Here is a 57,671-nt window from a genome sequence, read left to right as displayed (position 1 = left end):
ACATTTAACTAGTCTTGTAGTAATAAGTCGATTAAGTTCCCTCGCTATGGAACCTTTTTTGAAGGAATTGGAGCAGGCCGTAGCTGACGGATACTCTGTAAAAATTCTATACTATAAAAGTGGCGAAGGGCAATCAAAGTATAGATTGGTGGATCCGTACAGGATTATTTATTGGAATAATAAGTGGTATGTGATTGGATTTTGTCATCTTAGGAATGATATCCGTAGTTTTAGAGTAGATCGAATGGAAAGTCTAATGTTAACCGAAAATAAGTTTAACCGACCAGAAAATTTTTCAGCACGTGACTTCTTTATGAAAAACCTTGTTCCAACTATAGAAGATAAGGAAGGGATTATTTCTTTGGTTATTAATGGAGATAAAAGGGCATTGGGTGATATTTGCCAACATTGGTTTTTAGGACATTATTTACAAGAGTGGACTTCAAATCAAGCAGTATTTCTCCTTGAGAAAGATATGATACATACATATGTACCTTATTTGCTTTTACCGTACGGTAAATCTATTCGAGTTATTGAGCCAATCAGTCTTAAGAAAAGACTGGTTGAAGTTTTGTCGGAATTAATAAAATTTCATCAAATTTGTTAACTTCCCTGACGCTAGGTGTCAGGGAAGTTATGTTATATTTGGCTATATTAAATGTGATTGGAGTGTTATTGGATGCAAACAAAAAAAGTTTTTCTTTATGTATTTAATACAATGTCGGACTGGGAATATGGATATTTAATTGCTGAACTAAACTCAGGAAGATATTTCAAAAAAGATTTAGCACCATTAAAAGTAATTACAGTAGGAGCTAATAAAGAAATTATTACTACAATGGGAGGACTGAGCATAAAACCAGATATTTCCCTTGATGAGTGTACTCTTGAGAGTACGGATCTTATAATTTTACCTGGAGGGAATACTTGGGGAGAAGATATTCATCAACCTATTTTGAAAAAAATTGGCGAGGCTTTAAAGCTAGGCACTATTGTTGCTGCAATTTGTGGTGCAACTGAGGGACTAGCGAATGTTGGATACCTAGATTCTAGAAAGCATACAAGTAATGACTTAGAGTATATTAAAATGGTCTGTCCTAATTATAAAGGAGAAAAATTTTATGAGATGGAACCTGTAGTATCTGGCGAGAATTTGGTTACTGCATCAGGGGTAGCTCCTCTGGAATTTGCGATGGAAGTAATGAAGAAATTAGATGTATTTGCACCAGATACATTGCATTCATGGTATAACCTAAATAAGACTCATAAACCCGAATATTTTTTCCAGTTAATAGACTCAATAAGTAGATGAGCTAAAAAAATCAACTTAGCAGTTTAATATTAGTTTAAATAAAAACCATGCTTTAGACGATGTCTAAAGCATGGTTTTTGTATATAACTTAAAATAAAGACCTTAAGAAGCAGTATAAATGCAACTTGATCTTTCATTCTTTTTACCTGTTTTTCATAAAATAAGTAATTTAATTATGCCGACTTTGAAGTCATGTAGTCAAAGCAAAGAGGTTGCTGTCAAAATATTTTTTCACTTTACTCTTGATATTATGAACACTCCGCAAAGGAAGAGAGTGTGAATAGATGCTAACATTTTGCTCACGCAATCAAATGAAAAACGCTTAATTCTCGTTAAAGATGTTACACCTCTGATTAGCTAAAACTTTGATATACCGTACTTTTAGAACACATCGTTAAAGATATTACACACTTTCACCTTACGGGCGGCATGATGTAAGAAGAACCTTGAACCCTTGATATGTAAGGATTTGTAAGGTGAGAATTAGAGTAATGTCTTCTTCAAATTTCAATACGATATTAAACTGCTATTTAGAGAAGATCTTTTGTAAGTTCACTGAACTCACAAAAGGTCTTTTCTTCGATGTTTTTTGGTCATATTAGCGTAAATGTGAATTGTTGTATTAATATATTGATGTCTGAATGACCTAATCGCTCTTGGATATCTTGTACGACTGCCCCCTGCTTCAATCTGAGGGAAGTATGCTTATGTCAAAAGTTATTCGCCCTATCATTCGTCTCTTTAATAAATCCTTAAAACTCTGTTTCTCTTTGATTTATTAAAATTACACACCTTTAAATTGATTAATTTTTTTAAAAAATCAAAATTCATATTGACAGAATCTTCCCGGTTAAAGTACAATTAGACCACAGTCCAACTAGACTCTAGTCTAGTAATTAGAATGCATCTGTTTACTGACAGACTTTATTTATTGCAACTGAATCTTTAGCAACTAATCATCAATCACAAGAAAACACTTTCTCAAGGGGGATGAAAAATGAAAAAGGTAATTGAAAAAGAGGAATTAAGGGATTTAGTTAAAAGTGGCGATAAGTTATTAGTTGGCGGATTCGGTTTGTCGGGAACCCCATTAACAATTTTAGATGAGTTATTGGAAACTGACATCAAGAATTTGACAATTGTAAGTAACAATTTGGGAGATGACGGTCAAGGCTTACACAAATTATTCATGCAAGGGAAAATTAAGAAAGCGATTGGGTCATTTTTTACAACGAACAAAGAAGCAGTAATTGCTTGGCAAAATGGTGAATTAGAAATTGAATTAATACCCCAAGGAACACTTGCTGAGGCGCTTAGAGCTGGCGGTGCGGGCATTGGCGGATTCTATACAAAAACAGCTGTAGGAACAGAGCTGGCTAAAGGTAAGGAAGAGCGTGAAATTGATGGAGAACGTTATATTTTTGAAAAGGCCATTAAGGGAGATGTTTCACTAGTTAGAGCTAAGAAAGCAGATAAACTAGGTAACTTAATTTACCACACGACTGCGAGAAACTTTAATCCTATGATTGCGACGGCTGGTAAAATTGTCATCGCCGAGGTGGATGAGATTGTCGATGTTGGAGAATTAGACCCAGAATATATTGTGACACCACACGCTTATGTAGATTACATTATTGAAAGTAAATATGTAAAGAAAGGTGGCACATACGTTGGTTCAAAATAAAAGGTATTTAATCGCCAAACGCATTTCAGAAGAGTTAGAAGAAGGACAAATTGTAAATTTAGGAATTGGCATACCTACTTTAGTTACCGAGTATTTAGGAGGTAGGAAGATTTACTTACAGTCGGAGAACGGGCTGCTAGGCATGGGGCCTTCACCCATAGAGGAGAAGATTGACATAGATCTAATTAGTGCAGGTAAGGAGCCAGTGAGTATTTTAAAAGGTTCTTCATTTTTTAGTAGTGCTGACTCTTTTGGACTCATTCGCGGTGGTCATGTAGATGTTGCAATACTAGGAGTGTTGCAGGTTGATATAAACGGAGAAATTGCTAATTGGGCGGTTCCGAATCAACCAATTCTAGGTGTTGGTGGGGCGATGGATTTATTAATAGGAGCTAAGAAAGTCATTGTCGCGGCAACATTATTTAACAAACATGGAGAATCTAAGCTCGTCAAAAATCTAACATATAACACAAGTGGTATAAGGCGGGTAGACTTATTAGTTTCTGAATATGCTGTTTTTAAATTTACTGAAAATGGTGTTAAAGTGGTTGAAATACTTGAAGATATCACTATTGAAGCATTAAGTGAGAAAGTGGGCTTCGAATTAACGTATTTGAAGGACAAGGTACTAGAACGATAGAAAGCTTGGTTATTGAGATTAAGTTCTATTCAGTAGGAAAGGGTGAAACGTTTTGATTAAACAAGTTGGAATTCTTGGCGCTGGTACGATGGGTTTTGGGATTGCTTTTCAATTTGCACTTAATGGAACGAAGACGATGTTATGTGATCTATCTGAAGAAGCGCTTGATATTGCGAAGGGGAAATTCGGTATTTACTTAAAAATATTTCGTGAAGAGGGATATAACATTCCTATAAGTGTTGAAGAAGTTATGTCCAATATAACATTTACAACAAAATTAAATGATTTGGCAGACCGTGATTTCATCATCGAAAGTATTTCAGAAAATTTAGCATTGAAACAAAGGATCTTTCAAGAATTAGATGTTATTTGCGGGGAACAAACAATTCTAGCTTCTAACACGTCGAGTTTACGACTTTCAGAAATTACTGTGAATGTTGAGAAGCACAAAGATAGAGTAATGTTGACACACTTTTTCAATCCAGCCCATATCGTTCCTCTTGTAGAACTTTTAAGAACTGAAGAGACAGATGATAAGGTATTTAATGAAGTAAAAGATTTTTTAGAAGTGAATAATAAAGTAACGATTGAAGTTAAAAAAGAAGTAGCTGGCCTTGTTGCTAATCGGATTCAGATAGCACTTGCAAGAGAGGCACTTTCCTTAGTTGAAGATGGCGTGGTCAGTGAAAAAGATCTCGATACAGCTATTTTCGCCGGTCCTGGTTTTAGATTTTCTTCTAGTGGTTTAATGAAAATTATGGATTTTGGTGGGCTAGATATTTGGAACATAACCATTCGCGAATTACAGTCCAAAATTGAATCGAGTGACCGAAGTTACAAAATTATTGATGATCGAATTGAGGCAGGTGCATTTGGTGTGAAGTCTGGACAAGGATTTTACAACTATCCAGGCAAGGGCCTTGATGGTTATGTTATTGAACGTGATACGGACTTAATTAAACATTTACTAAGTACCTATCCAAGTTTAAAAAAGCAAAAGGAGGAAGCTAATAAATGAATACTTATATTATTGATGGTGCAAGAACTGCATTTGGTACCTTTGGAGGATCTTTAAAGGATATTAGCGAAGTCGATTTAGGAGTGATCGCAACAACACAGGCGATTAAGCGAAGTAGTATTCCAGTTACGGATATTGATGAAATTATATTTGGTAACATCATTCAAACGAATAAAAATTCAGCGTATTTGGCTCGACATATTGGCTTAAAAAGTGGTTTAGAAGAGAAATCTTCGGCATTAACATTAAATCGACTTTGCGGATCAGGTTTACAGTCGATTGTATCTGGGGCACAGTCCATTGCTTTAGGGGATGCAAATGTAATCGTAGCGGGTGGGACAGAAAATATGAGCTTATCCCCACATGTATTAAGAAGTACACGTTTTGGATCACCAAACAAGGCGCCAATTGTTGAGGACATGTTATGGGAGACGTTAACAGATAATCATGTTGGATGTGGAATGGGAATGACGGCTGAGAACCTAGCAACAAAATATTCGATTTCGCGTGAAGAACAGGATCAATTTTCCGTAGATTCACAAAACAAGGCAATTGCTGCAAGAAATAGTGGTCGTTTTGCAGAAGAAATCGTCCCGGTTAGATTAAAAGGTAGAAAAGGTGAGGAAATCATCTTTGATAGGGATGAGCATATTCGTGAAGGCACATCTGTAGAAGGTTTAGCCAAGTTGATGCCTGCTTTTAAGAAGGAGGGAACTGTCACGCCAGGTAATGCTAGTGGAATTAACGATGGGGCGGCTGCTGTATTATTGGCATCTGAGGAATATATATACGAACATAATATAAAACCGCTTGCGAAAATTGTCTCGTGGGGCGTTGCAGGGGTAGATCCTAGTATTATGGGAATTGGTCCTGTACCAGCTAGCAAAAAAGCTTTAGAAAAAGCAGGTTTAACACTTGAAGATATTGATTTATTTGAGCTAAATGAAGCTTTTGCAGCTCAGTCTTTAGCGGTAATTAAAGAATTAGGACTTGATGCGAGTAAAGTTAATGTTAATGGAGGTGCTATTGCTCTAGGCCATCCGGTCGGCTCAAGCGGGACCCGTATTACATATTCATTAGCTTTAGAGTTAAAGAAAAGAGGAGCTAAGTATGGTCTAGCTTCACTTTGTATCGGTGGTGGACAAGGTATTGCCATTATTATTGAAAATACTGAGGCTTAAATAATTCAATTCTATCAAATAAAAACATAAGTGCTAATTGCAATCGATGGCAATATGTATGAAGAAAATGTATTTGGTTGCTAATGATGAAAGCGTTTTCGTTAGATTAGGCGTGTGGAAAGGCATTAACTCATCAATCGCAGATGTTGTTTTTTATGCGACGCTAGTGATCAACTCTCAGTAAATAGTAAGGAGGCTGATTATTATGTAAGGGTTTACACGCTTTTGGGATTGGTATCTTGGATATATTTGTTGGTCACAGAATATTTCTTAATACTAAACTTAACTTTGTTATCAGAAAAAAATGAGGGGGATTAAGATGAGAAAAAAACTTGTTAGTTCAATTCTTTTAAGCGTTTTATTACTTGTTACCGCTTGTAGTAATGAAAAAGAAGGTAGTAGTTCACCTAAAGAAGGTAATAGTTCACCTAGTGAAATAGTAATTGGTAATATCGGAGCGATGAGTGGAACAAGTGCTGTACTTGGGAAAGCGCAGTCACAAGGAGTAGAACTTGCGGTAAAAGAAATTAATGAGAATGGAGGTATCATGGGCGCTCAGGTGAGAATCGCCACACGTGATGATGAGGCTGACCCGACAAAATCCAAAACATTTGTGGAGGAATTAGTGGACAAGGAAAAGGCAAACTTTCTGATTGGACCTACAAATTCGACTCCAGCAGCAGCTTCAATGGCATATCTTCAGGAAAGTAAAGTTATTTCTATGTTGCCAGTAGCGACAGGTACAAATCTTATCAGCAAAGACAATCCCTATGCTTTTAGAATAACGCCGTCTAATGCTACACAGGCAAAGGCTCTTGTCAAAATTGCAGTAGAGAAAAAATATAAGAATATTGCTTTGGTTGCTGATACCTCTGCCCTTGGCGTGGATGGAATTGCTGTTATGGAAGAGACGCTAAAAGAATATGGCGTTGAGCCTACTATAATAGCTACTTATAAGTCGGATGATCCAGACATGACGCCTATCGCACAAAAAATAAAAGAGGCTAACGCAGATGTTGCACTGTTCTGGACCTTAGGAGCTGACGGGGCAAAGATTGTAAGGTCTCTGGAACGAATCGACTATATTGATAAATTGAATATTTTAGGCTATACAGGAGTGGCCATGCCAAACTTTAAGGAACTGGCTGGCCCTGGAGCTAATAAAGTGTCAGTTATTTCTATGAACAACTGGGCAGTGGCTTCTGGTAAAACAGAGTTAGAGCCAAAATATTGGGAGATATATCAAAATATTATTAATGAATACGGCGAATATGAAAAACGTGATACAAACCCTACTTCCGTAGTACCAAGTTATGAGGCAGTTTATTTACTAAAGTGGGCAATTGAAAAAGCAGGTACAACTGATACCGATGAAGTTAAAAAGGTATTGGAAAATAGTGTGGAGGAATTCGAATCGGTTTTTGTAAAACAATATGCCTTTTCGGAGGAATCTCACGAGGGATACCCTTTAGCAGAATTGGATATGGCCAGCATCTCAGAAATGTTTAATGGGGATCTTTATATAAAAAAATAGTTTAGAACTATATGATGTCGGTCTCCTTAATTTTTAATGTGATCCTTCTTTATCTGGTTAGCTGACAATGATGAGCAGTATTAGGGTAGTGAAGGAATTTGGGGAGGCCAACTTAACTTGGGTTTTATGTAAGTGGGAGACTTATCCTTTATATATGACCAGGAAATCAATAAAAGAAAATCTTATATAAGTTTAAATTTTGAAGCCGTGATCATTTGGAAAATAGAATTCAGAGATGAAATTCGGTTTAATTTTTGGGAGGGTAATATTATGGGGAAATTAAAAAGTAAATACGCAATTGTTACTGGGGGTGGTAAAGGTATCGGTGAATCTATAGTTAATCGTTTTCTAAAGGATGGTATTGCAGGTATTGCAGTACTTGAATATGATCTGAACATGGCGAAAGAAATGATTTCAAGACTCGATAATAGTGGTGCTAAAGTTCTGCCCATTCAGTGTGATGTATCAAATGAAAAACAAGTAGAAATAGCTGTCTCTCAAGCTAAGGAACATTTCGGTACTATTGACATACTTGTCAATAATGCTGGTATTACACAGGACAGTATGTTTCACAAGATGTCAGAGGAGGCTTGGGATGCTGTTATAAATGTAAATCTTAAAGGTGCATATTACCTTTGTAAACACGTTATACCCATTATGAGGAATAAAGCCATCGGAAAGATTGTAAACATCTCGTCCATATCTGCATTTGGTAATGTAGGTCAGGCTAATTACGCAACATCAAAAGCAGGATTAATTGGCTTTTCAAAAACTCTGGCGAAGGAAGGGGGACCAAAGAATATTATCGTGAACTGCGTTGCTCCTGGTTATATTGAAACAGACATGTATAAAACTGTCCCAAAGGAAATTATGGATGAACATATAAAGAACACCCCCTTAGGAAGACTTGGAAAACCTAATGAAATTGCCAGTGTTGTGTCTTTCCTTTCTAGTGATGATGCAAGCTTCTTATCAGGGCAATGCATAATTGTAAGTGGCGCTGCTACAACATGATGAGACTGGGAAGATAAGAGAGGAGAGGAGAGTATATATGCAGGAACTAATATTTGCTCTTGCTAATGGAAGCATGTATGCCTTAATGGCGCTTGCCATAGGTATAATTTATTCTACAACACGTATCATTAACTTTGCACATGGCTCCGTTATTATGATAGGAGCCATGACAAGCTACTGGTTCATAAGTGCTTTTAATATGAATTACTTAGTTGCTATTTTGTTAGCAATACTTATTAACATATTACTAAGTATATTGATTTATAAGACAGCGGTCGAAAGATTAGGAGATTTATCGAAAAATTCAAGTTGGATTGTAACTCTCTTCGGTGCAAGTATCATTATAGACAATATTGCCCGAATGCTATTCGGAACGGAACCAAAAGCTTTCCCATTCCTTTTTGATGGTCAGGATATCCGTATTTTCGGTGCAAATATTATGTTGCACGAAATCATGATGATTATCATTGCAATATCGATAGGTATAGTTTATCAATTTGTAATTCAGAAAACTAGTTTTGGTAGAGCTGTTAGGGCTGTATCTTATAAACCGGATACAGCAAGAATCATGGGTATTCGAAGTAATGTCGTTGTGTTGACCTGTTTCGCGATATCAGGTGGTGTTGCGGCAATAGCAGGTGCACTTATTGCACCCATAACTTTTGCTAGCTATACAATGACATATGCAGTTGGTATCAAGGCTTTCGCAGCAGCGTTAATCGGAGGTTTAGGTAATACCAAAGGAGCGTTTGTTGGTGGGATTACCTTAGGTTTGTTAGAGGGAATTGTTGGAACGATGATCCCTGGTGGATTAAAAGATGCCGTTATCTTTTTAGTTATGATTATATTCATTATAGTTTTACCGGGAGGGATATTAGGTGCCAAAATTTTCAATAAAGGCAACTTCAGCGCAGAAAAAATATAGAATTTATTTCACTATCCTTTGGGTTGCTCTTTTATTGATTAGTTTAGTTATTCCACTAATGGCAGGTAGCTACTACTTGCGATTAGTAAGTTTAATATTCATATATATTATCCTAGCAATTGGATATAACATTTCTGCAGGCTTTAGTGGTATAACTTCTTTTGCTTTTGCCGCACATTTTGGTGTTGGGGCATATGTTTCAGCAGTGGCCATTACCGCCTACAACATGCCGTTTTTCGTGGGACTTATAGCAGGGGCACTAGCAGCTGCTTTAGTGGGTTTGCTAGTTTCCCTTCCGGCATCTAAAGTAAAACACCATTACCTAGCTCTTATAAGTATTGGTTTACTAGAAATGGCGCATCGAGTGTTTAATGAATGGACCTGGTTTACTGGTGGTTCACAGGGGCTATTCGTCCCTACTTGGAATATTTTCGGATTCACTCTAGATACCCTTCAAAAGTACTATTTCATATTACTAATAGTAGTAATTTGTGTTATCGTACAGAGGAACATCGTTAAAAGTCGATGGGGTAGAGATTTAATTGCAATGACAGACAATGAGATTGCAGCAGCCGGGGTCGGAATTAACTTTAGTAAATATAGAATAATAGGCTACTTTTTTAGTTCATTACTGGCTGGAATAGCCGGAGGTATTTATGCTAGTTATAGTGGCTATTTAAGCCCTGATACCTTCAGTTTTCAATTTACAGTATTCATTCTTTTGATGGTGGTTTTGGGTGGACAAGGGACTCTGAGTGGTCCAATAGTCGGTGCTATCATTGCTACGATGATACCAGAATTATTTAATGCAGCACCTGACTTGAAACAGATTGTCTATGGCGCTCTTCTTGTCATAATCCCACAAGTACTTCCGGCGGGTATCGCAGGAACCATTAAGAAGCATTTTAGAGAAATAGATGATAATCAATATATTATGGAAAAAAGGGACCAAAAAGTATTTGATATTAAGCGGAATGTTGTGAGTAATGGTAATAATTTTGATAATGATGATATTTTAATTATCGAGAATCTTACTAAGAAATTTGGGGGACATACAGCTGTAGAAAATCTAAACATGACGATTAAAAGAGGGACGGTTCACTCACTAATTGGTCCGAATGGTGCCGGCAAGACCACAACTTTAAACATAATTACTGGAGTTGATAAGCCATCAACAGGAATGGTTATTTTTAATGATAAGGACATTACAGGTAAAAGTATTATTGATCTAGTTAGGCAGGGGATCTCGAGAACATTTCAACATGTGAGACTCTTTAACAATCTTTCGGTGGTTGATAATGTTGCAATGGGGGGACGTCTATTTTATAGCTATTCACTGACCGATACCATGTTCCGTACAAGGAAAATGAAGAATGAAGAAAGAAAATCAATTTATGAAGCAATGGATTACCTTGATTTAATAGATCTAAGTAATCAAGCGAATAATGAACCGGAAAGCCTTTCAGCGGGCCAACAGAAGTTATTAGAACTGGCGCGAGCTCTGAGTATGAAACCAGAACTTCTAGTACTAGATGAACCATGTGCTGGCCTTTCAGATACAGAGACTATGGAGTTTTCTAAGTTGCTTAATAAAGTCCGGGAGGCTGGGATTACCGTTTTGATGATTGAACATCACATGGATTTAGTAATGGAAATATCCGATTATATTACAGTACTTGATTATGGCAAAAAAATAGCTGAGGGTGATCCGGCAAGCATAAATTCCAATCAAGTTGTCAGAAACGCTTATTTGGGTGAAGGGGCGTGAAACGATGTTACAAGTAAAGAATTTAACTGTAGGCTACGGGAAAACTGAAGTTGTTCATAATATCTCTTTCCAAGTAAGTCAAGGTGAGATCGTTACAATATTAGGAGCGAATGGTGCTGGAAAAAGCACAATTCTCAATACAATTGTTGCACTTCATAAGGGGAAAGGTGGAAGTATCTGCTTTCAAGGCAAAGAGATTTCCAATGATCGTCCCGATCAGCTAGTGCGCAAGGGAATTCGAATAGTACCGGAGGGGAGACAGATATTTCCTCAACATACTGTAATGGAAAACATTCTTTTAGGAGCGCATATTGTAAAGGATTCTAAGAAAACGCATGTTCTAATACAGTCGATTTTCGAACGTTTTCCACGACTCGAGGAAAGAAAAATGCAATTAGGGGGGACCCTTTCTGGGGGAGAGCAACAGATGCTAGCCATTGCAAGGTCGCTTATGACGGAACCATCCTTTTTAATTCTTGATGAACCCTCACTAGGACTTGCACCTATCATTGTAAATGAGGTTTTTGACCTTTTAAAGCAAATTAATTCCTCGGGTGTTACGGTGCTTTTGGTTGAGCAGATGGCAAATAGTGCATTAAAAATATCCGATCGTGCCTACGTCATAGAAACTGGGCGTATTGTTTTAGAGGGTACAGGAGAAGAGATACTTAATAATCCAGATGTCGCAAAAGCGTACCTTGGAAATGTATGAAATAATTCACTAGCGTCGGATAAAAAAATAGAATTCTAATAATGTAAATAGAATTTTCTTTAAACATTTTTTCCATATCAATTTCTTGTAGAGGGCTTGATTATCTGCTCTTAAGTGAACGCGAATGTGTTTATATACAAGAAGATCGATGCTTTCATAAGCCTTCAACTAGTTGGAGTTGCGGGCTTGCAGGAAGGCAGTAAAATTGCTTCAATACGATGTTCATTCTAATAAAAAACAGAAGTTCACATAACTTGATCGGTGTTGAACAAAAATAATAAGAACAGGGGGATAAAGAATGAAATTTGTAAGTTTTATAAACATAAATGGTGAAGAAAGAGCTGGATGGATTGAAGGTCAAAAAGTTTACGACATGAATGAGCTATCTGATGGGATATTACCTTCTAAGCTACTTACATTTATTGAAGACCATGAAAAATATACCCCTATTCTTAAAGAATTATTAAAAGAAGAGCATAGCGGTACATATAACCTAGGGGATACTGAGCTTCTAGCTCCTATTCCAAGACCGCCAAGTGTGCGAGATTTTATGAGTTTTGAGTTGCATTTGAAAAATGCATATAAAAATTTAGAAAAAGAGATACCTAAAGAATGGTACGAAGCCCCGGCTTTTTATTTTACTAATCATCATGCGATTATCGGTCCGGAAACACCATTATCTTATCCCTCTTTTACAAAGTGTTTGGATTTTGAACTTGAGATTGCCTGTGTAATTGGAAAACAAGGTAAAGACATTAAAGCTGGAGATGCTGAAGATTATATTTTTGGATTCACGATTCTCAATGATTGGTCGGCTAGAGATATACAGATGGAGGAAATTAAAATAGGTTTAGGACCTGCAAAAGGAAAAGACTTTGCGACGTCAATTGGTCCGTATATTGTCACTAAAGAATCTCTACAGAAATATAAGATTGAAAATAGACATGATTTAACAATGACGGCGAGAATTAATGGGCAAGAAATTTCCAAAGGTAATTTAAAAGATATTCACTATTCATTTGCAGATATGATTGAAAGGGCGTCAATCAACGCCACGTTATACCCAGGAGATATTATTGGATCAGGAACAGTTGGAACAGGATGTCTATTAGAATTGAGTGGGGTCCAACAATCTTGGTTAAAACCAGGTGATACCGTTGAATTAGAAGTAACTGAGTTAGGTATTTTGAAAAACACGATTGTGGAATAACTAAATTGATTTCGCACAAGGAAGTTAAGATATAGGACACGATATTAACATGCTGCATATTAAGTTAATTATAAGAGAAAGGTGACTTGAAAATGAAAATTGGTATAGTAGGCGTTGGAGCAATAGGAACTGTGTTAGGAACATTATTAAACTCAAAAGGCATTGAAGTGGATTTAATAGATGGCTTTAAAGAAAATGTAATAGCAATGCAAAAAAATGGTACTGAAATAAGAGGCTCTATTCAAGTGAAAACACATGGGCATGCTTATTATCTAGATGACTTAACTGATAAATACGATTTGTTATTTCTACTAACAAAGCAATTCGATAACAAAGAGGTCTTAAATAAGCTTTTACCACATCTTCATTCTACTAGTATTATTTGTACTCTTCAAAACGGGGCTCCCGAAGAAAGTGTAGCAGAAATTATTGGAAAAGATAGAACGATTGGCGGAGCTGTGGGTTTTGGAGCGACATGGATTAAACCCGGTGTTACTGAATTAACATCGAAGAAAAAGGCTTTAGAAGAGTTTGCCTTTGAAATAGGAGAAATGAATGGAGAAGTTACTGAAAGAATTAAAGCAGTTAACGCAATTCTGCAAAATGTGGGTGGTTCTGAAGTATCTAATAACTTGCTTGGCATTAGATGGTCTAAAATATTAATGAATGCTACTTTTAGCGGGATGTCGGCCGCGCTTGGCTGTACTTTTGGTGAGGTATTAGACGATCCTAGGGGCTATTGGTGTCTTGCACATCTTGCCGACGAAACGATTAAAGTAGCCTACGCGCAAGGTATAGATTTAGTTAAAATGCAGGACCAGGATCTCGGACTTCTGGAGTTAAATGATCGTACCCCAAAAGAAATACTAAGTAAATTTCCTTACTTTAAAAAGACCTGGGATCAACACCGTGACACGAAAGCAAGCATGTTGCAAGATTTGGAGAAAGGAAGAACAACCGAGATTAATTACATAAACGGAGTTGTTAGTAACAAAGGAAAAGAACACGGTATTGCAACCCCCTATAATGATATGGTAGTTAAAATTGTGAAAGCCAAAGAAAAGAACAAGGAAATTAAAACGCTTCATTATATTGATGAATTCTTTAAGTGAAAAGATGTTAGAATTTCTGAGGCTGTATAGGTGCAATTGAACGAAGCGAATCCAGTCGCAATGTAAGGTTTCGATTCTTTTGGTTAGGTGAATAATCAATAATAGACCGCATATTGAAAGGCAGGAATCAGAGAAGATTATCTCCTCTGATTCCTGCCTTTTTTATGCAGTATGAGTGAATTAATAGGACCAAGCTATTTGATAAATTCCCTTCGAATAGTGGCTTATAGAAAGGGGTGCTTGCAGGGGTACATTCTCGAATAATTAAACTTTCATAATTTTTGATGTGTAAGTGCCCATTTAAATATGGGGATAATCCACTTAGGGCAAATGAACCTCGTTCAAACTTTTCAGACCTTTAATCATTGTTTTTGTAACGTATTGAGCCAGCTCAGGTAACTTTCGATCGTCTTGGCTAACACTCCAATAGTATATAACGCCCATCATTGTTTGACTCATCATCATTAATAAATCCTCTACTTGAGAAGCAGAATCTATCGGTTGGTTTCTTTGGATTTCTTCAGCGAAAGATATGAAAATACGAGTTAGTTCTCGATCTTTATTTAAGAAATAAGTATGGTCATTTGAAACAAGCGCGGAACTATAAATGACTTTCATTAAGTCCTTTCCCATCTGATCATTAATGATACACAAAGCCTCATGAAAAAATATTGATATTTTTTCATACACATCGATATCTTCCGGCATAGCTTCTATTACTTGGGCATAGTGGTCATCTACTTCGAAGAATTTCACTAAAAATATAGTTGATTTTGATGAAAAATGCTGATAAAAAGAACCTTTAGATGACTCACTCTTTTCGCAAATTTCATCAACGGTTACTTTATCATAGCCTTTTTCAGTGAATAATTTCAATGCAGTTTCTAAAATTCTTTTTTGAGTCATTTTACCTCTACTTTGTTTATTTTCTTTTTTCATCAAAAAAATCACTCCAATATAGTGTTGTCAGAATATTATCTATTATATCATAATCAGGCTGCAATCCAGTTGAATTTGTACTTGGGTCTGGTTATGAAAGTTATTTTATAGTAAGTCAATCATTTTAGCAATTAATACTCAAGTAAACACTGGGTTTTGGAATTGTTTTAATGGTACTCTAATATCCTGTTGACAGAATATTGCTTCTTGAATTACAATTAGACTACGGTCTGATTTAAATTGTGCTGCAGTTTGGTTGAAAAACAATTTAATCTTGTTGGTGATAAATACTCAATTAATAGAGAGCACTTTCATAGGTTTGAAGTCATCAATTATGAAAGTGCGCTTCGAACTAGAGTATTTAAAGGGTAGAGTACTAGCTTAAAGAAATATACAAGGGGGAATGGGAATGTGGAGTATAACTACGATAGTTCTTTCATTAATTTTATTAATACTCCTTGCGTTAAGGGGATTTACAATTATCATTATTGCCCCGATTGTCAGCTTATTTGTTATATTGCTAAACGGTATGCCAATTTTAGAAACATTTCAAAATGACTATATGGGTGGGTTTGTTAACTATGCAAAGAATTACTACTTAATTTTCCTTTTTGCTGCAATGTTTGGGAAATTCATGGATGACAGTGGAGCAGCAAGAAGAATCGCAGAATCATTGTTGAAAGTTTTAGGTAAAAACAGTAAATATAAAGTATTGGTTTCAATTATGGTGATTTGTGCATTTTTAACATATGGCGGTATTAGTTTGTTCGTTGTTATTTTTGCAGTTTTACCAATTGCTAAACCACTTTTCAAAGAAATGGATATACCTTGGCATTTATTTTTGGCACCCTTTTTCATTGGAATCGGAACATTTACGATGACAATGTTACCTGGAACACCTTCAATTCAAAATATTATTCCAATTAGTTATTTAAACACTAGTGTTACATCGGGAGCATGGATTGGAATTGCAGGAACCATCGCTGTCCTTGTGCTTAATCTTTGGTATTTAAAATATGCCTTAAATAGGTCTGAGAAAAAAGGCGAAACTTATGCAACAATGAAAAATCTTGAGGATAAAAAAGATGAGGAAATCATCGATAAGTATGCTAACAAAAAATTACCCAATTTAATGTTAAGTATGACCCCGCCAATACTTTTATTAGTTTTATTAAACTTATTAAAAATAGAAGTCTTATTTACATTAATGATTTCTGTTTTAATTTGTACAATCGTCTTTTGGAATTATATCGATATGAAAAAAGAAACAATCAACATCGGTGCAACGAATGCAGTTTTACCACTAATTAATACAAGTGCGGACGTTGGCTATGGAGCTGTTATTGCGGCAACATCAGGCTTTGCTATTTTCGTAGATATTATGACAAATGTTCCGGGAAGTCCGTTGATTTCACTTTATATTGCAACAACGGCTCTAGCTGGTATTACTGGATCAGCATCCGGCGGTTTAGGGATAGCGATGGAAACTTTATCAGAGACTTATGTGAATTTAGACTTAGATCCGAACGCAATTCATAGGATTGCAGCAATGGCATCTGGTGGTTTGGATTCCTTACCTCACAATGGAGCAGTAATAACGACTTTAGTTGTAACAGGACTAACACATAAAGATGGATACATACATGTTTTTATGACTTGCGTAATAGCTCCTATTCTATCAGCTATTCCGGCATTAATAGTTGCAATTTTGTTCTATTAATTATTTGATTAATCATGTTTATGTTGTTAGAGCGGGAATTCGGTATTTACTTAAAAATATCTTGCGGAGAGGTAATTGTTACTATCCTGCTTCAGAGAATTTAATAGTCTAGTAAGTCATTAGGACTTGTTATATTCCGTGTTGGAGGTGGTCAAGGTGTCGTAATCATTATAGGGGCAATGTGAAAGAGTACCAGTTGTTGGTGCAGCTGCAGCTACGTTATTTGGTAAACAAGGTGCATGGGTAGTCGTTCTTGATTTTGATCAACAAGCTGGGGATGCAAAAGTACAGGAATTACATTCATCCGGTATTGACGAGACTTTTTTCAAAGAAGATGTGTCGAACAACGAAGAAGTAGAAATAACGGCTACACAAGTACTTGAAAAGTTCGGGATAACGCTTTTCATCAAACGGAGAGTTAGCCTCAAAGTTAGTTGAAGCATGGATAATAAATGAATAAGAAGATAGCGAATCTATTTGTTTTAAAGAAGGGGACAAGAAAGAGCAATGATGATTGTAAGTTTTCTTTTAATCGGTTGGATATTAAGTTAGTTTAAGTTTAATGCGTTGTTTATTCAGGCATTCAAAGAACTGTTTAACAATGAAATCACGATTGCAAGTTATTATGTTGTGTTTTTTTGTGTTGGTACACTTGGCGATTTGATTTTATTTTTTAATGGAGCCTATAATGTTTGTTTTTACAAATCGTTTCTTCAACTAATAAGGAACTTTAGTTGAAGGTGGGCGTGAGATCATATACGGGCCATCTATTTGCATTGAAATCCGCTGGTCCAAAATATTCCGCAGCTGTAACTGTATGGGTGTTAGCGGTTAATATACTTGTTGCGATAAATAAGTAAGATAAAGTAAAAGCGACCCATCCACAGATTAGCGGATAGGTCGCATTTTGATTAATTACAGTCATTTATTTAATATAAACATGAACTACTCGTTTTACTAAGCTTTCCGTACCATTTCCAGTAACATATGCGCTAATGTGTGTTGCGCTTCTTTAGAACCGGAATTCCAAAGTTCCATTAGCATTTTTTCCTCCCTATTGCGGGGCTCTTCGTGTTTGGCGAGATAATTTGCAACTAATTCTGTAGTTTTGGCAAGTTTTTCTTCACTCAAGCCCATGTTTTCCCCTAACTCAACTTTCTCCGAAAGATACTGTTTGAATCGATTAAAGTTTTCTAAAATTTCGTCCTTTTTCTCGACGTCAATCTGAGATAATTCTTTTTGTACTTTATCCTTCATATCCACTAAAAACACTCCCTTTTTTGTTTGAACTTATAGTGTTCACTTAAACTCAGTGCTATAAACAGGAAAATAATTACTTCGATTTCTTTATGGAAATGAGTTTTTTATTTATATTACAAACAATAACTCGGTATGGTGAATCTAAAGGGGAAGCAAGTGTGTGCAATTAATTAGTTACGTCTGTTGAATATAAGGAGTCATTGTAAAGGATGTACATGGCGAAAGACTATTTAATCGGTAAATTGAATATGAAGTTTTTATAGAAGAATCCGAAGACGTGCGCGATAAAGTCAGCAATATACTTGAAAAGCTGAACAATAAAAGCAGTCAGCTTCTCAATCGAGATGATAGCTGTTTTTTTTTCGTTATGGGTTGTGCGCCTATCAGCGTTTTTTAAAATCCTCCCCAACCATCCTGTTTTATATCACTTCTTTTACAAAGCTGTATAATGTGAAGAAGCGCTAAACGCTGATATTACTGGGTTAGTAATTAATAAATACCTTCATTTGATAACCGTTGTTTATATTGAGTTTACATGCATCTATTAAAATGAATTAATTGTTGAGCAAAGAAAGAAGGTGTTCAAGCATGGCAAAGGTATTAATTGTAGATGATGATCCACATATGCGCGAGTTGGTCGGACTTTTCTTACGTCCAGACGGCCTTGAAATTGTTGAAGCATGTGATGGTGTTGAAGCTTTGGCAGCACTGGAGTCATTTAAGGCAGACCTAGTTATATTAGATATAATGATGCCAAACATGGATGGATGGGAGTTATGCCGAGAAATTAGAAAGCAGTATGATATCCCGTTGCTGATGCTGACAGCCAAAGGAGATACGACACAGAAAGTCAAAGGGTTTGAGTTGGGTACAGACGATTATCTTGTGAAACCATTTGAGCCAGCTGAACTTGTTGCACGGGTAAAAGCGCTACTTAAACGCTATCGAATTGCAATTTCGCAGACGGTTCAGGTAGGCGAACTGATGATGAATCGCAAAACATATGAAGTGTTCTTGGAAAATCGAAACGTGGAGCTACCGCTGAAAGAATTTGAATTGCTGTTTAAATTAGCGAGCTATCCAGGTAAAACCTTTTCGCGGGAGCAGTTGATTGAGGATATATGGGGGTATGATTACGAAGGTACAGATCGAACGGTTGACGTGCATATTAATCGATTGCGCGAGCGTTTTTCCGATCACTGTGATTCCTTTAAGATTAGCACCATTCGTGGATTAGGTTATCGCCTAGAGGTAGAAGGTTGAGAAAAGTGCTGCGTATTGGAACGGCCGTAATTGCGTGGTTAATCGTCACTGTTTGCTACTGGTCGCTAGCTTACTTAGGAACTTCGTTCATTCATAAGAAATGGGATTTGCATATCAGTGACTTCTCTAGAGGGCTGATTACACTATTTGCAATGATCTTCCTTTTTATTCTTACTAGCTGGATTTTTTCGAGGTTTGTTTCTCCACGCCGAATGGATTTTTTCACAATGATGATTGATGCCATGCGAAGAATTTCCAAGGGCGATTATGATGTCAAGTTGGCGAATCAATTTAAACATAAAAAGAATCATCCTTTTGGAAAAATAGTAGAGAGCATTAATGAGATGGCGGTAGAGCTGAATCAAATAGAGCAAATGCGTCAAGAGTTTATCTCCAATGTCTCGCATGAAATCCAATCGCCACTTGCCTCGATTAGTGGTTTTGCTACTGTCTTAAAGCAAAGCGATTTAACGTTAAAGGAACGGGAACATTATCTTGGGATTATTGAAACCGAGAGTAGGCGATTAGCCAATCTAAGCGATAATTTACTGAAGCTAACATCCATAGAATCTCAACATCACCCTTTTGAGCCAGTAGCGTATCGTTTGGATAAACAAATTCGTGAAATCATTCTATCTTGTGAACCTCAATGGGTTGCTAAATCGTTGGAGTTGGATATTTCATTAGATGAAGTGGAAATCATCGCTGACGAAGAGCTGATGAGTCAGGTATGGATTAATCTCATTAACAATAGTATTAAGTTCACACCTAGTGGTAGTAGTCTGAAAATAGTTCTATATCAGCGTGCGCAGGAAGCAGTTGTGACCATTGCGGATACAGGAATGGGTATAGCTGAGGAAGATCAAGCGCATATATTTGAGCGCTTCTATAAAGTGGATAAATCACGTAATCGTATGCTAGGTGGAAGCGGCTTAGGTTTGTCCATTACGAAGAAAATCATCGACATGCATGATGGTTCTATTCAAGTACAAAGTAAATTGAATGAAGGCACTATTTTTACAGTTACTTTGCTAATTTAAGAAAGTGATTGTCAGGAAGTCTATAGAACAAGGAGAATCTGTGGAATGTTAAAATTGTTAAAAAATTTATCCGTCTACAAATGGATTGTACTAGCGATATTAGGACTTGTTTTCATTCAATCGATGTCGGATCTATTTTTGCCGACGCTAATGGCGGATATTATCGACAAAGGAGTCGTTATTGGTGATATCCCGTATATTTGGAAGATTGGAGGAATCATGCTCTTAGTTGCTGCACTTGGGGCGATTGCATCTGTTGTTGCAAGTTACTACTCTTCAAAAGCGGCAATGGGATTAGGTCGGGATATCCGCCGAAAAGTATTTGATCATGTGGAGAATTTTTCACTTCAAGATTTTGATGAAATTGGCACGGCATCACTGATTACTAGAACGACAAATGATATCACGCAAGTGCAGCAAGTGGTCATTATGATGCTAAGGATGGTCGTAAGTGCTCCGATTATGCTGGTTGGCGGTATAATTATGGCTGTTTCAAAGGATGCAAAGTTATCGTTAATTATTGTTGCGGCGATGCCTATATTAATCGGTTCAGTGTTACTTATTCTTTATAAAGGAGTACCACTGTTCCAAACTGTGCAAACGCGATTGGACCGGCTAAACCTTGTTTTACGCGAGAACTTAACAGGTATTCGTGTGATTCGTGCGTTTAACCGTGAAAAACAAGAACAGGTTCGCTTAAAGAAAGCGAATAAAGATCTGACTGATGTATCGATAAAGGTTAACAAGATGATGGCATTTTTAATGCCTGTTATGATGCTCGTTATGAACCTAACCGTTGTTGGGGTAATTTGGTTTGGTGGACTTAGAATTGATAATGGTGCCATGCAAATTGGGGATTTGATGGCATTTATACAATACGTTATGCAGATTATGTTCGCACTTGTTATGGCATCGATGATGTTTGTTATGATACCTCGAGCTGCTGTTTCAGCAAAACGGATTAACGAAGTTCTTGCGATGCAACCAACGTTTCTGGATGAAGGTACTAAAAAAGCGGACAAAGAGCCCGGAACACTTGAATTTGACAGTGTATCATTCAGCTACCCAGGTGCCGAGGCGCCAGCATTATCGGATATTAGCTTTACGGCAAAATCGGGTAAAGTGACTGCTATTATTGGCGGAACAGGCGCGGGAAAAACAACGCTTATTAACTTGATTCCACGCTTTTATGACGTTACTTCCGGTACGATTCGCGTCAATGGTGTTGATATTCGCGAATCATCACAAGAAGAAGTACGATCGAAAATCGGCTTCGTTCCACAAAAAGCGCTGCTCTTTTCCGGTACGATTGCTGAAAACATTCGTTTCGGCAAACAAGATGCAACGCAAGCTGAAATCGAGCATGCTGCTCGTACTGCGCAAGCTGAAGATTTCATTTCAAGGATGGATGACGGCTACGATGCTGTTATTTCTCAAGGTGGGTCGAATGTGTCTGGAGGTCAAAAACAACGATTGTCCATTGCGCGTGCGTTAATTCGCAAACCGGATATTTACATTTTCGATGATAGTTTCTCTGCACTTGATTACAAAACGGATGCAAATTTACGTGCTGCTTTAAAAGATGAAACGGAGCAAGCGACTGTCCTCATCGTTGCACAACGTGTTAGTACCGTTATCGATGCGGATCAGATCATTGTCATAGACAACGGCGGAATTGCCGGCATTGGTACGCACGAGGAACTTCTTGAACATAATCAGGTCTATCGTGAAATCGTCGAATCACAGATCTCGGAGGAGGAAATCGCATGAGTGAACAAAAACAGTCACGACCTCAAGGCGGAGCCCCAATGGGACCTGGCGGAGGAAATATGATGATGATGACAGGGAAAAAGGCCAAGGATTTTAAAGGTACATTACGCCGCGTGATTGGTTATTTAAAACCCCGTCGCAATTCATTAATCGCTGTATTTTTTGCGGCAATTTTAAGTACAGTCTTTATGATTGTAGGACCTAAAATAATGGGGAATGCGATTACCGAATTATTTGAAGGTGCTTATGGCAAGGCCACAGGTGTGCCTGGTGCAGGAATTGATTTTGAGGCAATCGGTAAGTTACTCCTTTTACTCGCAGGGTTATATGTCATCAGTAGCCTATTTAGCTATATTCAACAATACATCATGTCGAGTGTGGCACAAAAAACGGTGTATGATTTACGGGAAGACGTCAACGGCAAGCTTAAGAAACTACCGCTTAAATATTACGACGGCCGCCCGGTTGGTGAAACACTTAGCCGGGTAACGAATGATATTGATACAATTGGAAGCACATTGCAACAGAGTTTGACGCAATTTATCACATCAGTTGTTACAATTGTTGGGATTCTTATCATGATGTTAACGATCAGCCCTGTGTTGACACTTATTGCGCTCGTCAGTTTACCCCTATCGTTGTTTGGCATTCGGCCAATTTTGAAGAGGTCACAAAAGCATTTCGCTGCCCAACAACGTACGCTTGGTCAATTGAATAGCCATGTTGAAGAGATGTACACAGGTCACCAAGTCGTCAAAGCATTCGGCCATGAGCGAAAGTCCGTTGCTGAATTTGATGAGGTGAATGAACAATTATATGATGCTGGCCGTAAAGCCCAATTCATTTCCGGGATTATCATGCCAGTGATGTCTTTGATTGGGAACCTCAGCTATGTCGTTATCTGTGTAGTTGGTGGTATTTTAGTAACACAGCGCGCTATTTCAATCGGGGATATTCAAGCGTTCATTACGTATACACGTCAATTCACACAGCCGATTATGCAAACGGCAAATATCGCGAATATCATTCAGTCGACTGTCGCCGCAGCGGAGCGGGTCTTTGAACTTCTTGATGAGGAAGAAGAAATAAAAGAAGTGACGATAGCGAGTTTAACGCGTGCAGAAGGTACAGTGACATTTGAACACGTCGACTTTGGTTACGGGGACGATTTGTTAATTGAAGATATGAACATTGATGTGAGCCCAGGTCAAACGGTCGCCATTGTAGGGCCAACTGGTGCCGGGAAAACGACATTGATTAATTTATTAATGCGTTTTTACGAACTGAACGGCGGGAAGATTACAATTGACGGACTCGACACACGTGATATGTCACGTGAAGATCTTCGAACGACTTTTGGAATGGTTCTCCAAGATACATGGCTCTTTAATGGGGCGATTAAAGACAATATCGCTTTCGGAAAAGAGGGCGCAACGGATGATGAGATTTTCGCTGCATCCAAAATGGCTCATGCCGATCACTTTATTCGAACATTGCCGGAGGGCTATGATACAGTCTTGAATGAGGAAGCATCTAACATTTCACAAGGACAAAAGCAACTTATTACGATAGCTCGTGCCGTTCTGGCAAATCCTCCTGTTATGATTTTGGATGAAGCGACTTCGAGTGTAGATACACGGACAGAGCTCCTCATTCAACAGGCGATGAACCGCTTAATGGAAGGGAGAACGAGCTTCGTCATTGCTCACCGCCTTTCAACGATCCGGGATGCTGATCTAATCATCGTAATGGATCAAGGGAAGGTAATTGAACAAGGAACACATAACGAGCTGTTGGAAGAGAACGGCTTTTACGCAGATTTGTACAACAGCCAGTTTTCTAATAAACCTGCAGTGTAACAGCAAAAGCGGAAGCGCCTGTTCTGCCCCGACAAGCACTGGAAGGCTTGAAGATAAAGGCGCCCTTTGCCTTTATCAGCAAGACTGAAGTGACTCGAGGGGCAAGGCGCTGGAGTCTGGACGAGACAAAAGCGGAAGCGCCTGTTCTGCCCCGACAAGCACTGGAAGGCTTGAAGATAAAGGCGCCCTTTGCCTTTATCAGCAAGACTGAAGTGACTCGAGGGGCAAGGCGCTGGAGTCTGGACGAGACAAAAGCGGAAGCGCCTGTTCTGCCCCGACAAGCACTGGAAGGCTTGAAGATAAAGGCGCCCTTTGCCTTTATCAGCAAGACTGAAGTGACTCGAGGGTCAAGGCGCTGGAGTCTGGACGAGACAAAAGCGGAAGCACCACTGAACAGGCGCTTAAGTCTAGACAAGTTAGATAAACCCCATCCACGAGTTGGTTTCTTGGATGGGGTATTTTTTATGCCTTGCGAAAGGTTCGCTTGAGGTGCATACTATTTTAGTAGCTTATTATACGTATAGGAGTTAATAAAAAATGAAAACTGATGTAGCAACACTCAAAAAAATGACGCCTGCTTACGATCCATGGGAAGCATACTTGGATGTACAGGAGCATGGCAAACTGACATTGTCGAGCATTGAATTCACGACGACGTATTTATGCAATATGCGTTGTGAACATTGTGCAGTCGGGTATATGTTACAGCATAAAGATCCTGACGCATTACAAGTAGCATTGCTACTGTCTCGCCTAGATGAAATTCCACAATTAAGAACTATAAGTATCACAGGCGGAGAGCCGATGTTCTCTAAAAAGTCGGTAGAGAACTATGTTCTACCGTTATTGAAGTATGCGCATGAACGTGGAGTCCGTACACAAATGAATTCGAACTTAACGATGCCACTCGACCGCTATATGGCAATTGCACCCTATTTGGACGTCTTACATATTTCACATAACTGGGGCACAGTCGACGACTTCGTGGACGGTGGATTCGCCAATATGGAACGTAAACCACCTCGGGAACGCCGAGCTGAGCAATTCCAACGGATGATCGATAACAGCCGAGCATTGGCTGAAGCAGGTGTCATGGTTTCAGCGGAAACGATGTTGAATAAACGAACGTTGCCGCATCTAGAACATATTCATCTACAAGTCGTAGAGGAAATGAAATGTGCGCGCCACGAGGTGCACCCAATGTATCCAAGTGATTTCGCTTCTCAGCTTGAAGTGCTTTCATTAGATGAAACACGGAAAGCGATTCATGAGTTACTGGATCATCGTGACGAAGATGTCTGGATGCTGTTTGGTACATTGCCATTTTATGCGTGCAGTGATAACGAAGAGGATTTGGCGCTGTTAAAACGAATTTACAACAGTAAAAACGTATCAGTACGTAATGACCCAGATGGCAGATCCCGTCTGAACGTCAATATTTTCACTGGCGATGTGATTGTCACGGATTTTGGTGATACACCGTCAATGGGCAATATTCAAACGGAATCGCTTCCTGTAATGCTCGACCGCTGGCTTGAGCGCCCACTTGCAAAAACGATTGGTTGCCATTGTCCCGCGGTTAACTGCTTAGGGCCGAATCTATTGGTTAAAGACGCGTATTATCCTGAGGTGGACTTCACGAAAAAGAAAGCAAATATATCGATATAAAACAAATTTAAAACGACATCGCTATGAGAAATTAAGTTCTCATGGTGGTGTCGTTTTTACGTTTCAAGTTTTGTTAATTCAATAATGACGTTGAATTGGACAAAAATGAAGCATCGTAGAATGTAGTCTTTCGTAATCCTTTATTGTTAATAGACTCAAGTTTATGTCGATTTCTTTTTCGTTTTTTAATATCAAGATCAGTTTGCTAGCGCTAACACGCCCTTGTTCAATTTCCGATAGATCTACTTTTTTTCTTCGGAAAAATAACCCTATATGAATAGAAATCGAGTTGTCTTTTAATCTGAGATAATCAATTGTATGTAATTTGAAGTAATTTACAGCCAGCATAGTAGACAATAAAATGTTCATTAGGAGTATAGGGCCCATCACTAAACCCGATGCACCATTAATACCATTCAAAAGAAAAAACATCAAACCTACGTTCAATGCAGCAACTATCGACCATATAAACCCAGTGATAGTCCACATGTGATTGTTTTTATATGTAAGCCTCAGTTAAATCATCCCCTATCAGATAGATTGCTTTCGTATCACATGTGTTTATTAACTAAAAACAACCAGTAAATTACTACTTACTCTTGTGATTAAACACCAGGAACTCTATGTACAGGTACTGTTTAATCGCTTTGGACTGAACGGTTACTACACCATAAGCGAGGTTTCTCACTACACAGTTTTTTCGATAATCGTATGTGTGGTCTTTCGTCCGCCGCTCTCCGCTGTTACAGATACACTAAGTGCTAAAGCACCTGGGAACGAGGGAATCACTACTTTTCTATCTAGCAAGAAGCAGCCAAAGATGAAATTTTGGCTGCTGAATCCATCTTTATAGCATTTCCTTTTCGATTTTAAGGCAGTGTCACTTTCTATATAGCGTCACACTGTTACTTGTACGATCTTTGCTAAAATAAGCAAAGATACTATATTAAAAGCGATGAAGTACCCGAAACTTCATCTTCGGGTACTTGCAACCGATGTAACAAAATGGTTATTCAACAGAAGTGATTTTATATCTCTCTATGTGATTGTTTTCACCACTAAAGCTCCTTATTCCTCTATCTTGGTACCACTATGTAAATTGGTGAATAGTTTTCTTATGAAGTGCATGATAATGCTAATATAAGAGGGAGTTAAGCAACGAGTTCACTAAATTTAGTTGAACTCGTTTTTTATTAAAAAAAACAAAATGAACGATTTACCAGTTTGAACTGTCTAATAGGTAACAGGGGGTGGGAGTATGGAGCTGGATTTGGCGAAAAGGGCCATTGCGGGTGATGAACAGGCATTGGTGAAGCTGTTGGCACAACATGAAGATACGCTCTATCGTACGGCTTATGCGTATTTGAAAAATGAGCATGATGCTGTTGAAGCTATGCAAGAGCTGACGTATCGAGCTTTAAAAAAGATGCATACCGTCAAAGAACCAACGTACATAGCAACCTGGCTTGTCCGAATTATCATCAATATTTGCCTAGATATGAAAAAGAAACAAGAGAAATTAGTCTACAATCATGAAATTGAACTAGCGTCGACAGATCATCAACCATTTGAAATGGCCGATATTATCACAAGTCTGCCAACAGAACAACAAGAACTTATCTATTTAAAATACTTCCAGGATCTGAAGAACGGAGAAATTGCACACTTGAAGCAAATTCCCGAAGGTACTGTGAAATCAAGGCTACATAAGACGTTAAAAAGATTACGCGTACTCATTGCAAAGGAGGAACTATAAATGACCAACTTGAATGAGCAGGACTGGCAGAAGCTAACTGAGGAATTGGAAGCGATTGAAATTCCTAAAGAAGCATTGCATCAAGCACGTACAAAGGCCATCCATCAGCATCGGTTGACCAAGAAGAGAAAGCGCCGTCTGTATTCAGTCGCCAGTGTAGCTGTTATTGTACTGCTACTTTTTGTGACGTCGATTCGCGTTTCTCCTGTGTTTGCACAGGCGGTGGCCAAAATTCCAGGGTTTTCTTCTGTCGTTGGCATGATTGCTTATGATAAAGGAATTAGTGACATTGTAGAAAATAATTACTATGAAGAACTCGGAATTGTGGTAACGCAAGGCGACTATACCTTGACTTTACAGAATGTCGTAGCTGATCATTCGGGCATGACGATATTCTATAAGCTTGAATCCCGCTTTGATCTTTCCAAAGTGAGTATAACTTCTTTAGAGGTGTCTCAACAAGGTATTCCATTTGGTGTCGTAAGTTCATACAATGTCTCTAGATCGGGTGAAAGGACTGTACAGGAAGACAAAGTTGAAATTACGTCTGCCGATGAATTATCATATGCCAATAGGTCATTTGAATTTAATTTGGACTTGAGTGATCCAGCAGAGACAAAGTTCGCCGTGCCATTCACACTCACCAAGCCCATTAAACAACCAAAAATATATGAAGTGAACCAATCTGTTGTCGTAGATGGTCAAACAATTGACATTAAACAGTTGAAAATTTCGCCGTTACGCGCAGAAATCCGACTAGCTACTGACGAACAAAACACGATGCATTTACTAAAATTTACATCGGTTCGTTTGATTGATGAGAATGGTGAAGATTGGGGTCAACTAAGAAATGGCGAAGGCGGTCAAATGCGTGACGGCGAAGTAGGTTTATTCATGCAAAGCAATTACTTCAGGCAGCCGAAAAAACTAACGTTAGTAATGGAAAGAATCGAAGCACTTCCAAAAGGCTCGGATTATATCGAGGTCGATTTTGAGCAACAGAAAGTGCTGTATGTGCCAAGTGAACTGGATATTGCTGTGAAAGTGCCATCCCGCAATACATTGGAAGTCACTTATCCACCTGGCGGTTGGCTACTATTGGCTGGAATATTTGACAAAGAAGGCAATGATTTAAGTAATAGTTTAATCGAAATGCATGCTAACAGAGAAGCACCTTATATCACAGCAGTCTCTACATTTGATTTTGAGAATGAAGTGAATCCAATTCGTCTGAATATTAATAGCTATCCGCTGTATTTGGACGACAAGGTGGAAGTGGATATTCCACTTGATTAATAAGTTTTCGCATCCTACCCATCAATTGAATATTGGCTATCAATTCATCAGGTTTTAAAACATAATGAAAACGATGTCTCTATGAGTAAATGAAATCTCATAAAGGCATCGTTTTTAATTTTCAAATAATGAAATGAATAGGTTGTTAGTAACGTATTAATGATAAAAGATACTTTTAGCAGAGTTAGCTATCTGAACAGAAATAAACCACTATTATTACAAGGAGCGCTGTTGTGAAAAAGCGATTATCGTTAATTGTTCTGATGTTACTATTAACCGGGTGCAATTCGGATTTTTCATTTTCAGAAATAAGCATAGGTAATGCAAATGATGCTGTACAGGAATTTATTGAATATGCTGAAGTGAAGAATGGTAATTATCTCTACCTTGATGGTGAAAAAAATATGTATGTATTTATAAATGGAATTTACGTTACTCAAGGAAATGATGCAGTTTATTTTAGTGACTTTAACGTAAGTGCTCAACAAGACACATTGAACGTGTTTATCAATCAAGAATATGATTCTGACTACTCAAACACCAAATTAAAATATCAAGTATTATATAAAATCAAAACGGTAGAGAAATATGATACGATAAACCTTTTTATCAATGGAAAACCCGTTTCGTTCGATGAAATATTCGGCAATGAACAGTTAATCGTGTATGAAATGTAGATACGCGTAATTGCTAACGACAATATGAGCGGCCCAATTTTGAAAGCTATTCATATGTGTCAACAAAACATATTGAAGGATCCTGAGAAGTCTTTGGATACATGATGACTACGCCTACTTGCAACTCCGAGTATTTCAATGGTTTTCCTGTCGCTATGAAGGTATCTTACATAAAGATAGGCTATCCGGAATCAGCAAAAACGTATAAAATGGATAATAAGGTCGGTAAAGTGGATATTGTTTATAGATCAAGATAAAAGGACTTACAGAAATGGGGTACAAGGATGGCTGGCTATAGTGAACCTTCCTTCTTACTATTTTCAATGGAGCATATGGCGGCAATAGGCGTGTTGTGCCTATCCATCTTATTGTTATTTATTTTAAGAAGGCGATGGTCGGTGTCGTCGAAGTATGAACGCCTTTTTGCGTTGACTTTATTGGTAATGGAAGTCTTTTATCATGTTTGGATGATTGTAACTGGGAGATGGGGATTTAGCGATTCGTTGCCGCTAGAATTATGCAGCATTAGTTTACTTGTTGCGATTGTTCTCTTATGGACAGGGAATAGGCATTTGTATGATTTCATCTTTTTTGCAGGTATTGGAGGGGCTCTTCAAGCGATGGCGACTCCTGTATTAGTTGTTGGATTCCCGCATTTCAGGTATTTCCACTTTTTTTACACGCATATTGGAATCATAATAACGGCACTATACTTTACGTGGATGAAAGAATACAGACCTACTTTTATAGGAATCATCAAGACAATGATTATTTTAAACTTGTTGTTGCCACTTATATTTGCGGTTAATGTGTTTTTCCAAGGCAACTATATGTTCTTAAGGGAAAAACCAGTCAACGGAAGTTTGCTTGACTACTTAGGACCCTATCCGTGGTACATTTTAGCGCTCGAAGGAGTAGCATTTTTGATCTTCGTCTGTTTGTGGCTACTATTTAGAAAGTGGCATTTTCGTGATGGGTCACGTTAACTACATCTTAAGACTGAGTTGCAATCACTTCTCAGGTCCATTTGAATTAAAATCCTATCCATTATACTAAATTGTAATCAGTGAATTGATTGCAACAGAGAGAAGGGTACAGAATTATGGTTGACTATACGATGAAAGTTCAAGAGGAGTTGCATTTTTGGAAGCGGAAAATGACAAAGCGATCAGGCATTATTAGCCGTACGTCAAAAAAAGCGCAAATGAAAGTGAATGGTCTTATTCCAGAAAAGTTTCATCAGGTAATGACAGAGAGCATAAAAAACATGGTGAAAGCCACTTTGGTCGGCTCTACTATCACGACGAAAAAAAGGCAATCAACCGTGCTAAGTCTATATGAGAGGGATGAGTTATTTAAGGAAAAGCTTTCGTCATTCCGCAAAACTGCTGTCATTGAAGGTGCGGGAACTGGAGCAGGGGGAATTATGCTTGGCCTTGTCGACTTTCCGCTGCTATTATCCATTAAAATGAAGTTTCTGTTTGAAGCCGCTGCGGTTTATGGATTTGATACGAATGAATATGAAGAGCGATTGTTCATTTTACATGTGTTCCAACTTGCATTTTCAAGTGAGGAAACAAGGAGAGAGACATTATCTATTATTGAGAATTGGGAAGAAGAGAAACTGTTGATTGCTGATATGGATTGGAGGGACTTTCAGCAAGAATACCGAGATTACATTGATTTAGTGAAAATGTTTCAATTAATTCCTGGCTTCGGGGCGATTGTCGGCGCGTTTGCCAACTATAATCTGCTTGACCAGCTCGGGGAAGCGGCTATGAATTCATATCGGCTTCGTTTAATGCAAAGAACCTCGGATACAGAAAAAACTTAAAATCATAAATAAGGAGGTTTGGCATAAAATGTTTATTAGAAATAAAATGTTCATTATCGTAGCGTTGGTATTGCTTATTGTTGGTGGAATTGCATTGGTGTTCAATTCCGGGAATCACTTTGAAAATAACGCCAAGAAAAAAGTGATTGATGATCAATCATTTACGAGTATTGAAATTTTGACGACCAATGCAATGGTGGAGATCGTGCCAACCAAAGATTCGGTAACGACAGTGTCGTATTCAGGGAAGACAAAGAAAAGGTCGAAATTCATTTTCGAGGCTGTTGTAAAAGAAAACACACTATCTGTTCAGTTTAAAGAAAAGCGGCGAAGTTTCATTAACTTTGGTTTATCCTCATTAAACTTAAAGCTAATCATGAAAGTGCCTGAAAAACAGTATGATCGAATCCAAGCGGAAAGCAATAACGGGCGGATCAAAGTGGAGAATATTCAAACGAAAGAGTTGGCACTGGAGACAGACAATGGCACGATTGAGTTAAAAACCATTGATGCTACAGCTGTCAATGTTAAAACTGATAACGGAGCAATTATCCTAGATCATGTTGACGGTACGATTGTCGGAAGAACAGATAACGGGAGAATTTCCCTTGTAACAAACAATTTAGATCGACCGATTGAATTAACGACAGATAACGGTAAAATCGAGATTCAAACTGAAAAGGAACCGACGAATGCTACGATTGACGTTAAAACGGACAACGGAAGAATCGATGTTTTTGGATATGAAAACAAACATACGAAGTTCGGAAATGGTGAGAATTTAATTAAATTAAGAACGGATAATGGAAGAATAACGATAACGAAATGATAGGATACATTCTATCATTTCGTTTTTTCTATTAATTGGAGTGCTTCGTAATCAGCCTCTGTATCGACATCGAATACTAGCCTCTTATCAGCACAGGGTAATAGCTTTCCCTTTTGGAGAAAATCACCTTGTAAAATTGCTTTTGCTCCTTTATCTCCACGTAACTCCATCAGTTCGTTGTACATGGAAGACGAAAAAAGGACAGGCGGCATGATTGTCTGTTCATATGTGGTAGCGACGAATCTGCACATCTGGTTGTTCTTCCTGCACGCAATCATTTCTTCGAGCATTTGGACGGTGATGAAAGGTTGATCCGCCAATATGACGATGATGGCATCCATGCCATCAGTTTGTGCTCGTTGAATGCCGTAGCGCAATGATTCGGATTGGCCATGATGTGCAGTTGGACACCTTATGAATGAGCATCTCGCATCTAGTTTCATTTCAGCGGGAAGCCAATCTGCATCGTCCTTATCCTTTGTAATGATATAGACTTTATCGAGCGATGATTTCAAAGCTGTTTCAAGCGCTAAGCTACCTACTGTCATGGTTCCAACAGGTAGTGCTAATTTATTACTCCCCATACGGCTGCTGTTTCCAGCGGCAAGATAAATACCTGCGATTTTCATGAAATTCCCCCGCGTCTAACTGCTATAAGTTCTGCTACAATACTAACAGCAATTTCCTCAGGTCCATCTGCACCAATAGAAAGCCCTATAGGTGAATGAATCCAATTGGGAATTTCTTCGCCTAGTAAACGTTCAGTTCGTTTTTTTGACCCTAAAATACCAAGGTACAATAATTGATGGTCGCGGAGTCTATGCATTAGTTTCGCATCCAACTGGAAATCATGCGTCATAATGACAACTGAATCGAGTGGACTTAAAGAGATATTGTCGATTAGTTTCTCGGTGTCGCCAACCTGAAAAGATACTGCAGTAGGAAAATGAATTTCATTACAAAGTGCACTCCGAGAATCAAGCAGATGAACCGCATACCCAACGTTTCCAGCAAGTCGTGCAAGCGGCCGTGCATCAACGCCTGCACCGATTATATAAAGGGCAGGTTGAGGCCATATAAGTTGAAAATACATGATTTCGTCTTCGTCGTCCTTACTTTTTTGTCCTACTTTGTTTTGAAACGGAGTGAAGGCATCTAGTTCGAAGGGGATTTCACTTTGCCAGTGGTCGAGGCAGTTTTTGCTTTCATTTAAAAATGCATAGTTGTCAAACTCACTTATTGATTGGATAAATAAAACGGGTTCCATGGCCAAGAACTGTTTGTGCATTAAGGTTAGAAAGTGCCGGAAATCATTATCGATATCGCGCACAAATACTGAGACAACTCCATTGCATCCCGCACCACGCCCCCAACCAAGGTCATCTTTAGCACTTAAGTCATAGTGAACAATTTCTACTTTTCCTGTATTAAACATTTCTATGGCACGATTATGTAAATCACTTTCAAGACAACCACCGCTGATGATACCTGTATGTGTACCATCCTCTTGAATGAGCATCCAAGTACCTTCTTTCCGGTAAGCTGATCCTTCCACCTGAATAATCATCGCAAGTACAACGGGTTGGGTATCAATCAAAACAATTTCAATCATTTGCTGAATCGATTGCAAATCCACACCTCATTTCTTTCCACCCACTGTCGCCATTTAGCTAACCTTCTATTCATTCTCTAATATCGTTACCACATTATAATCTGTCGTTGTTTTGGTTAGAATGCGAGAGAAGTATATAACTTTTCGGGGGTGTAGTATTTGGATAACTATTTACTTCCGGTCGTAGTCGGAATTGTTTTTGGATTTGTGGCACGAACACTCTTGTTACGTACTGATTTTCGGCAATACCCAACGTATCCGACAGGGCGAATCATTCACCTTTCCTTTGGTTTCATTGCGGCATTCATCGGTGCCGTAGCGATTCCAGCAGTGTTGGAATCTGATTGGACTGCCGTGACATTCCTTGGTCTTGCTGCTACACAGTTTCGTGAAGTTCGGAAGATGGAAAGGGAGTCACTTCAAAATATCGATAACTTCGAACTTGTAGAGCGTGGGACGCCATTTATTGAGGGGATGGCACAAGCGTTTGAAAGTCGGAATTATTTAGTGATGTTCACGGCTCTTATCACTACATTGTGTGCTGTGTTTTCCTTCTGGTTGGGAATTATCGGTGGGATTGTCATGCTAGTCATGGTGAAGTTCAATATGTCAGGACAGTTATTGAATGCAATCGCGGATGTTACAGAAGCAGAGATTCGTTTTGAAGGTCCGACGCTTTTTGTGGGTGATATCCTTATTAAAAATGTAGGACTGGAAGATACAAGAAAAATAATTACCGAAAAGGCAGTTGGTGCAATTATCATCCCGAAAAATCAAAACAGTATTGTCACTTTGTCCTTCCTAGGGCAGCGACAAGCAATGTTGCACCATGTTGCTACTGTACTGGGCAGTTATCTAGATTCCGGTGAACCGGCATTGATTCCACTTACGAAAAGAGATATGGAGGACGGGCGAATCGCATTGTTCTTTTTGCCGCGGGAAAAAGATTTCCATCAAATCAAGGCCGTATTAGACAATGTCCCCGTATTGGATAGTGCAATCCGGATGCCTAAAGAAGCGGATAAAGGAAAATAGGGGAACTAAATCTAAAATGCGTGACGTTTAAAGGACAGTAATCTGGAGTCTGTACTATAAGGAGTTGAGTGGTTTGGAAAATCAGCATGCAGAGATTGTCGCTATCATCACGATAAAACCAGAATCACTACAGGGCGGCGGCGCGCCTGTTTTCATTGTGAAAGATCAAAAGGAATTACAGAAAATCAGCATGACACTAGAGAAGATAATGGATGCTTCAGCGCATGAAGTTGACACGGATACACTTGTTATTGTTGCACGTTAAATTTTGTCCAGGAGGCGTTTGTGAATGACGAATAAAATATGGACAACGGTTGGCAAGTCTGAACAACGAATTGATGTGGTAGAAAAATCGACGGGCAAAGTTAGATATGTTGGGGATTATTCGGTACCTGGCCTAATGCACGCGAAACTTGTGAAAAGCACTCAAGCACATGCCTTGATCAAATCCATTGACACGACTGAAGCGTGGAAAATGCCTGGCGTGCGTGCAATCGTGACAGGAGAGGTTTTCCCATTTCATATTGGCCCGATTCTTGCAGACCGCCCACCATTGGCATTCGGCAAGGTGCGGTATTATGGGGAGCCGATAGCAATTGTTGTGGCGGATTCTGAACATCAAGGAAAACTGGCGGCAAACAAGGTAAAAGTAGAATACGAACCGCTCCCCGTCGTGAATTCAGTCCAGCAGGCATTCCAACCTGACGCACCATTAGTACATGACAATTCCGGAGACTATACAAAAATAATCGATAACGTCTATCCTGTTCCTGGTACAAATATCGGCAGTCACATTAAAATCCGTAAAGGAGATATCGGACCTATCTGGGCGAATTGTGCAGAAACGATATCGGCTTCTTATTCATTCAACCTTTCCGATCATGCCGCGATGGAAACGCGAAGTACCCGGGTGGAGATCAATCCGGACGGGAAAGTGGTTATCCATTCCTGTTCTCAATCCCCCTATATGATAAAAAAGGTATTTAACCAGTTTTTTAATATTGAAGTAGGTAATGTTATCGTTCACATCCCGTTGATTGGTGGTGCTTTCGGTGGGAAAGGAGCTATTCAATTAGAGCCAATTGCTTATTTGGCATCGAAAGCTGTCGGTGGGAAAATGGTCAAGCTACAGTATGAGCGCGAAGAGGATATGATAACCGCCCCGTGTCATATCGGACTTGATGCAACGATAAAACTGGGTGTGACGAAAGAAGGGAAATTGATGGCGGGACAGTATACCTTCCTCGTTGATTCAGGTGCTTATACAGACCATGGGGCGGGTATAACGCAGGCAATTGCACTCGATTGTACGGGGCCATATAATGTTCCAAATGTATGGTGTGACTCCTACTGCATGTATACGAATCATCCGTTCGCAACGTCATACCGAGGCTATGGGCATCCCGAGCTGACTTTTGCTGTTGAGAGAACGATGGACATATTAGCTAAGCAATTGAATATGGATCCGATTGAATTACGAATATTGAATGTGATTAAACCCGGAGACACAACACCTACCCAAACAGTACTCACTACAAATAATATAGGGGATACTGAAAAATGTATTATTCGAGTAAAAGAATTGATTGGCTGGGATGAAGGGCAAAGAATCGCAGTTGGTGAAAATTTAGTGCGCGCAAAGGGAATCAGTTTGTTTTGGAAAACGTCGAAGACTGCGACGAATGCCCAAGCAGGAGCAGTTATCACATTTGAACCAGATGGAGCCGTGAATTTAAACTGTGCTGCGATTGAGCTTGGACAAGGAACGAAAACCACCCTTGCACAGATTCTTGCTGAAAAGTTGAATATGCCGATGGATAAAATTCACGTGATCATGGAAGTGAATACACAATATGATCCACATCAATGGAGCACCGTAGCGAGCAGCACGACATTCTTGGCGGGACGTGCAGTACTAGCTGCCGCTGAAAGTGCAATTAAGCAAATGAAAAAAACGGCTTCCATCGTATTGCAATGTTCTGAAGAGGATTTGGAAGTGGGAGGCGGACGCGTCTATTTAGTACCTGACCCCGCTTACGGAGTCGAAATAAAGGACATTGCTTTAGGTTACACATTACCTAGCGGCCATGCGGTAGGCGCGCAGATTATAGGAACTGGTTCTTATATTCAGCGCCATTTGACACCGATGGATAAGGAGACTGGTTTCGGGAAACCGGGGTCATGGTGGTCTGTCGGTTCACAGGCGGTAGAAGTCGAATTGGATGAACGTAATTTCACGTACAAAATACTTAAAGCTGTCACGGTGCTTGACGGCGGTACCATTATTAATCCCATGATGGCGACGCAGCAAATGCGGGGCGGCATGTATTTAGGGTTAAGTTTTGCTAGCAGTGAATCGTTTCATTTTGATGAAAATGGGGTAGTAGAAAACGCGGATCTGCGCACTTATCATATGCTTCGTTACGGGGAACAGCCGGTAGAGTATTTGGTCGATTTTATCGAAACACCATTTGCGGACGGACCGTATGGTGCACGGGGAATCGGGGAACACGGAGTAATCGGTATGGCACCGGCGTTAGCGAATGGACTTTCCGAGGCTGCGCAAGTTGAATTGAACGAACTACCGCTCATTCCAGAATTAATATGGAAAACAAAGAAGGAGAGCGGACAATGATTGCATTCGATTTTAACTACTATAAGCCTTCAACCATTGCGGAAGCTATAGAGACGTATATTACAGCGACTAGTCTCCGGAAAAAAGTTATCTATTATTCAGGAGGAACAGAATTCATTACGTTCGCACGGACGAATAAAATGCATGCCGATGTGGTAATTGATATTAAAGGGATTCCTGAATGCAATATATGTGAAATCCAGGGAGGGCAGCTTATTATTGGTGCGGCGATTTCGTTAAATAAACTGGTGGAAACAAATCTGTTTCCCTTATTAAGCCAAACTGTTAAGCAAATTGCCAATCATTCTTCACGAAACAAAATTACGATAGGCGGTAATATAAATAGTCAATTGATATATCGGGAAGGCGTTTTACCATTTCTATTAGCGGATGCAAAGGTGAAGATCGCCTCACAGGGAGAAGAAAAAGTTGTTTCATTGAAAAAAATATTCGATCGAAAGATGACTTTAGATGAAGGCACATTCCTTGTTCAAATTATCGTCGATGCATCATTTATCGATTTGCCTTATCTTAGTTTGAAACGGACTCAAATGACTAAAGTGGGTTATCCTGTCGTCACTTTGGCGGCTTTGTTGAAAGAGAACCAAATCCGTGTCGCTTTTAGCGGGTTGTGTAGTTTTCCATTTCGTTCAAAGAAGATAGAAGCGATTGTTAATGATGATTCATTAACTGAGAGGGAGAGAATAGAACAAATAGCCTCTCATCTTCCAGCATCAATTGTGGATGACTCGCATGCATCCGCAGCTTACCGTGGATTCGTGTTAAAAAACCTGTTAGTAGATACGTTTGAAGTTTTGGAGGGGAAAAAGTGATCAATTCCATTGATACAACAAAAACAATTATTCAACTTCTTGTGAATGGTGAAACCCATGACGCGGTCATCCGGTCTGCCGATACGCTTTTGCATACATTACGCGAGCAACTTGGCTTAACTGGTGCAAAAAAAGCATGTGAAAACGGCGATTGTGGGGCTTGTACAGTCCTTGTAAACGGGGAACCAATGCATTCATGTCTATCCTTGTCAGTTGAAGCGGTAAATGAACCAATTATAACAATCGAGGGGTTGTTGGATTCTCCGGTTCAAAAAGCATTCATTGAGAAATGGGCCATTCAATGCGGCTACTGCACGTCAGGGTTTATCGTCAATGCACATGCCCTTATTGAAAAGCATCCTGACGCTGAAGATGAGACGATTGAAGAGTGGCTTCAGTCGAATCTATGCAGGTGTACGGGCTATCAGGAGATTAAAGAAGCAGTAAAAGCGGCGTTACTTGAAAAGAAAAACCTGCCTTCGACTGGTTGAATGAGTCGAAGGCAGGTTTTTAACCTTTTTTGAAGCTATTATTTCCACTATTTAGCGAGTGGATAAGCTGTAAGGTTTGCGCAGCCTGTTCGATTTGTTGCCGAACTTGCTCCAATTGTTGCTGAACTGCGGTAGTCGATTTGGTAACCGCAGTCCCTTGCATTTGAACCAGCAGCTGTGATGCTTGTTGAAGTTGATGCTGTGCTTGTTGCAACAATTGGAGGTCAGTCGTAGAAGTGCTCAACTGAATCGTTTGCATTGCCTGTTGCATTGCTTGTAGTGCTTGTTTCTTTTGACCTTGGAATTGTTGCTCCGTATGTGCTTGGTTCTTATCAGACAGTTGTTTCAAGAGGAAGACTCCTTTCGTTTGAAATAGACTTGTCCTCGTTAGTGTTAGTGAAATCAGTCCTTTTTAATCAATGATTATAGGGACAGATTTGACAATTCAAAACGATATAAAAATAACCCATCCCTGAGTAAATAGCTCATTAGGATGGGTTATTTAAGCTTATTGGTAAGCAGTTGTTACGCTGATTGAGTGGTCTTTTTTATTCTAATCAATCTAATTTCGCGTGAATTATGTCCGGAATACAAAAAAGATTCCTCAACCTTACCACTTTAATGTCATTAGTAAATGACAACATTCACCTGGATTTTCGTCGTTGTTTAATTCAATACGAATTCCAGTTGGACTAAAATATGTTTTGATTTTTAATGTGATGCCTGTTGATACAATTAATTCATCTACCTTTTTTGTATTTGATAGTTGTGCTGCTTCCATTAACTCATGTGCGAATTCTTTAGAGTTAACAATCTTGCTTGCTAATAAATCCGCTTGTTTCAATAATTCTTGAAATCTTAGGGCCGAAGTATTCAACACTTGCGTATTTATAGATGGAAAAGGACTTGGCGGTCTTAAAACGGTCTGTGGTTGAACATGCTCGTTGTACAGCCACCGTGGATTAGAATAAGGATTGGCCCAGTGTGGATAAGGGTTATAGTGCATAAGAGTGCCTCCATTCCAAGTATCGGGTATCCTATCCTATGTTCAGTGACTCTGTACGGTTAAGGTTATTGGAAGTATCGATAATGAAAACTAGCGTATTTTTCGGATAGTAAAGTTGTCTTCCAGTAACAACCAATTTTGCGGGAATGGGTAACCAAGAACCCAGTAACTAATTCCGCGTAAATTATAGTCCTTTACCACATCAAACTTTGCTTGTGCACTGCGGGCATCTTCGAACCAGACTTCGTGGTTACGCCCCTCTGCATCCGTGTAGCGATAAAATGGTGATTGCGCTATTGGGTCATATTGAATGGCCACCCCATATTGAATAGCCCGGCGAATTGCTTCCTGTTGGCTAAATGTTTCTGCCTCTTGTCCTTGCACATGAGGAAGTAACCAGTCGCGCGAATAGATTTGAAAACCAAACAAGATTTTGTTTCTTGGTATTACGGTAACAGCGTAATCCAGCACCCTTTTTATTTCATTTAGCGGTGAAATTGCCTGTGGAGGACCTAATCGATAACCCCATTCATAGGTCATCAATACGACGAAATCGACAATTCTTCCGTGTTCTGCGTAATCATGTGCTTCATATAACACCCCTTTTTGCTCATCGCTAATCTTTGGAGCAAGGGCTGTTGAGACGGAATAACCTTCCGGATGCAAGCGATCCACTGCACGCTTCAAAAATTGGTTATAGTTTTCACGGTCGGCCGGCAACACATTTTCAAAGTCAATATTTAATCCTTGATAGCCTTTTTCTTTCATGACTTTTAAAATATTTGTTAATAAAACATCCTGAATATCAGTACTTGCAAGGACTGAATGCGCCAGACTAGATCCAGCGGCCGTGGCACTGAAATTTGTAATGGCCATCACAGGAACAACTCTTTCGGCAGCGGCAGATTGAAGCATAGCGGTATCGTCGATGGTACTTAGCCCACCATCTTCACGAATCGTATAAACAAAAGGCATCCAATAGGTTAAATATTGGCCAACTTCTTGAATTTCCCTAGCGCCTGTTTCCCCAGTATTGATTGTGTAGGCATTCACATCAATAACTGGTTTATGGGCGGGGATGGTTAAAATAGTTTCGGATAAAATCATATTGGGATTTTGAATTTGATTTATCTTACTAATTTCTTCGACAGTTGTACCATAACGCTGTGCAATTTGTGTTAAATTCTCACCAGGTTGTACAGTATGTGTCTGAGTAGGTGTTGGAACGACTAGAGCCAGCCCACTTACTAGTTTGCTTGGACTTTCCAACTGGTTGGCTGTCACGATTTGAGTTACGGTGACGCCGTAACGTTGTGCAATCAACCATAATGTTTCCCCTGGATGTACTACATGAATTTGCATATAGTTCTCTCCTCATATATTCATCTCTTTTATGATATTCAAAAGGGACGGGGGATAGTATTGCAAGAGTGTGAAATACCTCTTTTTGTATTTTTGAAGGTATTATTCCCGCTGTTAAATGATTGAATATATATATATGTCACTACTTGTAGATAATCTCAGTAAAAAAGGACGGACTATGGCAATTAACGGACTTCCTAATCATGATATCTAATTACCCAGAATAGTTTTTCATAAATAAATTATTAAAATACCCATAAGATCTCCCCATGCCATCATTAGATAAAGAGAAAGAAGAATTTTCATTCTGGAGGTGGATGGTCATGGCGAAAAGAAACCGAGGAAAAGCAATAAAAAAGCTCCCTTCAAAAGGAAGAGGAGACTGTCCGTTGTGTACTCGAAATAGAATTAAGTTATTATACAATCATAAAACGGAAGCGAAAGAACTCATTAAAGTATGTAAAAACTGCAGGGATAGATAAGCTTACAAGGCTACTTTAAACGACTTTTTCATTTTAAATGTAAGGCATCTTTTTAGATGCCTTTATATTTACATAAAAATGATGATAGAGGTATAAATCTTTCATACAGGAATAGTGGAATTTGGGTTTGGAGGAACGTATGTATGGTATAATAGAAGAGTAATAGAATAGGTGACTCAAGGGTGGTCGGCTCACTTCCGTACGAAAGGGGGTGGTGCCAATGACAGTATTCGAATCGTTAATGTTTGCAATTTCTTTTGCAACATTGATCGTATTGGTACTTGCATTTAACCATAAAAAATAACCCATCCTTGAGTTAAAGGCTCGATGGGTTATCCCTGTCATTTTGCCAATCCCCTTGTAGGGAACCTGCTTATTACATTGACCGTTTGGTGTTAGCGCACCAAGCGGTCTTTTTTATTGTATTCTAATCTTATTCTTATTATACGTTTGAGGGGTTTAACTTTCAAGTGTTTGATTCGAATAAGCTTTTGGATATTTGTATTCTCGAATGAGCTCGGCAAACAATTTAATCATGTTGCGATGAAACCGCATGGTATATTTATGAAAAAGGGGTTGCTGTGTGTGAGGAATGAATTAACGATTAAGGAGCTTCAAACACGTAACGAAATTGTTGAAGCATATCCGATTATGAGGCAGTTGCGAACACATTTGGATGAAGATACCTACTTGGAATTAGTCTGTGAAGCACAGAGAAAGATCGTTACCAACTGTCTGTGTACAAAGTGAAAGGGATATCGTTGCAGTAATCGGTTTCAAGCCAATAATCACACTTTATTATGGTCGATTCATTTGAATTTGTGATTTGGTGACGGATACCACGAAACGGTCTAGTGGGTATGGGGAGAAGTTACTTACCTATGTCCATAAGTGGGCAAAAGACAACGGCTATGAAAGTGTTGCGCTGTCATCAGGCTTGCAACGAACAGACGCACATAGGTTCTATGAAGAGAAAATGGAGTATGACAAAGTGAGTTATGTATTAAAAAAGTCGTTAGAATAGATATTTAAGATAAACAGGGAAGTTAGGTGGTGTATTACTTGGATAACGAATGGTTAGTCATCTGGTTTAATAACAGCGGGACGGTATGAAGTATGAAATCTGAAGAGACTATCGTTGGGGAAGTACTGGCAGACAAAAGTGGAAGAGTTATTTCATCATGAACTATTAGTTAATCTAAGAACGTCTGTATGGTATAATTAAGAGGTAATAGAATAGGTGACTCAAGGGTGGTCGGCTCACTCCCCATGAAAGGGGGTGATGTCGATGTCAGTTTTTGAAACGTTAATGTTTGCTGTAGCTTTCGCAACTTTAATTGTGTTGATTCTGTCATTTAACCATAAAAAATAACCCATCCTTGAGTTAACGGCTCATAGGGATGGGTTATTCTCACTCCGTAAGTGCTGATCCCCTTGTAGGGAACCGACTATTGCATTGATTGATCGATGCGACAACATCGATCAATCTTTTTTTATTCTAGTCAAGCTATATCCTCATTATACGTTTGAATTGCGCCCCTGACAACTTATTAGTATATTTGGATTTAAGTAAATAGCTTAAAGGGAATAGTTCCGATCTTTACCACCCTAGAAACTCACTTATTATTTTACATCGCTTACTAGCTGACTTCCAAATTTTTCTATACTCGAATTGGCTTCTTGTTAAAATCTACTTGAGTTTTCAGCTTCACGCAAGTTGACGAGGCAGGCGGTGTTATCACCCATGAATCAATGAAAAAATAAGGAGTGATTTAATTGAAGGTCGCATTTTTTGATAGGGATGGGACTATTATTGAAGACTATCCTGACCACAAGTGGACGGATATAAAGAATCCTGTGTTTTTAGCCGATTCAGTTCAGACTTTAAAGAGCGTTGACCAAAGAGGCTATGAAATAATTATCATCACGAACCAATATCTAATAAACGAAGGATTTATATCATTAGAGCAGTACCATGACATTACAGCAAAGATGCTATATGAATTATCATGTCATAAAATAAAAATCCTGGATGTATTTCACTGTCCTCACAGTAGGGATGAAGGTTGTGATTGTATAAAACCTCAAACCGGGATGATTATGAATGCAATACTGAAATACCCAAATATTAATATTGATCAATCATTTATGATTGGCGACTCAATCGTTGATGTAGAACTAGCTATCAACATGAAGATGAAGGGGTTTGGAATAGGGGTAGGTTCATCTTCCAATATGAAAAACATTTACGTTCTGGACAATCTCAAAGAGGTACTCGCTTATATATAAATTCACTCCTTATAAGATATGTAATCGCCTTTCCTCTTTATCAGCCATCATTTCGTATTCTTAACCAGTGATGACTCTAAGAGGCGAGACGAAACTACAACTTCGAGTGAGGAAATTGTATAATTAGACAAAAGCGTAGGAAAGCATTTTAGGAATTGTCTATTGGAATAATAATAATCCTATCTGATCCAACGGGAAAAGGGGTTATAAAATTGAACGCTATGAATAATGAATCAATTCCAATCAACTTAGTAGCTGATTTTGATGAGTTTGTTAGCTATATAAGCGGACATGTAGTTCAGCTAACAAAGGCAAAAGAGTACAAATCAAGAAAGCATCTGCCCGCGATTAATGAACGTATGACCATAAGAACCAAGGATTGTACATCGTATACTGAACAGGCCTATTATTCTTTCATCCATTTCATCTATCACTTGGCTTTAAGCGGATGTTTGCTGGAAAAGGTGTCGGTAAAATCGGGACCGCTCCAACTGAAAGTAACAGAAAGAATGGATTTGTATAAAGAATTAACAGATGTAGAAAAATACTTTTTTTACTCGAAACGTTCTGGGTCGATGTGAATTGGGCGAGACTTCAGGATAAACAACATAATTCAATAGCTTTAACGCTCCCCGAAGTGTTTTCTATATTAAGTCGGGATGAGCCAGGACGAACTTGGGTAGTGAAGAACCCAAAACCGATGTCGGGCGGATACTAGCAAGTTGTACATATGATTGGTATTACTTCAATCTCTATTTTGAGTGGTTGGGTTTATGGATTTGCGAAGAGGATGTAGAACGTAAAGAACAACGTGATAGCAAAAGTGTATATTACGCCAAAAAGATTGAGGTTACGCAGTTCGGTACTCAAATGATGCCTATTTTACTTATTTCGCGAAACGTATGTGCATGGAATATCGCGTTGCGTCGGGAAGATGGAGAGTTCAATGTTATACCAGGTTCAATATTAGATGGGAGATTCGGTGCGTATTTATCCGATGAAGACCAAAGCGCCCAGCCATTTTTTCAACCTTTTATAAATTTATTTTCAAAAGATGAATTGATGCATACCTTGCCTAGAAACCGAAAGCAATTCATTGATGGTCGTTACACGTTTAAGGTTTCACTAACAAATAAAATATGGAGAAAACTAACTTTTTCAGCTAAGCATACAATGGACGATTTCCATCAAATCATTATCAAAGCATTTGAATTTGACGATGATCATCTGTATTCTTTTTTCATGGATGGTGAAAAATGGTCACTTGATTGTATCGCATCTCCTAATGATGACTTTGGTCATGCGGATGCTTCTAAAATACAAATTTGTGCTGTTGGTTTTATCACGAGGCAAAAGTTTCTGTATATTTACGATTATGGTGACGAATGGACATTTTTAATAGAAGTAGATGACATAAACGAGAATGCTGAACAAATACTTAATCCTTATGTGCAAGAGACAAGGGGAGAGGCACCAGAGCAATACAGTGACTTCTACTAATTAAAGTAATTAATGAGTAATCACTAACACCATGGAGAAAGGCGAGTGTTTTCAAATGACTATACCAATTAACCAAAGAAAATCAGAGCATATTCAAATCACGTTGAATGAGCACGTAACGGGTGACACTATCACAACCGGCTTCGAGAAGGTTAAATTTATCCATAATGCGTTGCCTGAAATCAATTTCAATGATATCGCAATCGATACGACATTTTTAGGTCATGATTGCAAAACACCATTTATTATCAGTTCGATGACGGGCGGGGCTGCCTTTGCAGAAACAATTAATCGGAATCTTGCCGAAGCTGCAGAACAAAGAGGCTGGGGATTAGCTTTGGGTTCGACACGAGCGCTGATAGAAAGTGCGGAACATCGAGCTTCTTTTCAAGTAAGGAAATATGCACCGAGCATCCCGATAATCGCTAATTTAGGCGCGGTTCAGCTTAACTATGGCTTTGGCGTAGATGAATGTCGCCGAATCATTGACATAACAGAGGCGAATGCACTTGTCCTCCATTTGAACAGTATTCAGGAAGTGATTCAACCAGAAGGAAATACGGATTTCAAAGATTTATTGGAGAAAATTGAACGACTTTGCAGTGAGTTGGGAGTGCCAGTTGGTGTGAAGGAAGTTGGGTGGGGAATTGACGGGGCCACAGCTAAACGTTTATGCGATGCAGGCATTTCCTTTATCGACGTAGCGGGGGCAGGCGGCACATCATGGAGTCAGGTCGAAAAGTTTCGTTCAACATCTACAGTAAAGAGAAAAGCAGCTGAAGCGTTCAGTGATTGGGGCATCCCAACAGTCGAATGCATTACTTCGGTAAGGGGTAAAATTGTGGAGCAACCAATAATCGCAAGCGGTGGAATGCATACTGGCCTAGATGGAGCCAAAGCCATTGCACTTGGTGCAGACATGGTCGGATTCGGCAGATCGATTCTGAAGGAAGCCACGCAGTCTATGGAGGATGTCTTGGAAGTGATGGAAACGAGGGAATTGGAACTACGGATGGCAATGTTCGGTATAGGGTCGGCTTCGCTGGCTGAGTTGAAAGAGACGGATAGGGTTAGTTACCAGAATCACGTACGTTAAAGCCTTTATATGTCCTTAACGCAATTCAAATAATGAATTAGAGTTGTCTTTACATGATGTAAAGGCGACTTTTTTCATTTTTAGTTAGCGAACTATTTAATTATAATAACAAAGGAAAGGGGCTATTTGTTGAAGAATAAATTTTTCGTGATTCCATTGCTAATTGCAGTTACGTTCGGTGTAATCCTTAGTTTGAAAGCTTTCCCAAAACAATATACGGTTAATTTAGTAGGAGTAAAATATCAGTTGGGGGCGGAAAATAATTACTTCACGAAGCCTATAACTATACATATTGACGGGAAACTATATCAGAGTATCACAGGATCCAAAACCTTCAAAGGAACCATTGATATAGATGACGAGAAGATACCAGTACCGGAAGATCAAAGGGGGTTAGAAATAAGTTTCTAGATAACGGTGGAGGACACATCGTATATGGTTATATCGAAAATGGACGTCCAGGCACATATGGTTATGGGGTACTTTATACGAATAGTAACTTTAGTGAAGTTACCGTTGCCACATTTCAAAAGAATGAGACGGTTCTATCTAATCGTGGTTGGTCATCTGAAAATGGTCAAATGTTAACCGCACCTGCTGTTAATAGGAGCGAAGCTTTGAAGATTCCGAACGAATTAATGCAAAATTATTTAAAAGGCAATACGTTAAAATGATCCAATATTATGCAGACATCATATGCAATTTTAGTGGGTAGTGAAATTACAGTTCAAACAACGAGTGGCCGTTATATATGAAGTAGTCACAGAATGGTCTAACAGTAGATACTCTAATTAATCGGGTTAATCTACAATAGGAGGAGTAAATTTGATGACTAAAATCAATCACCAATGGCGCATTACAAAGTATAATCCTGACTTTAGAGATAAGGATGGCTATTATACATTAGTAGAGGAGTGGACTTGTCCTTCTGAAATAGGAAAGACGATTAATGGGAATGAATTTACTTTAGAGGAGTATCTTCGGGTCGAAGCTGCATATGTGGACACGGTTATACGATTTTTAATCGATAGTAAACGTAACACATTGAGAATTCTACGGTTAAATAAAGTCGATATATCACAGGGAGATAAATGTTCTGACCTGTATGAGCTAGGATTCGAAGATGTAAAATTAGAAGAAGATGCGGTTGTAACCATAAAAGAAATTCGGACTATTTGTAAGATGATTTTACGGAATTTTTCATCTTGCGAGTTCTATTCTAAAGATAACTTTTTTGTTCATTTTGGTTGGGATTATTATATGTATATTGGGACCAGCGAAAATTCGTTGTCTGCAATTGATTTTGCTAAAAGAAGTGGTTTATTTGTTGAGCCATTTACTTCACCCTATAATTTATCCGAGGAAGATACTATAAGGTCGGTTGAATGGAATGAAATTGCAGCTGATAGTAAATTGATTGTAGGTGGGGAAGAGCTTAATGCGGTGCCTTTGGATGAATATCGTAGGATTTTTAATTTGTCAGAAGAGCATCCGGTGATTGGTCGATTCGATATAACAATAGAACGAAAGGATTTCTTTCAAAGATCATTGAAACATAAGATGGATTTCACTAAATATGAATATTATTTTTGGGGTGAAAGTTAAAATCGTTTAGACTGCCTAAGCCCATTAGATATACTTGGACCATCTATCGTATCTATCAGAATGGGATTAAATTTTGCATTAACTATTAGACTTTATGGAGAAGAGGTAAATTTGATGGGAAAAGAATTTCCGATAATTGGAACTAGAAGATTAATCTTAAGAGAAGTAACAGCAGAGGATGCTAATGATGTGTTTAAATATCTATCGGATAAAGAGGTTGTGACACCTATGGGGTTAGCACCTTGCCAAACAGTAGAAGATGCTCAGAATGAAATAAGGTGGTATAAATCGATATACGAAGATGGTACAGGAATTAGATGGGGGATTACGCTAAAAGACTCTGGTGAGGTTATAGGAAGTTGTGGCTTTCTTAATATGCTTACCAAACATCATCGAGCTGAAGTCGGATATGAATTAAGCAAAGATCACTGGGGTACAGGGATTGCTAGTGAAGCATTGGAAGCCGTTGTTAAGTATGGCTATCAACACTATCAGTTAGAAAGAATTGAGGCTTTGATTGAACCGACGAATCTCCCGTCACAAAAGCTAGTAGAAAAGCAAGGATTTAGAAGAGAGGGATTACTGAGACATTATGAATTTACTTGTGGTAAATTCGATGATTTATATATGTACTCAATCATAAAAGCAGATCTCAATATTGACTACATAGATACTAAGTAATAGTGAGGAAATACAAATGGCGGCGGAAGAGAATGCGCTTATTAAGGAATTCCGCTTTATTGTCAATTACTTAGGTCAAATCGGTAAAAGCATTATAAAAGAAAGAAGGTCCATTGCTAATAAAATAGCAATGGACCTTCTTTTCATGGGAAATGTACTCAATAAATTGGAAACCCCATATATAAAATATTGATCAATGAGCTATTGTGAGTTTAAGTAAGTCGATAATAGTTCATACAATCCAACGCCTTAATTGGTAATGGCACGTAAGACAATCGAGAAGACGCTTTTGGGCAATTAAAATGAATTTTGATAAGGCGGCCTAACAGACTCTTTATGAAGTCTCGAAGTCGATCAATTAAGTGCACCTTAACTCTATTAACATCATCAAAAAAATAAGGCGCTAAGTTCGGTCAACTCAAAATGCGTATTGATATTGTGAACCACGATATAGTGGGGGCGGAAATGAAAATAGGGGAGCATACAGCGTTTATCCAACTAACATCAATCATGTAACATTTCCAATACAGTAAACGTTTGTTATATTAGCGAATTAAAAGAACACTAATTAAAAACACAAAGTGACTGAACGGCAGAAGAAAAACAACTATTGTTTAATGAGGTTGAAAGTAAGTTAACTGTTGAGGAAATTTAAGTTTTGAAGGTTTTAACTAACAATGTGTTCAAACGATGTTAAATCTTCATCGCAGACCAGCGTACAAGCTCGTATAAGCAGGCAATCTCAAAAAAGGATATAAGTAGCCTATTACGAAGAATCAGATGCTCTACAGCTCGTAGGAGTACAAATTAATGAGAAGGCGGCGGAAGCGAAAGTCTTCCGTAATAACGAAGCAGAATTGTTAAATAAGGGAATGCTATTTTTTTTAGCAATCCTACTGCAGGCGAAAACATTGGTCTATACGGCTATTCATTGTGGAAAAACCAAGAGCACACGTGGTTTTGGTTTTGGGGTAAATTGGATTATTCTAATTTAAGTGCCGAAATCACGAGGGTTGAACGTATGTTCCTATCGGTAGGAACATAATTGAGAGGTAAGAAACCATGTTCGAAATCTATTGTGGAAACAAAACGATATTTTAAACAAAACCAGTCTATATTATCCAAGTAGAAAAGTTATTTTAGATTCTTTTGTTTAAAAACTCGTAATTTGGGTATATATAGCCCGAATAGAACATTAGTTCTATACCCTGCAAATGAGCATATTTTGTTGAGGGTATTGAATGTAATCAACGAAAAATCGTTCATTTATTAAGAAATGGCTCATCTATCAAGCTAATAGGAGGGAAGTGAAGGCTGTGTCGAGAAATCCAGGTATGACAGACGAAGCCATTATTAAAATGTATAAAAGTGGCATGTCGTTTAAAGAAATGGGTCCAATCGTCGGCCTGTCCGATCGGGCAATTCGGAATGTGATGTATAAGCATGGGATTTCAATGAATCGAGAACAATACTCTGGCCAACCTAGAAAGCATAAAGTGAATGAAGACTATTTTAAAGTATGGACACACGAAATGGCTTGGGTGTTAGGTTTATTCGTGACAGATGGGCATGTGAATAAACAACTCCATAGCATATACTTTTCTCAAAAAGATGAACGTATTCTTCAATTGATTGCCAAGTACATGGAGGCAGACTATGTGCTTGCAGCTACAGGGCCAACAAAAACTACACCAACTTTAATCATTAATTCTAAAGAGATTAAAAAGGATCTTAAAATGTTGGGGATAATTTCTAATAAATCATTATCAGTTCCATTTCCCAATGTGCCAGAAGAATATTTAGCGTCGTTTGTAAGAGGCGTTATTGATGGGGATGGCTGGGTACAAAAATCAGGTTACGTTATGAATGTTACGTCAGGCAGTCAGGATTTTGCAGCTAGGCTCTTGTTCGTATTTCAATCATGGCAATTACGTTCAGAAATTACGATAACAGTAAGTCCGGCTGGAAATTATATTTATCGTATTTGGGTAAAAGGCAAATACGAGCTTCCAAAACTTGCGGAAATTATATATAATAATGCAGCATCTGATAATTTTATCTTACACAAAAGACAGCGAATGTCACAACGTTATTTCATATAGTAAGTAAAGAGTCCAGAATTAAATTTGAAATTTGATAAGGAGTGAATTAATTATGTGGAAGCTTGTAGATGGCAGATTGATTCAAACGACGGATACAGCAAGGACCAATTTTGTCACTAATATTAGTCAGTCAATATTGGAAGATCTTAGATCCGTTGCAAAAGAAAATAACACGCATGTTAACTATTTAATTGAAAGTGGATTACAGTCATTATTGTCTGAAAATCAAATCTCATATAATAAAGATACTCGGCCAAAAGATCGAATAGCATTCAATAACAGCTGTGATAAAGAATTGCTTAATGAGGTTAAGCAGTTTGCCAAAGCGCATAAGTTATTCCTAAATGATGTGATAGAATATAGCGTTCAGTTCATAGATGTTGAAGATGCAAAGAAATCTAGTCATAGATACAGGATAGAGCTATGAATTTACGAGTTCATAGAACTACATGGTCATAATATATATTATCGGTAGTTGCGTTTCATTCGATAAGTATACTTGAAACAGTGAGATAAAACGGAAATTGTACAATGACAAGAATGTTTAAACTAAATGTTTAAACTAACTAAACAAGAAAACCTATACTAATTAGACTTTCTTGTTTAGTTTATTTGTACAAAACCCTATGGATTCATTGGTTAACACTTATTTATTCAGGCATCTAATAAATATTAGCTAATCCATTTAATTTTCAATCGTCTTTCGTCATCTTAATTACAAGACCCTGATAATTACTAACGCTACCCATTTGTCATCCATACAGCAAAAACACTGTACCACAGACTGTTACGAGAGTTTTCATGAAAGTTGAAAATGTTAAAGTATTACGCCTGAAAAGTCCCCTTTTAATACTTCTTTTTCATCCTGATTTTCACATACAAAAGATGCAGTAATAGCTGTTCTATTGTTTTTATTTTCTTGCCTTTCGTATTTTTCGATTTTAACTTCACAAATTATTGTATCACCAGTAAAAACAGGCCTTAAAAACTCAAAATTCATCGTACGAGCTAGCACATTATTGTCTCCACCTACTTTTGTTGGCAAAGTTGCCGTTAGTAACCCTTGAACTACAAGTCTTCCTTGTTCATCTGGGGTCAAGTGATGAATCCCTTCATCACCTGAAATCTCTATAAATAATTCAACATCCCTTACTGTAAATGACCGTTCAAACGTAATTATATCTCCTACTTTTAATGGCATATAAATTTCCCCCCTTGAGAGCGGTATTCAACTATCCTTCTTCGTTATAAAAAGAGACTATTACTATCAGGTAAGATTCAACAGTTTTCCATCCACTTCCCACCTATTTTATTTATGTGAGAAAGTAATGGGGTTCCCAATCTTTAGGTTTTATGTTCTTATTCATCCATTTCTCTTGTGGTGCTTGGTATGGCGCGGTAGCGATTAAATAATTGTTGTGCCAGCTAGCTGCACCGGAACGAATCATTTCATCGAGCAGGATTTGAATAAATTCTTCTGGCTGAACCTGGAAAGAGTAGCGTGCAAAATCTTGGAACCAGCCACATTTTAGTAGATAGTTACCGATATCTTCTTTTGCCAATCCGTTTTTAATGATTAGTGTGAATGAAAAAATCCTCTTGCAGGCATGCCATGAAACTTTGTCTGGCATACTAAGCCACTTTTCAAACCGTTTCCTCGCTGCATCAATGGCGGCCAGGGGATTCTCCATTTGAGGTCCATGCCCTGAATATGCCTGCTGAATCCGGAGCATAGACAACCGATCCAAACTTTCTAGTGATCGTTGGATAGATGAAACACCTTCGCGAAAGATATTCAACCATCCGATATCATTTTTGTGAAAGAGATCCCCGCAAATTAATATCTCTTCTTCAGGTTCATATAAAGAAATATGCCCTAACGTATGTCCAGGTGTATGCAGGACATTGAAGGTTCTCCTTCCCGTATTAATCTCATCGTTATCCAAGAGCCTTAGATCGACCCGATAAGGTTCCACAGGCTGATCTAACCATTCTGAACCGCATGCTTCAGTATCACAAGAATTAATTAAATCGGCTTCCCATTTATGAGCAGCAATCTTAACGCCATAATTTTTTTGAAGTTGATAATTGCCGCCTACATGGTCACTATGATAGTGCGTGTTAACGATGAGATGTAATTCTTCTGGTGAAACACCTTCTTCTTTAATTAATAGCTCAGTATCTTTCACATCACTTCCAAAACCAGTATCAATAAGAATCGGGAGCTGATCCTTAATAAGAATCATATTTGCACTTGGAAATTTTCTTTCAAAGAAAATAATATTGGATTTTTTCAGAAGCCATTCCTCCTTAAATTCAATGACTAAACAATTCTTTCTGCCATATCTGTCTAGTAGTATTTCAGCATGCCCTTCCATTAACGTTGGTGTTGGTGATGCAATAATAATTAATGCGAAAATCTTTTCTTTAATTTAAATGAGACATATATTCAAATGCCGTTATTCCATAGACGCTTTTAAAGTGTCTATTAAAATGGGTTAAATCAACAAAACCACATTCAGCTACTGCTGAATAAATATCTCCATTTTTACCCAATAACTGCTTTGCATGTTCTATCTTGCAGTTAAGAAAGTATTGGTATGGTGTGATACCAGTATGAGCCTTGAATAACCTGATAAACTGGAACTTCGATATATTAAGCTCTGCACATATCTCGTCAAGTTTAATGACAGTTTCCAAGTTGGTATGCAGCATATCTTTTGCTATTCTAATTAGAGAGTCGTCTTTTTTAGTGTCCGTAGAAAGATTAGTTTGAATTAGGCTATCTGTGAGGGATATGAGTAATTCACTGCACAAAGTCTCGTCTTTTTCATTTAATATCGCATGGGATAGACGTAATACTCTTTGTTCAAGTCCATGATCATACACAATGGGGGTTGAAAAACACACCAAATCCTTTTTCTTAATGACCTCCAACAGCAGTTGTTGATCAATATAGAGCATGACATAATCAAGGCCTGTCTCATCATGTGCCTGTTCTGGATTAAAAAGCATCACACCATTTTGATAGGATAATTGTAAACTGCCATCTAAATTGTACTCTTGAATACCACGCAATGTTACCCCTATTGCATACTCCTGGTGAGAGTGCTTTTTATATGTAAAGTCAGTGATACTTGCAGCCAACGCAGTAATACCCGCCGATTTTTTATAGACAAATTTGTCCATTTAATTCACCTCAACATTAGCATTCCTACAGCCATATCATGATTGCAGCATAAACTAAAAATAATGCCATAATTATATTAACAACTTTTTCATGCTTCTGTAAAAATTTCTTGAAGATTGTACCGAAAAGAACCCATGTCATAAATGCTAAAAACCCAATAACTGTTATAACTATAACACTTATTGTTACCGCAGGAATTGCGGTATAATAGGGCAAAATAAAGCTAGGAAATACAGTCATTGTAAATGTTACTACTTTTGGATTTAAAAACTGCATGAGAAATCCTGACATAAAGGTCCCAGTCTGGTTTACGGTTTGTTTTGATTTATCCGTTTTACAGATTTGATAAGCAAGAAAGAGCATATAAATGCTTCCGATTATCTGCATAACAATCAAAATTTTTGGAATTACCGTTATAAGCATTGTATTCAACATAGCAGATAGGGCAAGCAATAAACCAAAAGCAATCGTTGCTCCATATGTATACTGCATTGCCCTTTTTGTCCCATGCTTATTCACTGTGGATAGTATGTCGATATTAGTCGGTCCTGGTGTGAAAGTAATAATAAAACAGTATATTAAAAAAGATGTAATATTCATGAGTAAACTCCTTTTCACGTTTTCTCATGTAACTATACATCTTTATATTTAGTGGCTATAGTATGTTATTGCAGGATTAAAGCTTCTGTAATGTTAACTCTACAAATTCAGGTTGCCTATATGTTGTATTTCATTCTGTAGCACAGATTAAAAGACGGGTTTTACTAGTCATTGGGGAATATATGTGGTGAACTCGGACCTCGTGTCCAAGTGTTTAGAGGTTCCTGTCCTTGTATAAAAAACTTAAAAAACGTTCATCAAGCATTTACCGATGCTTGATGAACGTTTTTTAAGTCACTCTATGCTGATTTAAAAAAGTAAATCAGCTGAACTTCATTACAAATCCTGTACTTTTAGCAGTAAAACCATTATTCAAATAAAATGAGTGAGCAGATTGCTATTTAACTTCGATAATCTTTTAGTTACTTCCCTTTCGGTTGTTTCATACCCTAATTCAGACATAAGAGAAATTATATCAGCTAAATCTGTTCCATGTGCATATCGTATTAATACCATGTAATCACCCCTTTCAAAGTAAAGTAACCTGCACCTATTACATCGATAAATACCAACATAAATCTCTTCTTCCCTATTGATTAAGTTACATTACTTAGTTCCCTCAATCTGCTTCTTCATAATAATGTTTATGCCGCTGACTAAAGACTTGAATACAAAGCAACAGCGTCATGACTACTGCGATACTAGCGAATCCAATAGCTGCCGTTTGTAGTGAGAACCACTCAGACATCAGTCCTAGGGTAAAGGTAAATACAATTTGCATAAAGCTTTGGAGCATCGACGCCAAACTACCAAAACGTCCCATGATCGCTGTTGGTACGTTTTTCTGGTAAAAAGTATCATAGCCTGCATTGCAAAATGCCATAAAGAATCCTAAAAAGATAAAGGCCACTGTTGCCGTCAAAAAATCAACTGTACTGTAGAACAACAAATAGCCAACTGCTGTTAAGACCATTCCAATACCTAAATACAATTGCAATGAGAAGCGCTTTGCAAAGGCGGCTGAAGCCGCTGCGCCTATTAATGCACCTACACCTGCAATACTGACGATGAGGCCATATAATTGGTCAGACTGTGCTAGATCCTGCTTGATAAATGTGACCTCTTGGGAATCTAATGCAAAAGCAATCATAAGCGAGGTCTGGAACAGCAAATAAACCTTCATAAAATAAGGATCCTGCTTAATGAACCCTTTTACAACTTGCCAATCAGAAATCAGTATCTTCAAAGTAATTGGCTCTCGTTGATTTAAGTTTTCATTTTCTACGTCAGGCAACCTTGCAATACAAAATGCACAGAAAAAGAACGTAACCGCGTTTAAAATCACACACCAAGTTGTACCAAATAAGGCGATGAGTACACCGGCTAGTGCTGGTCCGATTAAAAATGAACCTGAATTCATCATACTCATGATCGAGTTAAAACTTCTTCGATCGGTTTCAACCACGAATTTTGTGATATAAAAGGTCGAACTTGGACCAAAAAATGCTCCAGCGATATTTGTCGCAAATAGAATGGAGTAGACAATCCACAGCGAATCAAGAAATGGAACAAGTAAAATAAGCGAACCCCTTAGGACATCTGCTAAGACCATCAATTTTCGTTTATTAACACGATCGATGATGGAACCTGCCCAGAAATTTGTCAGCATTCGTGCAATTGGTCCGACAATGTAAATCCCTGCGACCGCAGCCGCTGAACCAGTCATATCAAGTACTAAAATATTTAACGCAATTAAATAAACCCAGTTTCCAAAAAATGAAACGCCTATACCACTTAACAGAAGTGAGTACTTCTTCCAAATTTTCATTGAAATCTCCCTGTATTCTTCGATGCCCTAAACTTCTAATTTAAGCTTACCAAATTTGGGTGGTTAGAAATAGTTAGTTTTGGGGCAATAATGTGGATATTATGGGGTGAAAAGTTGAACCCCACTTGATTAAGTGGATAAATTCTGCTAAAAAGCTTATAATTAAAGAGTATAGAAAGGAGTCGTTTAGTGTGAAGGAAATTCAATTAAATTCTCCTGAGTTTAACCGCGTATTGAAAAATATGCAGCTTGAAAACTTACATTTAAGTCATTCGCTGCAACAAAAAGCTCTTGAAATTGTCAATTCGGGTATTCCAGTAACGCCTGCTTTGATTAAGGAAGCTTTGGCAAATGGCGAAATACAATGAATTTGAAAATGATGATTATCTTTTAACGACAAATTTGTTAGGTATGACAAATTTTGCTGAGCTTGAGCAGGCTGAGGCGTTTACTTTCTCGATTCGTGCAACTCAAATTGAACAAGGTGCATACAACATCATGGCTTTTTCATTCACCAATTTTGTCGGACTTCACCGCCATCTATTCCAAGACATTTACTCGTTTGCAGGACAATTCCGAGATGTGCAATTGATGAAAGGTAATACGCGTTTTTGCCAAGTACAATATATGGAGGCATACGCGTCTAGTTTATTCACTCAATTAGACAATGAACCTGACTGGGATACTCTAGAGTATGCAGTTAAAAGGTTGGCTTATTTCAAATCAGAGCTGAATATGCTACATCCATTTCGTGAAGGCAATGGTCGAACAATTCGTATTTTCCTAGAAGCCTTTGCGAAGTCCAAAAGATTTCTATGGACATATGACAAAATCGATCGTGACGAATACATGCGAGCTATGATACGTGCAGTAACAAGTGAAGATTTCCTTGAAAAGTTATTGCTAGATACATTAAAACCCATAGATTAAATGCCGACGAACTTCCAAAATGGAAAGTTCGTTTTTTACATTATGTATAGAAAAAACCGCAAAAAGTTAAATACTTTTTGCGGCGATTTGTTTGGGTTGTTCTAATATGATATTTCTTTTTTTCATCTGAACAAAGAAAATTGCTGTCATGCTTAAACTGATTAATCCGAAAATGATAACCATTGATTGCAATCCGATAATATCGAGAAATGCACCTGCTGTTAGTAAAACGACCTGGAACATAACCCGTTCTAACATATTGCGGAACGAGAAGAATCGGCCATGGTACTCTTTTGGCATCTGTTTCTGAAATATAACCATTGCTGTTGGGAAAAAACAACCTAAGGCAAATCCAAGTACGGCAAAAGCACTT

General features: G+C 38.3%; 59 protein-coding genes and 1 pseudogene (2 of these 60 cut by a window edge). 46 read left to right on the top strand and 14 right to left on the bottom strand.

The window, feature by feature from the left end; all coding sequences use genetic code 11:
* The 13 genes from ACGLYD_RS08515 to ACGLYD_RS08455 form a co-directional block, all read left to right on the top strand.
* Nucleotides 1-607 carry the 3' portion of a helix-turn-helix transcriptional regulator gene (locus ACGLYD_RS08515; RefSeq protein WP_399632404.1) on the top strand. Its footprint begins 359 nt before the window's first position, so the window shows 607 of its 966 coding nt (coding positions 360-966); the start codon falls outside the window, past its left edge; the stop codon is at nt 605-607.
* Nucleotides 608-679: 72 nt separating this feature from the next.
* Nucleotides 680-1,312 (top strand): type 1 glutamine amidotransferase family protein, encoded by a 633-nt coding sequence (locus ACGLYD_RS08510; RefSeq protein WP_067209427.1) that lies wholly within the window; start codon nt 680-682, stop codon nt 1,310-1,312.
* Between the two features lie 997 nt (nt 1,313-2,309).
* Nucleotides 2,310-2,996 carry a CoA transferase subunit A gene (locus tag ACGLYD_RS08505; protein WP_342538247.1) on the top strand — a complete coding sequence of 229 codons (687 nt, stop codon included), beginning with the start codon at nt 2,310-2,312 and terminating at the stop codon, nt 2,994-2,996.
* Nucleotides 2,983-3,636 carry a 3-oxoacid CoA-transferase subunit B gene (locus ACGLYD_RS08500; RefSeq protein ID WP_342538246.1) on the top strand — a complete coding sequence of 218 codons (654 nt, stop codon included), beginning with the start codon at nt 2,983-2,985 and terminating at the stop codon, nt 3,634-3,636. The genes ACGLYD_RS08505 and ACGLYD_RS08500 overlap by 14 nt, the downstream gene beginning before the upstream one ends.
* A 52-nt stretch (nt 3,637-3,688) precedes the next feature.
* The gene (locus ACGLYD_RS08495; RefSeq protein ID WP_399632400.1) at nt 3,689-4,654 is read left to right on the top strand and encodes a 3-hydroxyacyl-CoA dehydrogenase family protein; all 966 of its coding nucleotides are present in this window, start codon (nt 3,689-3,691) and stop codon (nt 4,652-4,654) included.
* Nucleotides 4,651-5,835 carry an acetyl-CoA C-acetyltransferase gene (locus ACGLYD_RS08490; protein WP_399632397.1) on the top strand — a complete coding sequence of 395 codons (1,185 nt, stop codon included), beginning with the start codon at nt 4,651-4,653 and terminating at the stop codon, nt 5,833-5,835. The genes ACGLYD_RS08495 and ACGLYD_RS08490 overlap by 4 nt, the downstream gene beginning before the upstream one ends.
* Nucleotides 5,836-6,154: 319 nt before the next feature.
* Nucleotides 6,155-7,369 carry an ABC transporter substrate-binding protein gene (locus ACGLYD_RS08485; RefSeq protein ID WP_342538243.1) on the top strand — a complete coding sequence of 405 codons (1,215 nt, stop codon included), beginning with the start codon at nt 6,155-6,157 and terminating at the stop codon, nt 7,367-7,369.
* Between the two features lie 270 nt (nt 7,370-7,639).
* Nucleotides 7,640-8,383, top strand: a complete 744-nt coding sequence (locus tag ACGLYD_RS08480; protein ID WP_399632394.1) for an SDR family NAD(P)-dependent oxidoreductase — start codon at nt 7,640-7,642, stop codon at nt 8,381-8,383.
* 37 nt (nt 8,384-8,420) lie between these two features.
* Nucleotides 8,421-9,308: a branched-chain amino acid ABC transporter permease gene (locus ACGLYD_RS08475; protein ID WP_067209413.1), complete on the top strand. Its 888-nt coding sequence runs from the start codon at nt 8,421-8,423 to the stop codon at nt 9,306-9,308.
* Entirely contained in the window at nt 9,262-11,076 is a 1,815-nt protein-coding gene (locus ACGLYD_RS08470; RefSeq protein ID WP_399632391.1) for an ABC transporter permease subunit, read from the top strand. Before ACGLYD_RS08475 ends, ACGLYD_RS08470 begins: the two co-directional genes overlap by 47 nt.
* Nucleotides 11,077-11,080: 4 nt before the next feature.
* Complete coding sequence (locus ACGLYD_RS08465; RefSeq protein WP_067209409.1) at nt 11,081-11,788, top strand: ABC transporter ATP-binding protein; 708 nt, start codon at nt 11,081-11,083, stop codon at nt 11,786-11,788.
* Nucleotides 11,789-12,086: 298 nt separating this feature from the next.
* Complete coding sequence (locus tag ACGLYD_RS08460; protein WP_067209406.1) at nt 12,087-12,998, top strand: fumarylacetoacetate hydrolase family protein; 912 nt, start codon at nt 12,087-12,089, stop codon at nt 12,996-12,998.
* Nucleotides 12,999-13,090: 92 nt separating this feature from the next.
* Nucleotides 13,091-14,110 (top strand): ketopantoate reductase family protein, encoded by a 1,020-nt coding sequence (locus ACGLYD_RS08455; protein WP_067209403.1) that lies wholly within the window; start codon nt 13,091-13,093, stop codon nt 14,108-14,110.
* 321 nt (nt 14,111-14,431) lie between these two features.
* Here the strand turns inward: ACGLYD_RS08455 and ACGLYD_RS08450 are convergent, their stop codons facing one another.
* Nucleotides 14,432-15,049 carry a TetR/AcrR family transcriptional regulator gene (locus tag ACGLYD_RS08450; protein WP_067209400.1) on the bottom strand — a complete coding sequence of 206 codons (618 nt, stop codon included), beginning with the start codon at nt 15,047-15,049 and terminating at the stop codon, nt 14,432-14,434.
* Between the two features lie 409 nt (nt 15,050-15,458).
* On the opposite strand from ACGLYD_RS08450, the gene ACGLYD_RS08445 reads away from it, so the two are divergent.
* Together ACGLYD_RS08445 and ACGLYD_RS08440 are read left to right on the top strand one after the other, a co-directional pair.
* Complete coding sequence (locus ACGLYD_RS08445; protein WP_399632386.1) at nt 15,459-16,769, top strand: GntP family permease; 1,311 nt, start codon at nt 15,459-15,461, stop codon at nt 16,767-16,769.
* 258 nt (nt 16,770-17,027) lie between these two features.
* A pseudogene (locus tag ACGLYD_RS08440) lies at nt 17,028-17,207 on the top strand (hypothetical protein); the annotation flags it as partial.
* A 519-nt stretch (nt 17,208-17,726) separates the two neighbouring features.
* On the opposite strand, the gene ACGLYD_RS08435 reads toward ACGLYD_RS08440, so the two are convergent.
* Nucleotides 17,727-18,026: a DUF3243 domain-containing protein gene (locus ACGLYD_RS08435; protein ID WP_067213947.1), complete on the bottom strand. Its 300-nt coding sequence runs from the start codon at nt 18,024-18,026 to the stop codon at nt 17,727-17,729.
* Nucleotides 18,027-18,617: 591 nt separating this feature from the next.
* On the opposite strand from ACGLYD_RS08435, the gene ACGLYD_RS08430 reads away from it, so the two are divergent.
* The 12 genes from ACGLYD_RS08430 to ACGLYD_RS08375 all read left to right on the top strand — a co-directional run bounded on the left by ACGLYD_RS08430 (nt 18,618) and on the right by ACGLYD_RS08375 (nt 32,021).
* Nucleotides 18,618-19,292, top strand: a complete 675-nt coding sequence (locus ACGLYD_RS08430; RefSeq protein ID WP_067209392.1) for a response regulator transcription factor — start codon at nt 18,618-18,620, stop codon at nt 19,290-19,292.
* A gap of 5 nt (nt 19,293-19,297) precedes the next feature.
* The gene (locus ACGLYD_RS08425; RefSeq protein WP_231885836.1) at nt 19,298-20,332 is read left to right on the top strand and encodes a HAMP domain-containing sensor histidine kinase; all 1,035 of its coding nucleotides are present in this window, start codon (nt 19,298-19,300) and stop codon (nt 20,330-20,332) included.
* Between the two features lie 45 nt (nt 20,333-20,377).
* A complete protein-coding gene (locus tag ACGLYD_RS08420; RefSeq protein ID WP_067209387.1) occupies nt 20,378-22,102 on the top strand; it encodes an ABC transporter ATP-binding protein in 1,725 nt (574 codons plus the stop codon).
* Entirely contained in the window at nt 22,099-23,961 is a 1,863-nt protein-coding gene (locus ACGLYD_RS08415; RefSeq protein ID WP_399632382.1) for an ABC transporter ATP-binding protein, read from the top strand. Before ACGLYD_RS08420 ends, ACGLYD_RS08415 begins: the two co-directional genes overlap by 4 nt.
* Before the next feature lie 47 nt (nt 23,962-24,008).
* Complete coding sequence (locus tag ACGLYD_RS08410; RefSeq protein ID WP_399632380.1) at nt 24,009-24,449, top strand: hypothetical protein; 441 nt, start codon at nt 24,009-24,011, stop codon at nt 24,447-24,449.
* Nucleotides 24,450-24,498: 49 nt separating this feature from the next.
* Nucleotides 24,499-25,629, top strand: a complete 1,131-nt coding sequence (yfkAB, locus tag ACGLYD_RS08405; protein WP_399632377.1) for a radical SAM/CxCxxxxC motif protein YfkAB — start codon at nt 24,499-24,501, stop codon at nt 25,627-25,629.
* A gap of 1,258 nt (nt 25,630-26,887) precedes the next feature.
* Nucleotides 26,888-27,385, top strand: a complete 498-nt coding sequence (locus tag ACGLYD_RS08400; RefSeq protein ID WP_342538237.1) for a sigma-70 family RNA polymerase sigma factor — start codon at nt 26,888-26,890, stop codon at nt 27,383-27,385.
* Nucleotides 27,386-28,681 (top strand): DUF4179 domain-containing protein, encoded by a 1,296-nt coding sequence (locus ACGLYD_RS08395; RefSeq protein ID WP_399632375.1) that lies wholly within the window; start codon nt 27,386-27,388, stop codon nt 28,679-28,681.
* Nucleotides 28,682-28,914: 233 nt separating this feature from the next.
* The gene (locus ACGLYD_RS08390; protein WP_354313083.1) at nt 28,915-29,358 is read left to right on the top strand and encodes a lipoprotein; all 444 of its coding nucleotides are present in this window, start codon (nt 28,915-28,917) and stop codon (nt 29,356-29,358) included.
* Nucleotides 29,359-29,642: 284 nt separating this feature from the next.
* The gene (locus tag ACGLYD_RS08385; protein WP_399632373.1) at nt 29,643-30,344 is read left to right on the top strand and encodes a TIGR02206 family membrane protein; all 702 of its coding nucleotides are present in this window, start codon (nt 29,643-29,645) and stop codon (nt 30,342-30,344) included.
* 116 nt (nt 30,345-30,460) lie between these two features.
* The gene (locus ACGLYD_RS08380; RefSeq protein ID WP_399632371.1) at nt 30,461-31,192 is read left to right on the top strand and encodes an EcsC family protein; all 732 of its coding nucleotides are present in this window, start codon (nt 30,461-30,463) and stop codon (nt 31,190-31,192) included.
* 28 nt (nt 31,193-31,220) lie between these two features.
* Entirely contained in the window at nt 31,221-32,021 is an 801-nt protein-coding gene (locus ACGLYD_RS08375; protein WP_399632369.1) for a DUF4097 family beta strand repeat-containing protein, read from the top strand.
* Nucleotides 32,022-32,035: 14 nt separating this feature from the next.
* Here ACGLYD_RS08375 and ACGLYD_RS08370 read toward each other — a convergent pair whose 3' ends face one another.
* A complete protein-coding gene (locus tag ACGLYD_RS08370; RefSeq protein WP_399632366.1) occupies nt 32,036-32,650 on the bottom strand; it encodes an NTP transferase domain-containing protein in 615 nt (204 codons plus the stop codon).
* Entirely contained in the window at nt 32,647-33,651 is a 1,005-nt protein-coding gene (locus ACGLYD_RS08365) for an XdhC family protein (protein ID WP_399632364.1), read from the bottom strand. The genes ACGLYD_RS08370 and ACGLYD_RS08365 overlap by 4 nt, the downstream gene beginning before the upstream one ends.
* A 141-nt stretch (nt 33,652-33,792) precedes the next feature.
* Between ACGLYD_RS08365 and ACGLYD_RS08360 the strand changes: the two genes are divergently transcribed.
* From ACGLYD_RS08360 to ACGLYD_RS08340, 5 genes are all read left to right on the top strand, one after another.
* Nucleotides 33,793-34,668, top strand: a complete 876-nt coding sequence (locus ACGLYD_RS08360) for a YIEGIA family protein (RefSeq protein ID WP_067209359.1) — start codon at nt 33,793-33,795, stop codon at nt 34,666-34,668.
* Nucleotides 34,669-34,741: 73 nt separating this feature from the next.
* Nucleotides 34,742-34,933, top strand: coding sequence for a capping complex subunit for YIEGIA (locus ACGLYD_RS08355; RefSeq protein ID WP_067209356.1), 192 nt, complete (start codon nt 34,742-34,744; stop codon nt 34,931-34,933).
* A 24-nt stretch (nt 34,934-34,957) separates the two neighbouring features.
* Nucleotides 34,958-37,303, top strand: a complete 2,346-nt coding sequence (locus ACGLYD_RS08350; RefSeq protein WP_399632360.1) for a xanthine dehydrogenase family protein molybdopterin-binding subunit — start codon at nt 34,958-34,960, stop codon at nt 37,301-37,303.
* The gene (locus ACGLYD_RS08345; RefSeq protein WP_399632357.1) at nt 37,300-38,136 is read left to right on the top strand and encodes an FAD binding domain-containing protein; all 837 of its coding nucleotides are present in this window, start codon (nt 37,300-37,302) and stop codon (nt 38,134-38,136) included. The genes ACGLYD_RS08350 and ACGLYD_RS08345 overlap by 4 nt, the downstream gene beginning before the upstream one ends.
* Entirely contained in the window at nt 38,136-38,627 is a 492-nt protein-coding gene (locus tag ACGLYD_RS08340) for a (2Fe-2S)-binding protein (RefSeq protein WP_082786816.1), read from the top strand. The genes ACGLYD_RS08345 and ACGLYD_RS08340 overlap by 1 nt, the downstream gene beginning before the upstream one ends.
* Before the next feature lie 19 nt (nt 38,628-38,646).
* On the opposite strand, the gene ACGLYD_RS08335 is transcribed toward ACGLYD_RS08340, so the two are convergent.
* From ACGLYD_RS08335 to ACGLYD_RS08325, 3 genes are all read right to left on the bottom strand, one after another.
* A complete protein-coding gene (locus ACGLYD_RS08335; RefSeq protein ID WP_399632354.1) occupies nt 38,647-38,976 on the bottom strand; it encodes a hypothetical protein in 330 nt (109 codons plus the stop codon).
* 261 nt (nt 38,977-39,237) lie between these two features.
* Nucleotides 39,238-39,633 (bottom strand): hypothetical protein, encoded by a 396-nt coding sequence (locus ACGLYD_RS08330; RefSeq protein ID WP_399632352.1) that lies wholly within the window; start codon nt 39,631-39,633, stop codon nt 39,238-39,240.
* Nucleotides 39,634-39,723: 90 nt separating this feature from the next.
* The gene (locus ACGLYD_RS08325) at nt 39,724-40,995 is read right to left on the bottom strand and encodes a LysM peptidoglycan-binding domain-containing protein (RefSeq protein WP_399632349.1); all 1,272 of its coding nucleotides are present in this window, start codon (nt 40,993-40,995) and stop codon (nt 39,724-39,726) included.
* A 1,067-nt stretch (nt 40,996-42,062) separates the two neighbouring features.
* Here ACGLYD_RS08325 and ACGLYD_RS08320 point away from each other — a divergent pair.
* The 12 genes from ACGLYD_RS08320 (at nt 42,063) to ACGLYD_RS08265 (ending at nt 51,177) form a co-directional block, all read left to right on the top strand.
* Complete coding sequence (locus tag ACGLYD_RS08320) at nt 42,063-42,227, top strand: hypothetical protein (RefSeq protein WP_370569870.1); 165 nt, start codon at nt 42,063-42,065, stop codon at nt 42,225-42,227.
* A gap of 79 nt (nt 42,228-42,306) precedes the next feature.
* Nucleotides 42,307-42,501, top strand: coding sequence for a GNAT family N-acetyltransferase (locus ACGLYD_RS08315; protein ID WP_370569869.1), 195 nt, complete (start codon nt 42,307-42,309; stop codon nt 42,499-42,501).
* Between the two features lie 752 nt (nt 42,502-43,253).
* Nucleotides 43,254-43,766 (top strand): HAD-IIIA family hydrolase, encoded by a 513-nt coding sequence (locus tag ACGLYD_RS08310; RefSeq protein ID WP_067209342.1) that lies wholly within the window; start codon nt 43,254-43,256, stop codon nt 43,764-43,766.
* Between the two features lie 212 nt (nt 43,767-43,978).
* Nucleotides 43,979-44,347, top strand: a complete 369-nt coding sequence (locus ACGLYD_RS08305; RefSeq protein ID WP_399632344.1) for a hypothetical protein — start codon at nt 43,979-43,981, stop codon at nt 44,345-44,347.
* 94 nt (nt 44,348-44,441) lie between these two features.
* Nucleotides 44,442-45,266 carry a plasmid pRiA4b ORF-3 family protein gene (locus ACGLYD_RS08300; RefSeq protein ID WP_399632342.1) on the top strand — a complete coding sequence of 275 codons (825 nt, stop codon included), beginning with the start codon at nt 44,442-44,444 and terminating at the stop codon, nt 45,264-45,266.
* Between the two features lie 55 nt (nt 45,267-45,321).
* Nucleotides 45,322-46,362 (top strand): type 2 isopentenyl-diphosphate Delta-isomerase, encoded by a 1,041-nt coding sequence (gene fni, locus ACGLYD_RS08295; protein WP_187044850.1) that lies wholly within the window; start codon nt 45,322-45,324, stop codon nt 46,360-46,362.
* Nucleotides 46,363-46,491: 129 nt separating this feature from the next.
* Entirely contained in the window at nt 46,492-46,773 is a 282-nt protein-coding gene (locus tag ACGLYD_RS08290) for a hypothetical protein (protein WP_399632339.1), read from the top strand.
* Between the two features lie 417 nt (nt 46,774-47,190).
* The gene (locus tag ACGLYD_RS08285) at nt 47,191-47,967 is read left to right on the top strand and encodes a hypothetical protein (RefSeq protein ID WP_338656686.1); all 777 of its coding nucleotides are present in this window, start codon (nt 47,191-47,193) and stop codon (nt 47,965-47,967) included.
* Between the two features lie 114 nt (nt 47,968-48,081).
* Nucleotides 48,082-48,648: a GNAT family N-acetyltransferase gene (locus ACGLYD_RS08280; RefSeq protein ID WP_067209327.1), complete on the top strand. Its 567-nt coding sequence runs from the start codon at nt 48,082-48,084 to the stop codon at nt 48,646-48,648.
* A 16-nt stretch (nt 48,649-48,664) separates the two neighbouring features.
* Nucleotides 48,665-48,841, top strand: a complete 177-nt coding sequence (locus tag ACGLYD_RS08275; RefSeq protein WP_156476021.1) for a hypothetical protein — start codon at nt 48,665-48,667, stop codon at nt 48,839-48,841.
* A gap of 1,123 nt (nt 48,842-49,964) precedes the next feature.
* Entirely contained in the window at nt 49,965-50,750 is a 786-nt protein-coding gene (locus ACGLYD_RS08270; protein WP_187044848.1) for an LAGLIDADG family homing endonuclease, read from the top strand.
* 52 nt (nt 50,751-50,802) lie between these two features.
* Entirely contained in the window at nt 50,803-51,177 is a 375-nt protein-coding gene (locus ACGLYD_RS08265) for an rRNA methyltransferase (RefSeq protein ID WP_067209323.1), read from the top strand.
* A 390-nt stretch (nt 51,178-51,567) separates the two neighbouring features.
* Here ACGLYD_RS08265 and ACGLYD_RS08260 read toward each other — a convergent pair whose 3' ends face one another.
* The 6 genes from ACGLYD_RS08260 to ACGLYD_RS08235 all read right to left on the bottom strand — a co-directional run bounded on the left by ACGLYD_RS08260 (nt 51,568) and on the right by ACGLYD_RS08235 (nt 56,368).
* Nucleotides 51,568-51,951 (bottom strand): MaoC family dehydratase N-terminal domain-containing protein, encoded by a 384-nt coding sequence (locus ACGLYD_RS08260; RefSeq protein WP_187044846.1) that lies wholly within the window; start codon nt 51,949-51,951, stop codon nt 51,568-51,570.
* A 112-nt stretch (nt 51,952-52,063) separates the two neighbouring features.
* Nucleotides 52,064-53,128, bottom strand: a complete 1,065-nt coding sequence (locus tag ACGLYD_RS08255; protein ID WP_399632334.1) for an MBL fold metallo-hydrolase — start codon at nt 53,126-53,128, stop codon at nt 52,064-52,066.
* Nucleotides 53,129-53,177: 49 nt separating this feature from the next.
* Complete coding sequence (locus tag ACGLYD_RS08250; RefSeq protein ID WP_399632331.1) at nt 53,178-53,939, bottom strand: AraC family transcriptional regulator; 762 nt, start codon at nt 53,937-53,939, stop codon at nt 53,178-53,180.
* Nucleotides 53,940-53,964: 25 nt separating this feature from the next.
* Entirely contained in the window at nt 53,965-54,540 is a 576-nt protein-coding gene (locus ACGLYD_RS08245) for a LysE family translocator (RefSeq protein WP_067209315.1), read from the bottom strand.
* A gap of 372 nt (nt 54,541-54,912) precedes the next feature.
* Nucleotides 54,913-55,056, bottom strand: a complete 144-nt coding sequence (locus tag ACGLYD_RS08240; RefSeq protein ID WP_156476020.1) for a hypothetical protein — start codon at nt 55,054-55,056, stop codon at nt 54,913-54,915.
* Nucleotides 55,057-55,159: 103 nt separating this feature from the next.
* Nucleotides 55,160-56,368, bottom strand: a complete 1,209-nt coding sequence (locus ACGLYD_RS08235) for an MFS transporter (protein ID WP_399632328.1) — start codon at nt 56,366-56,368, stop codon at nt 55,160-55,162.
* Between the two features lie 191 nt (nt 56,369-56,559).
* Here ACGLYD_RS08235 and ACGLYD_RS08230 point away from each other — a divergent pair, with 191 nt between their 5' ends.
* Complete coding sequence (locus tag ACGLYD_RS08230) at nt 56,560-56,736, top strand: Zn-dependent hydrolase (RefSeq protein WP_149579513.1); 177 nt, start codon at nt 56,560-56,562, stop codon at nt 56,734-56,736.
* Complete coding sequence (locus ACGLYD_RS08225) at nt 56,720-57,298, top strand: Fic/DOC family protein (RefSeq protein ID WP_399632325.1); 579 nt, start codon at nt 56,720-56,722, stop codon at nt 57,296-57,298. Before ACGLYD_RS08230 ends, ACGLYD_RS08225 begins: the two co-directional genes overlap by 17 nt.
* 66 nt (nt 57,299-57,364) lie before the next feature.
* Here the strand turns inward: ACGLYD_RS08225 and ACGLYD_RS08220 are convergent, their stop codons facing one another.
* Nucleotides 57,365-57,671, bottom strand: the 3' portion of a protein-coding gene (locus ACGLYD_RS08220) for an MFS transporter (RefSeq protein WP_187044838.1). It continues 914 nt past the right edge of the window; the window shows 307 of its 1,221 coding nt (coding positions 915-1,221); the start codon falls outside the window, past its right edge — the gene reads right to left on this strand; the stop codon is at nt 57,365-57,367.

This window comes from Sporosarcina sp. SG10008, from assembly GCF_044569405.1.
Classification (GTDB): Bacteria; Bacillota; Bacilli; order Bacillales_A; family Planococcaceae; genus Sporosarcina; species Sporosarcina psychrophila.
The sequence above is the reverse complement of the archived record's forward strand: the minus strand, read 5'-3'. Positions and strand labels throughout refer to the sequence as shown.

Excerpts from the sequence above, each read along its gene's own strand:
- ACGLYD_RS08460 (WP_067209406.1), top strand. The coding sequence starts at position 12,087 with ATGAAATTTGTAAGTTTTATAAACATAAATGGTGAAGAAAGAGCTGGA.
- ACGLYD_RS08325 (WP_399632349.1), bottom strand. The coding sequence starts at position 40,995 with ATGCAAATTCATGTAGTACATCCAGGGGAAACATTATGGTTGATTGCA.
- ACGLYD_RS08430 (WP_067209392.1), top strand. The coding sequence starts at position 18,618 with ATGGCAAAGGTATTAATTGTAGATGATGATCCACATATGCGCGAGTTG.
- ACGLYD_RS08330 (WP_399632352.1), bottom strand. The coding sequence starts at position 39,633 with ATGCACTATAACCCTTATCCACACTGGGCCAATCCTTATTCTAATCCA.
- ACGLYD_RS08485 (WP_342538243.1), top strand. The coding sequence starts at position 6,155 with ATGAGAAAAAAACTTGTTAGTTCAATTCTTTTAAGCGTTTTATTACTT.
- ACGLYD_RS08260 (WP_187044846.1), bottom strand. The coding sequence starts at position 51,951 with ATGCCATTAAAAGTAGGAGATATAATTACGTTTGAACGGTCATTTACA.
- ACGLYD_RS08415 (WP_399632382.1), top strand. The coding sequence starts at position 22,099 with ATGAGTGAACAAAAACAGTCACGACCTCAAGGCGGAGCCCCAATGGGA.
- ACGLYD_RS08350 (WP_399632360.1), top strand. The coding sequence starts at position 34,958 with ATGACGAATAAAATATGGACAACGGTTGGCAAGTCTGAACAACGAATT.
- ACGLYD_RS08465 (WP_067209409.1), top strand. The coding sequence starts at position 11,081 with ATGTTACAAGTAAAGAATTTAACTGTAGGCTACGGGAAAACTGAAGTT.
- ACGLYD_RS08445 (WP_399632386.1), top strand. The coding sequence starts at position 15,459 with ATGTGGAGTATAACTACGATAGTTCTTTCATTAATTTTATTAATACTC.
- ACGLYD_RS08235 (WP_399632328.1), bottom strand. The coding sequence starts at position 56,368 with ATGAAAATTTGGAAGAAGTACTCACTTCTGTTAAGTGGTATAGGCGTT.
- ACGLYD_RS08450 (WP_067209400.1), bottom strand. The coding sequence starts at position 15,049 with ATGAAAAAAGAAAATAAACAAAGTAGAGGTAAAATGACTCAAAAAAGA.
- ACGLYD_RS08395 (WP_399632375.1), top strand. The coding sequence starts at position 27,386 with ATGACCAACTTGAATGAGCAGGACTGGCAGAAGCTAACTGAGGAATTG.
- ACGLYD_RS08375 (WP_399632369.1), top strand. The coding sequence starts at position 31,221 with ATGTTTATTAGAAATAAAATGTTCATTATCGTAGCGTTGGTATTGCTT.
- ACGLYD_RS08455 (WP_067209403.1), top strand. The coding sequence starts at position 13,091 with ATGAAAATTGGTATAGTAGGCGTTGGAGCAATAGGAACTGTGTTAGGA.
- fni (WP_187044850.1), top strand. The coding sequence starts at position 45,322 with ATGACTATACCAATTAACCAAAGAAAATCAGAGCATATTCAAATCACG.
- ACGLYD_RS08240 (WP_156476020.1), bottom strand. The coding sequence starts at position 55,056 with ATGGTATTAATACGATATGCACATGGAACAGATTTAGCTGATATAATT.
- ACGLYD_RS08505 (WP_342538247.1), top strand. The coding sequence starts at position 2,310 with ATGAAAAAGGTAATTGAAAAAGAGGAATTAAGGGATTTAGTTAAAAGT.
- ACGLYD_RS08480 (WP_399632394.1), top strand. The coding sequence starts at position 7,640 with ATGGGGAAATTAAAAAGTAAATACGCAATTGTTACTGGGGGTGGTAAA.
- ACGLYD_RS08420 (WP_067209387.1), top strand. The coding sequence starts at position 20,378 with ATGTTAAAATTGTTAAAAAATTTATCCGTCTACAAATGGATTGTACTA.
- ACGLYD_RS08255 (WP_399632334.1), bottom strand. The coding sequence starts at position 53,128 with ATGGAAGGGCATGCTGAAATACTACTAGACAGATATGGCAGAAAGAAT.
- ACGLYD_RS08265 (WP_067209323.1), top strand. The coding sequence starts at position 50,803 with ATGTGGAAGCTTGTAGATGGCAGATTGATTCAAACGACGGATACAGCA.
- ACGLYD_RS08385 (WP_399632373.1), top strand. The coding sequence starts at position 29,643 with ATGGCTGGCTATAGTGAACCTTCCTTCTTACTATTTTCAATGGAGCAT.
- ACGLYD_RS08280 (WP_067209327.1), top strand. The coding sequence starts at position 48,082 with ATGGGAAAAGAATTTCCGATAATTGGAACTAGAAGATTAATCTTAAGA.
- ACGLYD_RS08380 (WP_399632371.1), top strand. The coding sequence starts at position 30,461 with ATGGTTGACTATACGATGAAAGTTCAAGAGGAGTTGCATTTTTGGAAG.
- ACGLYD_RS08475 (WP_067209413.1), top strand. The coding sequence starts at position 8,421 with ATGCAGGAACTAATATTTGCTCTTGCTAATGGAAGCATGTATGCCTTA.
- ACGLYD_RS08400 (WP_342538237.1), top strand. The coding sequence starts at position 26,888 with ATGGAGCTGGATTTGGCGAAAAGGGCCATTGCGGGTGATGAACAGGCA.
- ACGLYD_RS08285 (WP_338656686.1), top strand. The coding sequence starts at position 47,191 with ATGACTAAAATCAATCACCAATGGCGCATTACAAAGTATAATCCTGAC.
- ACGLYD_RS08245 (WP_067209315.1), bottom strand. The coding sequence starts at position 54,540 with ATGAATATTACATCTTTTTTAATATACTGTTTTATTATTACTTTCACA.
- ACGLYD_RS08435 (WP_067213947.1), bottom strand. The coding sequence starts at position 18,026 with ATGAAGGATAAAGTACAAAAAGAATTATCTCAGATTGACGTCGAGAAA.
- ACGLYD_RS08250 (WP_399632331.1), bottom strand. The coding sequence starts at position 53,939 with ATGGACAAATTTGTCTATAAAAAATCGGCGGGTATTACTGCGTTGGCT.
- ACGLYD_RS08225 (WP_399632325.1), top strand. The coding sequence starts at position 56,720 with ATGGCGAAATACAATGAATTTGAAAATGATGATTATCTTTTAACGACA.
- ACGLYD_RS08275 (WP_156476021.1), top strand. The coding sequence starts at position 48,665 with ATGGCGGCGGAAGAGAATGCGCTTATTAAGGAATTCCGCTTTATTGTC.
- ACGLYD_RS08490 (WP_399632397.1), top strand. The coding sequence starts at position 4,651 with ATGAATACTTATATTATTGATGGTGCAAGAACTGCATTTGGTACCTTT.
- ACGLYD_RS08510 (WP_067209427.1), top strand. The coding sequence starts at position 680 with ATGCAAACAAAAAAAGTTTTTCTTTATGTATTTAATACAATGTCGGAC.
- ACGLYD_RS08370 (WP_399632366.1), bottom strand. The coding sequence starts at position 32,650 with ATGAAAATCGCAGGTATTTATCTTGCCGCTGGAAACAGCAGCCGTATG.
- yfkAB (WP_399632377.1), top strand. The coding sequence starts at position 24,499 with ATGAAAACTGATGTAGCAACACTCAAAAAAATGACGCCTGCTTACGAT.
- ACGLYD_RS08345 (WP_399632357.1), top strand. The coding sequence starts at position 37,300 with ATGATTGCATTCGATTTTAACTACTATAAGCCTTCAACCATTGCGGAA.